Source organism: Pseudomonas sp. OTU750018, from assembly GCF_011636575.1.
Lineage (GTDB): Bacteria > Pseudomonadota > Gammaproteobacteria > Pseudomonadales > Pseudomonadaceae > Aquipseudomonas > Aquipseudomonas peli.
Genome location: NZ_JAAPAU010000002.1, coordinates 744,866 through 798,890 on the forward strand (window position 1 = coordinate 744,866; position 54,025 = coordinate 798,890).

General features: G+C 55.5%; 66 protein-coding genes, 2 tRNA genes and 2 pseudogenes (1 of these 70 only partly in view). 37 read left to right on the top strand and 33 right to left on the bottom strand.

Going from position 1 to position 54,025, the window contains the following annotated elements:
- Positions 1 to 184: 184 nt before the first annotated feature.
- Positions 185 to 400 (top strand): DNA-binding protein, encoded by a 216-nt coding sequence (locus tag HCI85_RS20990; RefSeq protein ID WP_241693776.1) that lies wholly within the window; start codon positions 185 to 187, stop codon positions 398 to 400.
- Positions 397 to 1,605: an Arm DNA-binding domain-containing protein gene (locus tag HCI85_RS12335; protein WP_167144927.1), complete on the top strand. Its 1,209-nt coding sequence runs from the start codon at positions 397 to 399 to the stop codon at positions 1,603 to 1,605. The genes HCI85_RS20990 and HCI85_RS12335 overlap by 4 nt, the downstream gene beginning before the upstream one ends.
- Positions 1,606 to 1,733: 128 nt before the next feature.
- Here the strand turns inward: HCI85_RS12335 and HCI85_RS12340 are convergent.
- The 4 genes from HCI85_RS12340 to dapA all read right to left on the bottom strand — a co-directional run bounded on the left by HCI85_RS12340 (position 1,734) and on the right by dapA (position 4,991).
- Positions 1,734 to 1,823: transfer RNA gene (locus tag HCI85_RS12340), tRNA-Ser, on the bottom strand.
- 196 nt (positions 1,824 to 2,019) lie between these two features.
- Complete coding sequence (locus HCI85_RS12345) at positions 2,020 to 2,889, bottom strand: phosphoribosylaminoimidazolesuccinocarboxamide synthase (RefSeq protein WP_167144928.1); 870 nt, start codon at positions 2,887 to 2,889, stop codon at positions 2,020 to 2,022.
- An 87-nt stretch (positions 2,890 to 2,976) separates the two neighbouring features.
- Entirely contained in the window at positions 2,977 to 4,095 is a 1,119-nt protein-coding gene (bamC, locus tag HCI85_RS12350; RefSeq protein WP_167144929.1) for an outer membrane protein assembly factor BamC, read from the bottom strand.
- A 17-nt stretch (positions 4,096 to 4,112) separates the two neighbouring features.
- Positions 4,113 to 4,991 (bottom strand): 4-hydroxy-tetrahydrodipicolinate synthase, encoded by an 879-nt coding sequence (gene dapA / locus HCI85_RS12355; protein WP_090252647.1) that lies wholly within the window; start codon positions 4,989 to 4,991, stop codon positions 4,113 to 4,115.
- A 226-nt stretch (positions 4,992 to 5,217) separates the two neighbouring features.
- On the opposite strand from dapA, the gene HCI85_RS12360 reads away from it, so the two are divergent.
- Both HCI85_RS12360 and HCI85_RS12365 read left to right on the top strand, forming a co-directional pair.
- Complete coding sequence (locus tag HCI85_RS12360; RefSeq protein ID WP_090252644.1) at positions 5,218 to 5,775, top strand: glycine cleavage system protein R; 558 nt, start codon at positions 5,218 to 5,220, stop codon at positions 5,773 to 5,775.
- A 14-nt stretch (positions 5,776 to 5,789) separates the two neighbouring features.
- Positions 5,790 to 6,263 (top strand): peroxiredoxin, encoded by a 474-nt coding sequence (locus HCI85_RS12365; RefSeq protein ID WP_167144930.1) that lies wholly within the window; start codon positions 5,790 to 5,792, stop codon positions 6,261 to 6,263.
- A gap of 52 nt (positions 6,264 to 6,315) precedes the next feature.
- Here the strand turns inward: HCI85_RS12365 and HCI85_RS12370 are convergent, their stop codons facing one another.
- Positions 6,316 to 7,380, bottom strand: a complete 1,065-nt coding sequence (locus tag HCI85_RS12370) for an AI-2E family transporter (RefSeq protein ID WP_167144931.1) — start codon at positions 7,378 to 7,380, stop codon at positions 6,316 to 6,318.
- A 66-nt stretch (positions 7,381 to 7,446) separates the two neighbouring features.
- Positions 7,447 to 7,698: a sulfurtransferase TusA family protein gene (locus HCI85_RS12375; RefSeq protein ID WP_090252637.1), complete on the bottom strand. Its 252-nt coding sequence runs from the start codon at positions 7,696 to 7,698 to the stop codon at positions 7,447 to 7,449.
- Between the two features lie 106 nt (positions 7,699 to 7,804).
- Between HCI85_RS12375 and HCI85_RS12380 the strand changes: the two genes are divergently transcribed.
- A complete protein-coding gene (locus HCI85_RS12380; RefSeq protein WP_160087514.1) occupies positions 7,805 to 9,238 on the top strand; it encodes a M48 family metalloprotease in 1,434 nt (477 codons plus the stop codon).
- Between the two features lie 60 nt (positions 9,239 to 9,298).
- Here HCI85_RS12380 and nadA read toward each other — a convergent pair whose 3' ends face one another.
- From nadA to aspS, 16 genes and pseudogenes are all read right to left on the bottom strand, one after another.
- On the bottom strand, positions 9,299 to 10,357 hold the full coding sequence (gene nadA / locus HCI85_RS12385; protein ID WP_167144932.1) for a quinolinate synthase NadA: 1,059 nt from the start codon (positions 10,355 to 10,357) through the stop codon (positions 9,299 to 9,301).
- Positions 10,358 to 10,523: 166 nt separating this feature from the next.
- A tRNA-Lys gene (locus HCI85_RS12390) sits at positions 10,524 to 10,599 on the bottom strand.
- Between the two features lie 58 nt (positions 10,600 to 10,657).
- Positions 10,658 to 11,332: a 7-cyano-7-deazaguanine synthase QueC gene (gene queC, locus HCI85_RS12395; protein ID WP_167144933.1), complete on the bottom strand. Its 675-nt coding sequence runs from the start codon at positions 11,330 to 11,332 to the stop codon at positions 10,658 to 10,660.
- Between the two features lies 1 nt (position 11,333).
- Positions 11,334 to 11,981, bottom strand: coding sequence for a 7-carboxy-7-deazaguanine synthase QueE (gene queE, locus HCI85_RS12400; RefSeq protein ID WP_160087520.1), 648 nt, complete (start codon positions 11,979 to 11,981; stop codon positions 11,334 to 11,336).
- Between the two features lie 261 nt (positions 11,982 to 12,242).
- Positions 12,243 to 13,064: a tol-pal system protein YbgF gene (gene ybgF, locus HCI85_RS12405; protein WP_167144934.1), complete on the bottom strand. Its 822-nt coding sequence runs from the start codon at positions 13,062 to 13,064 to the stop codon at positions 12,243 to 12,245.
- A gap of 6 nt (positions 13,065 to 13,070) precedes the next feature.
- Positions 13,071 to 13,568, bottom strand: a complete 498-nt coding sequence (gene pal, locus HCI85_RS12410) for a peptidoglycan-associated lipoprotein Pal (protein ID WP_090252626.1) — start codon at positions 13,566 to 13,568, stop codon at positions 13,071 to 13,073.
- A 69-nt stretch (positions 13,569 to 13,637) separates the two neighbouring features.
- Complete coding sequence (tolB, locus tag HCI85_RS12415) at positions 13,638 to 14,936, bottom strand: Tol-Pal system beta propeller repeat protein TolB (protein WP_167144935.1); 1,299 nt, start codon at positions 14,934 to 14,936, stop codon at positions 13,638 to 13,640.
- Positions 14,933 to 15,883: a cell envelope integrity protein TolA gene (gene tolA / locus HCI85_RS12420; RefSeq protein ID WP_090252621.1), complete on the bottom strand. Its 951-nt coding sequence runs from the start codon at positions 15,881 to 15,883 to the stop codon at positions 14,933 to 14,935. Before tolA ends, tolB begins: the two co-directional genes overlap by 4 nt.
- A complete protein-coding gene (tolR, locus tag HCI85_RS12425) occupies positions 15,883 to 16,335 on the bottom strand; it encodes a protein TolR (RefSeq protein ID WP_090252619.1) in 453 nt (150 codons plus the stop codon). The genes tolA and tolR overlap by 1 nt, the downstream gene beginning before the upstream one ends.
- Positions 16,336 to 16,368: 33 nt before the next feature.
- The gene (gene tolQ / locus HCI85_RS12430) at positions 16,369 to 17,064 is read right to left on the bottom strand and encodes a protein TolQ (protein WP_090252616.1); all 696 of its coding nucleotides are present in this window, start codon (positions 17,062 to 17,064) and stop codon (positions 16,369 to 16,371) included.
- Positions 17,045 to 17,519: pseudogene (ybgC, locus tag HCI85_RS12435) on the bottom strand (tol-pal system-associated acyl-CoA thioesterase). Before ybgC ends, tolQ begins: the two are co-directional and overlap by 20 nt.
- 52 nt (positions 17,520 to 17,571) lie before the next feature.
- Positions 17,572 to 18,624: a Holliday junction branch migration DNA helicase RuvB gene (gene ruvB, locus HCI85_RS12440; protein WP_167144937.1), complete on the bottom strand. Its 1,053-nt coding sequence runs from the start codon at positions 18,622 to 18,624 to the stop codon at positions 17,572 to 17,574.
- Positions 18,624 to 19,229, bottom strand: coding sequence for a Holliday junction branch migration protein RuvA (gene ruvA / locus HCI85_RS12445; protein ID WP_167144938.1), 606 nt, complete (start codon positions 19,227 to 19,229; stop codon positions 18,624 to 18,626). The genes ruvB and ruvA overlap by 1 nt, the downstream gene beginning before the upstream one ends.
- A 23-nt stretch (positions 19,230 to 19,252) precedes the next feature.
- Positions 19,253 to 19,777 (bottom strand): crossover junction endodeoxyribonuclease RuvC, encoded by a 525-nt coding sequence (gene ruvC / locus HCI85_RS12450; RefSeq protein ID WP_090252604.1) that lies wholly within the window; start codon positions 19,775 to 19,777, stop codon positions 19,253 to 19,255.
- A gap of 242 nt (positions 19,778 to 20,019) precedes the next feature.
- Positions 20,020 to 20,769 (bottom strand): YebC/PmpR family DNA-binding transcriptional regulator, encoded by a 750-nt coding sequence (locus tag HCI85_RS12455; RefSeq protein WP_167144939.1) that lies wholly within the window; start codon positions 20,767 to 20,769, stop codon positions 20,020 to 20,022.
- Positions 20,770 to 20,872: 103 nt separating this feature from the next.
- Positions 20,873 to 22,648, bottom strand: a complete 1,776-nt coding sequence (gene aspS, locus HCI85_RS12460) for an aspartate--tRNA ligase (protein ID WP_167144940.1) — start codon at positions 22,646 to 22,648, stop codon at positions 20,873 to 20,875.
- Between the two features lie 291 nt (positions 22,649 to 22,939).
- On the opposite strand from aspS, the gene HCI85_RS12465 reads away from it, so the two are divergent.
- From HCI85_RS12465 to HCI85_RS20995, 5 genes and pseudogenes are all read left to right on the top strand, one after another.
- Complete coding sequence (locus tag HCI85_RS12465) at positions 22,940 to 24,058, top strand: HD domain-containing phosphohydrolase (protein ID WP_167144941.1); 1,119 nt, start codon at positions 22,940 to 22,942, stop codon at positions 24,056 to 24,058.
- Between the two features lie 148 nt (positions 24,059 to 24,206).
- Positions 24,207 to 24,677, top strand: coding sequence for a Dps family protein (locus HCI85_RS12470; RefSeq protein WP_167144942.1), 471 nt, complete (start codon positions 24,207 to 24,209; stop codon positions 24,675 to 24,677).
- Positions 24,678 to 24,779: 102 nt separating this feature from the next.
- On the top strand, positions 24,780 to 25,847 hold the full coding sequence (locus HCI85_RS12475; RefSeq protein ID WP_167144943.1) for a GGDEF domain-containing protein: 1,068 nt from the start codon (positions 24,780 to 24,782) through the stop codon (positions 25,845 to 25,847).
- A 167-nt stretch (positions 25,848 to 26,014) separates the two neighbouring features.
- Positions 26,015 to 26,335, top strand: a pseudogene (locus tag HCI85_RS21170) (cold shock domain-containing protein membrane protein); the annotation flags it as partial.
- Positions 26,336 to 26,392: 57 nt separating this feature from the next.
- Positions 26,393 to 26,617, top strand: a complete 225-nt coding sequence (locus HCI85_RS20995; RefSeq protein WP_169852850.1) for a cold-shock protein — start codon at positions 26,393 to 26,395, stop codon at positions 26,615 to 26,617.
- Between the two features lie 53 nt (positions 26,618 to 26,670).
- Here HCI85_RS20995 and HCI85_RS12485 read toward each other — a convergent pair whose 3' ends face one another.
- Together HCI85_RS12485 and HCI85_RS12490 are read right to left on the bottom strand one after the other, a co-directional pair.
- Positions 26,671 to 26,877, bottom strand: a complete 207-nt coding sequence (locus HCI85_RS12485) for a SlyX family protein (RefSeq protein WP_167144944.1) — start codon at positions 26,875 to 26,877, stop codon at positions 26,671 to 26,673.
- Between the two features lie 3 nt (positions 26,878 to 26,880).
- Positions 26,881 to 27,306, bottom strand: coding sequence for an HIT family protein (locus HCI85_RS12490; RefSeq protein ID WP_167144945.1), 426 nt, complete (start codon positions 27,304 to 27,306; stop codon positions 26,881 to 26,883).
- 738 nt (positions 27,307 to 28,044) lie between these two features.
- Between HCI85_RS12490 and HCI85_RS12495 the strand changes: the two genes are divergently transcribed.
- Entirely contained in the window at positions 28,045 to 29,328 is a 1,284-nt protein-coding gene (locus HCI85_RS12495; protein WP_167144946.1) for an OprD family porin, read from the top strand.
- A gap of 65 nt (positions 29,329 to 29,393) precedes the next feature.
- Here HCI85_RS12495 and HCI85_RS12500 read toward each other — a convergent pair whose 3' ends face one another.
- Positions 29,394 to 29,756 carry a PaaI family thioesterase gene (locus HCI85_RS12500; RefSeq protein WP_167145753.1) on the bottom strand — a complete coding sequence of 121 codons (363 nt, stop codon included), beginning with the start codon at positions 29,754 to 29,756 and terminating at the stop codon, positions 29,394 to 29,396.
- A gap of 160 nt (positions 29,757 to 29,916) precedes the next feature.
- Between HCI85_RS12500 and HCI85_RS12505 the strand changes: the two genes are divergently transcribed.
- From HCI85_RS12505 to HCI85_RS12515, 3 genes are read left to right on the top strand one after another with little or no spacing between them, the layout of a single operon-like run.
- Entirely contained in the window at positions 29,917 to 31,632 is a 1,716-nt protein-coding gene (locus HCI85_RS12505; RefSeq protein WP_167144947.1) for a proline--tRNA ligase, read from the top strand.
- A gap of 26 nt (positions 31,633 to 31,658) precedes the next feature.
- Complete coding sequence (locus HCI85_RS12510; RefSeq protein ID WP_167144948.1) at positions 31,659 to 32,612, top strand: hypothetical protein; 954 nt, start codon at positions 31,659 to 31,661, stop codon at positions 32,610 to 32,612.
- 7 nt (positions 32,613 to 32,619) lie between these two features.
- On the top strand, positions 32,620 to 33,192 hold the full coding sequence (locus HCI85_RS12515) for a transglycosylase SLT domain-containing protein (RefSeq protein ID WP_167144949.1): 573 nt from the start codon (positions 32,620 to 32,622) through the stop codon (positions 33,190 to 33,192).
- A 6-nt stretch (positions 33,193 to 33,198) separates the two neighbouring features.
- On the opposite strand, the gene HCI85_RS12520 is transcribed toward HCI85_RS12515, so the two are convergent.
- Both HCI85_RS12520 and HCI85_RS12525 read right to left on the bottom strand, forming a co-directional pair.
- Positions 33,199 to 33,474 (bottom strand): acylphosphatase, encoded by a 276-nt coding sequence (locus HCI85_RS12520; protein WP_167144950.1) that lies wholly within the window; start codon positions 33,472 to 33,474, stop codon positions 33,199 to 33,201.
- Between the two features lie 3 nt (positions 33,475 to 33,477).
- The gene (locus HCI85_RS12525; protein WP_167144951.1) at positions 33,478 to 33,957 is read right to left on the bottom strand and encodes a TlpA disulfide reductase family protein; all 480 of its coding nucleotides are present in this window, start codon (positions 33,955 to 33,957) and stop codon (positions 33,478 to 33,480) included.
- Between the two features lie 30 nt (positions 33,958 to 33,987).
- Here HCI85_RS12525 and HCI85_RS12530 point away from each other — a divergent pair, with 30 nt between their 5' ends.
- Positions 33,988 to 35,397, top strand: coding sequence for a PilZ domain-containing protein (locus HCI85_RS12530; protein WP_167144952.1), 1,410 nt, complete (start codon positions 33,988 to 33,990; stop codon positions 35,395 to 35,397).
- Between the two features lie 138 nt (positions 35,398 to 35,535).
- A complete protein-coding gene (locus HCI85_RS12535; RefSeq protein WP_160087569.1) occupies positions 35,536 to 35,928 on the top strand; it encodes a hypothetical protein in 393 nt (130 codons plus the stop codon).
- Between the two features lie 50 nt (positions 35,929 to 35,978).
- Here HCI85_RS12535 and HCI85_RS21000 read toward each other — a convergent pair whose 3' ends face one another.
- Together HCI85_RS21000 and HCI85_RS12540 are read right to left on the bottom strand one after the other, a co-directional pair.
- Entirely contained in the window at positions 35,979 to 36,200 is a 222-nt protein-coding gene (locus HCI85_RS21000; RefSeq protein ID WP_241693778.1) for a hypothetical protein, read from the bottom strand.
- A gap of 167 nt (positions 36,201 to 36,367) precedes the next feature.
- Complete coding sequence (locus HCI85_RS12540; RefSeq protein ID WP_167144953.1) at positions 36,368 to 37,597, bottom strand: virulence factor BrkB family protein; 1,230 nt, start codon at positions 37,595 to 37,597, stop codon at positions 36,368 to 36,370.
- Between the two features lie 107 nt (positions 37,598 to 37,704).
- Here HCI85_RS12540 and arsC point away from each other — a divergent pair, with 107 nt between their 5' ends.
- Genes arsC through HCI85_RS12555 form a run of 3 tightly spaced genes read left to right on the top strand, consistent with a single transcriptional unit; the run spans position 37,705 to position 39,063 of the window.
- Positions 37,705 to 38,058 (top strand): arsenate reductase (glutaredoxin), encoded by a 354-nt coding sequence (gene arsC, locus HCI85_RS12545; protein ID WP_167144954.1) that lies wholly within the window; start codon positions 37,705 to 37,707, stop codon positions 38,056 to 38,058.
- A complete protein-coding gene (gene wrbA, locus HCI85_RS12550) occupies positions 38,055 to 38,660 on the top strand; it encodes an NAD(P)H:quinone oxidoreductase (RefSeq protein WP_167144955.1) in 606 nt (201 codons plus the stop codon). The genes arsC and wrbA overlap by 4 nt, the downstream gene beginning before the upstream one ends.
- Complete coding sequence (locus tag HCI85_RS12555; protein ID WP_167144956.1) at positions 38,653 to 39,063, top strand: DUF2069 domain-containing protein; 411 nt, start codon at positions 38,653 to 38,655, stop codon at positions 39,061 to 39,063. The genes wrbA and HCI85_RS12555 overlap by 8 nt, the downstream gene beginning before the upstream one ends.
- Positions 39,064 to 39,115: 52 nt before the next feature.
- On the opposite strand, the gene hda is transcribed toward HCI85_RS12555, so the two are convergent.
- Positions 39,116 to 39,820, bottom strand: a complete 705-nt coding sequence (gene hda, locus HCI85_RS12560; protein WP_167144957.1) for a DnaA regulatory inactivator Hda — start codon at positions 39,818 to 39,820, stop codon at positions 39,116 to 39,118.
- Between the two features lie 414 nt (positions 39,821 to 40,234).
- On the opposite strand from hda, the gene HCI85_RS12565 reads away from it, so the two are divergent.
- From HCI85_RS12565 to HCI85_RS12625, 13 genes are all read left to right on the top strand, one after another.
- Positions 40,235 to 40,438: a DUF1040 family protein gene (locus tag HCI85_RS12565; RefSeq protein WP_167144958.1), complete on the top strand. Its 204-nt coding sequence runs from the start codon at positions 40,235 to 40,237 to the stop codon at positions 40,436 to 40,438.
- 154 nt (positions 40,439 to 40,592) lie between these two features.
- Positions 40,593 to 40,871, top strand: coding sequence for a hypothetical protein (locus HCI85_RS12570; RefSeq protein WP_167144959.1), 279 nt, complete (start codon positions 40,593 to 40,595; stop codon positions 40,869 to 40,871).
- 417 nt (positions 40,872 to 41,288) lie between these two features.
- Positions 41,289 to 41,498: a hypothetical protein gene (locus tag HCI85_RS12575; RefSeq protein WP_167144960.1), complete on the top strand. Its 210-nt coding sequence runs from the start codon at positions 41,289 to 41,291 to the stop codon at positions 41,496 to 41,498.
- Between the two features lie 136 nt (positions 41,499 to 41,634).
- Complete coding sequence (locus HCI85_RS12580) at positions 41,635 to 42,189, top strand: hypothetical protein (protein ID WP_167144961.1); 555 nt, start codon at positions 41,635 to 41,637, stop codon at positions 42,187 to 42,189.
- Positions 42,190 to 42,694: 505 nt separating this feature from the next.
- The gene (locus HCI85_RS12585; RefSeq protein WP_167144962.1) at positions 42,695 to 43,003 is read left to right on the top strand and encodes a hypothetical protein; all 309 of its coding nucleotides are present in this window, start codon (positions 42,695 to 42,697) and stop codon (positions 43,001 to 43,003) included.
- Positions 43,004 to 43,431: 428 nt separating this feature from the next.
- A complete protein-coding gene (locus tag HCI85_RS12590) occupies positions 43,432 to 43,806 on the top strand; it encodes a HEAT repeat domain-containing protein (RefSeq protein WP_167144963.1) in 375 nt (124 codons plus the stop codon).
- Positions 43,807 to 43,882: 76 nt separating this feature from the next.
- Positions 43,883 to 44,308: a hypothetical protein gene (locus tag HCI85_RS12595; protein ID WP_167144964.1), complete on the top strand. Its 426-nt coding sequence runs from the start codon at positions 43,883 to 43,885 to the stop codon at positions 44,306 to 44,308.
- A gap of 95 nt (positions 44,309 to 44,403) precedes the next feature.
- A complete protein-coding gene (locus HCI85_RS12600; RefSeq protein ID WP_167144965.1) occupies positions 44,404 to 44,661 on the top strand; it encodes a hypothetical protein in 258 nt (85 codons plus the stop codon).
- Between the two features lie 144 nt (positions 44,662 to 44,805).
- A complete protein-coding gene (locus HCI85_RS12605; RefSeq protein WP_167144966.1) occupies positions 44,806 to 45,243 on the top strand; it encodes a hypothetical protein in 438 nt (145 codons plus the stop codon).
- 72 nt (positions 45,244 to 45,315) lie between these two features.
- Complete coding sequence (locus tag HCI85_RS12610) at positions 45,316 to 45,771, top strand: hypothetical protein (protein ID WP_167144967.1); 456 nt, start codon at positions 45,316 to 45,318, stop codon at positions 45,769 to 45,771.
- Positions 45,772 to 45,860: 89 nt separating this feature from the next.
- Positions 45,861 to 46,139, top strand: coding sequence for a hypothetical protein (locus tag HCI85_RS12615; RefSeq protein ID WP_167144968.1), 279 nt, complete (start codon positions 45,861 to 45,863; stop codon positions 46,137 to 46,139).
- A 547-nt stretch (positions 46,140 to 46,686) separates the two neighbouring features.
- Positions 46,687 to 47,091 carry a hypothetical protein gene (locus HCI85_RS12620; RefSeq protein ID WP_167144969.1) on the top strand — a complete coding sequence of 135 codons (405 nt, stop codon included), beginning with the start codon at positions 46,687 to 46,689 and terminating at the stop codon, positions 47,089 to 47,091.
- Positions 47,088 to 47,492 (top strand): hypothetical protein, encoded by a 405-nt coding sequence (locus HCI85_RS12625; protein WP_167144970.1) that lies wholly within the window; start codon positions 47,088 to 47,090, stop codon positions 47,490 to 47,492. Before HCI85_RS12620 ends, HCI85_RS12625 begins: the two co-directional genes overlap by 4 nt.
- Before the next feature lie 204 nt (positions 47,493 to 47,696).
- Here HCI85_RS12625 and HCI85_RS12630 read toward each other — a convergent pair whose 3' ends face one another.
- On the bottom strand, positions 47,697 to 47,963 hold the full coding sequence (locus HCI85_RS12630) for a DNA-binding protein (RefSeq protein ID WP_167144971.1): 267 nt from the start codon (positions 47,961 to 47,963) through the stop codon (positions 47,697 to 47,699).
- 136 nt (positions 47,964 to 48,099) lie between these two features.
- Here HCI85_RS12630 and HCI85_RS12635 point away from each other — a divergent pair, with 136 nt between their 5' ends.
- The 5 genes from HCI85_RS12635 (at position 48,100) to HCI85_RS12660 (ending at position 51,954) form a co-directional block, all read left to right on the top strand.
- A complete protein-coding gene (locus HCI85_RS12635; protein WP_167144972.1) occupies positions 48,100 to 48,324 on the top strand; it encodes a helix-turn-helix domain-containing protein in 225 nt (74 codons plus the stop codon).
- Positions 48,321 to 48,536 carry a hypothetical protein gene (locus HCI85_RS12640; RefSeq protein ID WP_167144973.1) on the top strand — a complete coding sequence of 72 codons (216 nt, stop codon included), beginning with the start codon at positions 48,321 to 48,323 and terminating at the stop codon, positions 48,534 to 48,536. The genes HCI85_RS12635 and HCI85_RS12640 overlap by 4 nt, the downstream gene beginning before the upstream one ends.
- The gene (locus tag HCI85_RS12645) at positions 48,529 to 48,798 is read left to right on the top strand and encodes a hypothetical protein (protein WP_167144974.1); all 270 of its coding nucleotides are present in this window, start codon (positions 48,529 to 48,531) and stop codon (positions 48,796 to 48,798) included. The genes HCI85_RS12640 and HCI85_RS12645 overlap by 8 nt, the downstream gene beginning before the upstream one ends.
- 844 nt (positions 48,799 to 49,642) lie before the next feature.
- Positions 49,643 to 50,923 (top strand): hypothetical protein, encoded by a 1,281-nt coding sequence (locus HCI85_RS12655; RefSeq protein ID WP_167144975.1) that lies wholly within the window; start codon positions 49,643 to 49,645, stop codon positions 50,921 to 50,923.
- On the top strand, positions 50,923 to 51,954 hold the full coding sequence (locus HCI85_RS12660) for a phage integrase (RefSeq protein WP_167144976.1): 1,032 nt from the start codon (positions 50,923 to 50,925) through the stop codon (positions 51,952 to 51,954). Before HCI85_RS12655 ends, HCI85_RS12660 begins: the two co-directional genes overlap by 1 nt.
- A 1-nt stretch (position 51,955) precedes the next feature.
- Here the strand turns inward: HCI85_RS12660 and HCI85_RS12665 are convergent, their stop codons facing one another.
- Entirely contained in the window at positions 51,956 to 53,026 is a 1,071-nt protein-coding gene (locus tag HCI85_RS12665) for an AI-2E family transporter (protein WP_167144977.1), read from the bottom strand.
- Positions 53,027 to 53,149: 123 nt separating this feature from the next.
- Positions 53,150 to 54,025 carry the 3' portion of a DUF2066 domain-containing protein gene (locus HCI85_RS12670; protein ID WP_167144978.1) on the bottom strand. 174 nt of this gene lie beyond the right edge of the window, so only the last 876 of its 1,050 coding nucleotides appear in the window; the start codon falls outside the window, past its right edge; its stop codon occupies positions 53,150 to 53,152.

Here is a 54,025-nt window from a genome sequence, read left to right on the forward strand (position 1 = left end):
ACTCGCCCATACCCAAGCCCATGCCTTGCATTTTCTGAAACTCAGGCAAGCTGGGTATCACTTAGTAACCACAAAAGGTGCTGACCTCGTCTATCTGTACCCAAAACGGGACCGGATAGCCCCCCCAAACCCCTTTTATTTCTCCAGCATCAGTGGAAACAGATGACTAAGGAGAAATCCAAAAATGAGAAGTTCGGAGAATGATAAAAAAATGATTTGCCCTGGAGAGTGGTTCCGGCAGGAGCTGCTGGGCCCGGTATTCGGGATCAGTACAGAGGCCGCCAGAAAATATCGTGCCAATGGCCTCTGGTTAGAAGGTCGGCATTGGCGATGGGATCCAGCACGGAGAATTGTTTTTAATCGCAAAGCAATAGAAGCTTGGTTAGGAGGGGTGCTTTGACTGATAAGCTACCAAGAGGCGTAGAGCATATCGGTAACCAGCTACGGATCTCGTTCATGCTGCATGGCAAACGATACAGAGAACCTCTGCGCGGAATCGTCAAGATAAACAAAGCAGCTATTGCCTATGCCGATAACAAGCGTCGAACCATCCTGACCGAAATTAAAGAGGGACGTTTCGACTATTTAGCTCACTTTCCGGACTCACCATGTGCCGCACGATTTACAGGTATAGAGGGGGCAAACAAAAAACGCACAGTCGAGGATGGAGTTCAGCGTTGGCTAGAAGTACAAAAGGCAAAAAGAGCGAGCTGCACTTATATAAATTATAGAAGTAAGGCAAAACATCTGCTGACACGAATGGGGCTAAGGCGAATATCGGACATCACCAAGAGCGACCTTGAGTTGCTCCAAGCATACTTGCTCAAAAGCGGCCTTTCGCCCAAAACGGTTAATGACGTATTCACTGTCGTTCGCGGCGTCTGGACAGATGCTTTCGAGGACGGAGTGATCGCATCTAATCCACTTGAACGAATCAGCAATATAGAGCGCGATGCTGATTTGGAATCAGCCTTTCCGTTTACAAGAGATGAGCTAAAGCGTCTTGCTCTGGGCGATCCTGAAAGGTTGCCCGATGTACGAATGATCGTTTTCAACTGCTGGGCAGGACTTTCAGTGTCAGAACTAATCGCCCTGGCTGTGGAGGATATCGATTTAGAAAAGGGCACACTTCATGTCAGGCGCGCTCGCGTTGCACAGGAATATAAGGTTCCCAAAGAGCGTTCTCGAGCAAGAACCCTCGAACTGATCGCACCAGCGCTTGAGATGCTAAGAGAAATCAGTGCTGCACTTGGCCAGCAAGAAGCAATCGAGATAGAAGTGGTCCAAAGGGACAACATAATCCGTAAGAAGGAGAAGATTACTTTCCTGTTTCGTAACTCGGTCAGTGGAATCCCCTGGAGTGGTCAAACCCTTAATGCGTGGTTCGAAGGACACCTCAAGCGCTGCGGAATCGCTCACCGGGGACCCAATCAAAGCAGGCATACGTTTGCCAGTCAGGCTTTATCTAGTTTTGTACCCATGGAGTGGGTCGCCCGCCAGCTAGGGCATACCGATACAACGATGGTTAAGAAGCACTATGGACGCTGGATACCGCGCGACACAAAAAGCATGGCCCACTCAGTCTCAAAGATGATGGGATTTTGATGGCTAGAAGCGGTTTAGAGCGGACTGAGGCGAAGTGGTTTTGTCCAAATTTTGCCCAAACGCCAAACCAATTAAACAAAAAGCCCCTGGAATCTATAAAGATTTCAGGGGCTTAGAGTATTTCGATATGGCGGGAAGATAGGGATTTGAACCCTAGGTACCATCGCTGATACAACGGATTTCGAATCCGTCCCGTTCGGCCACTCCGGCATCTTCCCGTAGCGGCGCGAATGATAACAGGTGAAGTGCGTTTGGCGAACCCCAGTTTTGAAATTTTTCACATACTTTCAGATGCTTGCGATCAAAGGCTGTGAGCAACTGCGGAACCTGACTGACGGGAGGCTAAACAGTCGCCCACAAAAAGGGGCGCCGTAGCGCCCCTCTGTGTCGCGCTTACGCGCGTATTGCTGCGGCTTAGACGGTGAGACGCGTCAGGGCTTCGCGGTATTTGTCGGCGGTTTTCTGCGCGACGTCGGCGGGCACTGCTGGGGCTGGCGGCTCTTTGTTCCAGCCGGTGGATTCCAGCCAGTCACGCACAAACTGTTTGTCGAAGCTTGGCGGGTTTGTGCCTTCTACATAGCTGTCCGCCGGCCAGAAGCGGCTGGAGTCCGGTGTTAGGGCTTCGTCCATCAGGGTCAGGGTGCCGTCTTCGTCCAGGCCGAATTCGAACTTGGTGTCGGCGATGATGATGCCGCGTGTGGCGGCGTATTCCACCGCTGCGCTGTACAGGGCAATGGCGGTGTCGCGCACTTTGGCGGCCAGCTCGGCGCCGATGATCGCTTCGCATTGCTCGAAACTGATGTTCTCGTCGTGATCGCCCACGGCAGCCTTGGTCGAGGGTGTGAAGATCGGCTGCGGCAGTTTGGCCGCTTCTTTGAGGCCCGCAGGCAGTTGAATGCCGCAAACGGTGCCGCTCTTCTGGTATTCCTTCCAACCGGAGCCAACGATATAGCCGCGCACGATGGCTTCCACCGCGACTGGCTTGAGGCGCTTGGCGACTACCGCGCGGCCTTCCACCAGAGGCAGTTCGGCGGCGGGGACGATGTCTTCAACCTTGTCGCCGGTAAAGTGGTTGGGCACCAAATCCTTGAGCTTGTCGAACCAGAAGTTGGAGATGGCGGTGAGGATCTTGCCCTTTTCCGGGATCGGCTCGTTGAGGATCACGTCGAATGCCGAAAGGCGGTCGGTGGCGACCATCAGCATACGTTTGTCGTCGATTTCGTATAGATCACGGACTTTGCCCGAATAGATTTTCTTCAGACTCAGGGTGGTGGCTGTGCTCATGTCGGAATTTCCGCCGTTGGTAAACAAAACAGGCGAAACCCGCCGGGTTTCGCCTATTGGTGTTGCCGGTGCAGCAGTTTCCTGCTGTCAGCCAAGGTTTTCCTGGATCAGGTCCAGCACCTTGCGCGCCACGTCGGCGGGGGCAATGGTGTTGAGGTCTTTTTCCACGGTGACCTGCACGCTGTCGCCAACGGCGGTCAGACGTACCTGATAGCGCTCGGCACGGGCGTCGATTTCTTCCTTGCTCGGCGCACTGCCAAATACGCTACCGAAGAAGCCAGGTTTTTCGTCCGGCTTCTGCGCGCGCTCGGCCAGGTTGATGTAGTACACACCCAGGCTGCGGTTGATGTCGTCGATGCGCACATCTGCCATTTCCAGGGAGCGACCCACACCGGACCAGGCACGGTCGAAATCAGCACCCAGGCTCAGCACCGGGTTACCGTTGCCGTCTTCGGACAGGCTTACGCGGTTCGGAGCATCGTAATCACGAGCAGCCAGCAGGGAGACCGAACCACCCTGCTCGGCGCTGCGCGCCAGGGTCACGAGCATTTCATCGAGCAGCGCGGCATCCAGGCTTGGGTTGCTGCTACGGTTAGTGAAAGCAACATCGGCGGTGCTGCCAGCTGGACGCTCGGCGCTGACCACGAAGATTTCGCTGGTATTGCGCTGCACGCCTGGCTCGATACGCACCCGCACGCGGGTTTCGGCATCTGGATTCACGCCGGATACGCGGCTGCTCAGACGACGGGTCATGGATTCAGACAGGGCATCAAAACGCTGCCAGGAGGTGCTGAATTCGCCCGTTTGCGGACGCTCTTCTGCAATCTGGAAGCCGTTGTCAGCAAAGAACTGACGCGCCACAGGCCAGACTTCGGCCGGTACGCGCTGCGCCACAACCCAGCGCGACTCGCCGCTCTTTTGCAGGCTGAACTCGCTGGCATCACCGGCCACAGCCAGAGCTTGCGGGCGCGGCACGGTAAATTCGCCGGTATCGGTGGTGGTGGCAACTTGCTGCGGCACGGGCAGCAGTGGGTCGATACGCTTGGCGTCGACGTTTGGCGGCATTTGCATCGTGGCCGTCTGACGGGCTTCGAGGTAGTCGCTGCCACGGTCACGGAAATAGCCGTTTTCGCCATAGATCCAGCCGCAACCGCTGGTACCAGCGATGATCAGGGCCAGGGCAGAGAGTCCGGTGAGTCGCTTCATGCGTAGTAATTCCTCAATTAAACCAATACGCCGGACTGGCGCAGGGCCTGACGCAGCGGTTCATGACAACGTGGGCTGAGCCAGGTCAGTGGCAGACGGATACCGTCTGGCATCAAACCCATTTCATGCAGAGCCCATTTCACCGGAATCGGGTTGGATTCGATAAACAGCGCCTTGTGCAGCGGCATCAAGCGGTCGTTGATGGCGCGGGCAATCGCCGCTTCACCGCGCATGGCTGCTGCGCACAGATCGCTCATCGCGCGCGGGGCGACGTTGGCGGTTACCGAGATATTGCCCTTGCCGCCCATCAGCATCAGCTCAACGGCGGTGGCGTCATCGCCGGAATAGACCAGGAAATCCTTGCTCACGCGATCCAGAACTTCCTGGCCGCGCTGCAGGTCGCCGGTGGCTTCCTTGATACCGATGATGTTGTCGATCTTGGCCAGACGCTCAACGGTTTCCGGCAGCATGTCACAGACCGTACGGCCCGGCACGTTGTAGAGGATCTGCGGGATGGCAACCGATTCGGCGATATGGCGGAAGTGCAGGTACAAGCCTTCCTGAGTCGGCTTGTTGTAATACGGGGTGACCAGCAGGCAGGCGTCGGCGCCGACATCTTTAGCAGCGCGGGTCAGTTCGACTGATTCACGGGTGGAGTTGCCACCGGTACCGGCGATGACGGGAATACGTCCGGCAACCTGATCGACCACACGACGGATCACTTCTACGTGCTCACCCACGTCCAGCGTGGCGGACTCACCTGTGGTGCCGACCGCGACGATGGCGTTGGTGCCCTCTTGCAGGTGGAAATCCACCAGTTTGCTCAGGCCGTCCCAATCAAGACCACCTTGTGCATCCATGGGCGTAACCAGTGCCACCATACTGCCCGCAATCATGCAACCGCTCCTGCCGGAAAAAGAGAGCGGTAATGGTACTGGGGCCACCTGCCTTGCACAAGCGAAGTACCTCGGCAACGCGTATACAATCTTTCTCAGGCAAACGCGGCACATTCCACATCGCCAAGCCCTGCCGGCATTCCCCTGAGCGGTGCTTTTCGCTACCCTTCCGGCTTTGATCGGTGCTGTATAAACAGTCCGACCGCTTATTGTTTAGGAAGGCTGCATGTCCACCCCCCCAGTTCGCGAACAATTCCTGCTTATCAGCGCCCTTGGTCCCAACGCCATGGAGCTGACCAACGTGCTCTGCCGCACCAGTCACGAGAACCGTTGCGCCGTGGTCAGTACTCGCCTCAGCCGACATGGTGAGTACAGCGCACTGGTCTTGCAGATATCCGGCAGCTGGGATGCACTGGCTCGCTTGGAGTCAAGCCTGCCGGCGCTGGCGAAGAAGCACAGCTTCTCGGTCAACGTGATTCGCAGCGCCGCCTCGGAAAGCCGCCCACAGGCGCTGCCTTATGTGGCGTATGTCAGCTCGGCCTACCGCCCGGACATCCTTAATGAGCTGTGCCAGTTCTTTCTCGACCATCACGTCGAACTGGAAAACCTCACCTGCGACACCTACCAGGCACCGCAGACCGGCGGCACCATGCTCAACGCCACCCTGACCGTGACTTTACCAGCCGGCACGCAGATCAGCTGGTTGCGTGATCAGTTCCTCGACTTTGCCGATGCGTTGAATCTGGACGCCTTGATTGAACCCTGGCGTCCGCAGAACCCATAAAGGAGCAGCACGATATGGCCGTAGTACTCGACACCCCGGTTGCAGATTTTCAGGCAGAAGCCACCAGCGGCCAGACCGTAAAGCTGTCCGCACTCAAAGGCCAGCAAGTGGTGATCTACTTTTACCCGAAGGACAGCACGCCGGGTTGCACCACCGAGGGCCAGGGTTTTCGCGACCAATACCCGGCCTTTCAGGCAGCCAACACGCTGATCTTCGGCGTTTCGCGCGACGGCCTGAAGTCCCACGAGAACTTCAAGTGCAAGCAGGAATTCCCCTTCGAGCTGATCTCTGACAAAGATGAAGCCGTTTGCCAGCTGTTCGATGTGATCAAACTGAAGAAGCTCTACGGCAAGGAATACCTGGGCGTGGACCGCAGCACCTTTCTGATCGATAAAGAAGGTGTATTGCGCCAGGAATGGCGTGGCGTGAAAGTACCCGGGCATGTCGATGCGGTACTGGCCGCGGCCCAGGCACTGAATAAAGCCTGAATCGCGCGCGCAAAAAAGCCGGTCAATTGACCGGCTTTTTATTGCCTGCAGATTAATACGCCGTTATCTGCTCACTGCGTGGCCAGGCATCGATCACCGCCTTGAACAATGTGGCCAGCGGGATGGCGAAGAACACACCCCAGAAGCCCCACATGCCGCCAAACAGCAGCACGGCGCAGATGATCGCCACCGGATGCAGATTGACCGCCTCGGAGAACAGCAGCGGCACCAGGACGTTGCCGTCCAGCGCCTGAATGATCCCGTAGACCACCATCAGGTAAATGAACTGGTCACCAAGCCCCCACTGGAACAGCCCGATCAGCGCCACCGGCACAGTGACAACCACAGCGCCGATATATGGCACTACCACCGACAGACCGACCAACAAGGCCAGCAGCGCGGCGTAGTTAAGCCCCAAGTAGGCAAACGCGATGTAGGTGACCACACCACAGATAATAATTTCGATCACCTTGCCGCGAATGTAGTTGGCAATCTGCTTGTTCATCTCCTCAGCCACTTGAGTGATCAACGCACGTTCACGCGGCAGATAACCACGAAACCACGCACTGATCAGCTCGCGATCCTTGAGGAAGAAGAACACCAGAATCGGCACCAGCACGAGGTAGATCATGATGCTGACCAGCATCGGCAAGCTTGATAAGGAAAACGACAGTGCCCACTGGCCAAACTTGCCAACCTCACCCCGCACGCCCTCAATTAACTGCAGCACCTGCACATCGGTAATCAGCGTCGGGTATCGCTCCGGCAGCAGCAGAAACAGCGACTGCCACTCGCCAAGCATGCGCGGCAGCTCATTGAACAAGGTGCTCAACTGTTGCCAAAGCAGTGGCATCAACACCAACAGAAACAGCCCTAGCATGCTTAAAAACAGGGTAAACACCAGCCACACCGCCACCACTTGCGGCAAGCGCAGACGTTCAAAGGCATTCACCAACCCCTGCATCAGAAACGCCAGCACCAAGCCGGTCAGCACTGGAGCCAACATCCCACCTAGGTTCAGGATCGCGGCAAAGCCCAACACCAATAAAACCGCGAGCACCACCGCCTGCTCATCAGAAAAATAGCGATGCAACCAATCCTGAAACACCTTGAACATCGTGACTCCTTACTTGGGCAGCGCCTTCACAGGCATCCCTATGAACCGCACTTGTCGTCGCAGCTGCTAGGCCTTGCGCAGCCAATAGCGATACACACCACTATCGACCTCTTCACGCAACAGACTATGCCCGGCCAGGCTGGCGAAGGCACGGAAATCCCGCTGCGAGCCGGCATCAGTGGCCTCAACCTTGAGCACCGCGCCACTGGCCAGGCGGTTTAGCTCCAGCTTGGCTTTGAGTAAAGGTAGCGGGCAGTTGAGCCCGCAGGCGTCCAGTTGCGCGTCGAAGTCCTCGGCACGCCATTGCATATCAGTCATTGAGCCACTCCAGGAAGGCCGCAAGGATACCCAAGGGCGTACAACCCTGGCCAGCACCGCCGCCAGCCAGCTACAGTAGCGCCTTTGTTCGACACGAGCTTTGTGCATGAGCCTTCTGCGCCCTACCCTGTTGACGCTGGCCTGCCTGCTGGCAGCCCCCGCCACGGCCAGTGACCTGCCCTCCCTTGGCGATGCCAGTTCCGCCATCGTTTCCCCACAGCAAGAGCACCAGCTGGGCCGCGCCTGGCTGAGCCTGGTTCGCGGCCAGGTCAGCCAGCTCGACGACCCACAGCTCAAGGACTTCGTCGAAACCAGCGTCTATCGCCTGAGCGAAACCAGCCAACTGCAGGATCGACGCCTGGAGTTCGTTCTGCTCAACAGCCCACAGATCAACGCCTTTGCCGCGCCCGGTGGAATTGTCGGGGTCAACGGCGGCCTGTTTCTCTATGCGCAGACCGAAGCCGAGTACGCCTCGGTTATGGCTCACGAACTGGCCCATTTGTCACAACGCCACTTCGCTCGAGGGCTAGAAGCACAGCAGCGCATGCAGATCCCGGTGATGGCCGGACTGCTCGCTGGTATCGTCGCAGCGGCGGCTGGCGCTGGCGACCTGGGCATCGCCGCCATCGCCTCGACCCAAGCAGCAGCGATGCAGGAACAACGACGCTTCTCTCGACAAAATGAGCAGGAAGCTGACCGCATCGGCCTGGTCAACCTGGAAAAAGCCGGCTTCGATCCGCGCGCCATGCCCAGCATGTTCGAGCGTCTGATGCGCCAGTACCGCTACGATCGCAAGCCGCCAGAGTTCCTCCTCACTCACCCGGTGTCGGAATCGCGCATCGCCGACACCCGCAACCGCGCCGAGCAGTACAACGCGTCAGGGATCACTGACAGCGTGCGCTACCAGCTGATGCGCGCACGCGTGCAGCTGATCTACGAAGAAACCCCAGGTGTCGCCGCCAAACGCTTTCGCAACATGCTCGACGAGAATCCGCAGCTGGAAGCCGCCCGCTATGGCTTGGCGATTGCGCTGATCAAGAGCGGACAGCACAAAGAAGCCCGCGAAGCGTTGCAACCCCTGCTCGCCAAATCCCCCAACGACGTCACCTACAACCTGGCGCACGTTGAACTGGATATGGCAGCCAATCGTCTAGGCGATGCACAAAGTCGGATCACGCGCTTGCTGACCCTTTATCCGAACAATTACCCCGTCAACCAGGCGCATATCGATCTGCTGATGAAGCAGGTGCGCACTCAGGAAGCCGAGCGCGCCCTCGACGACATGCTGAAAAGTCGCGGCAAAGATCCGGATGTCTGGTATCAGGTAGCCGAAGTGCGCGGCCTGAGCGGCAATACCATCGGCCTGCACCAAGCCCGTGGCGAATTCTTCGCCCTGGTCGGTGACTACAACCAGGCCCTGGAACAGCTCGACTTTGCCAAGCGCCGCGCCAGCAATAACTTCCAACTAGCCTCACGCATCGACGCCAGGCAGCGCGAGCTGATGGAAGAACAGCGCATCATCGAGCAGATGCTTCGCTAGCACTGCGCGCCCTAGAGACGAAAAAGCCAGGCAAATGCCTGGCTTTTTTATACAGCTCGCTTAAGCGTTGCCGCTCAGCTTGAGCCGCGCGGCCTGGGTAAAGTCGAGCATACGCTTGAGCGGCTTGATCGCTTTGGGGATCAATGCCGGGTCGACGAATATCTCGTTACTACCCTCACGCAAGCACTCCAAGGTGCGCTGCAGAGTATTCATAGCCATCCACGGACAATGCGCGCAGCTACGGCAAGCAGCGCCGTTGCCGGCGGTGGGCGCGGCAACAAACTCCTTGTCCGGACACAGCTGCTGCATCTTGTAGAAGATGCCGGCGTCGGTGGCTACGATAAAGGTCTTGTTCGGCAGACGCTGCGCAGCGGCGATCAGCTGACTGGTAGAACCCACTGCATCGGCCAGATCGATCACCGCTGTCGGCGACTCGGGGTGCACCAGCACGGCGGCATCCGGATACAGCGCCTTCATATCTTCCAGCTGCTTGGCTTTGAACTCTTCGTGGACGATGCAGGCGCCGTCCCACAGCAGCATGTCGGCGCCGGTTTTGTTCTGGATATAACGCCCCAGGTGCTGGTCCGGTGCCCAGATGATGCTTTCGCCGTTATCCATCAGGTGCTCAAGAATCTCCACCGCGCAACTGGAGGTCACCACCCAATCAGCCCGCGCCTTCACCGCCGCCGAGGTATTGGCATACACCACCACCGTGCGTTGTGGGTGCTGATCGCAGAACGCCGAAAACTCTTCCACCGGACAACCCAGATCAAGCGAGCAGGTCGCCTCAAGCGTCGGCATCAGCACGCGCTTTTCGGGATTAAGGATTTTTGCTGTTTCGCCCATGAATTTAACGCCGGCCACCAACACAGTCTGCGCCGGGTGCTGATTGCCAAAGCGGGCCATCTCCAGCGAGTCGGAAACGCAGCCGCCCGTTTCTTCGGCCAGCGCCTGCAGCACGGGGTCGCAGTAATAGTGTGCGACCAGTACGGCATTTTGCTTTTTCAGCTCTGCGGCGATTTCGCTGCGGTAAAAAGCCTCTTGCTCAGGCGTGAGCGGCTTGGGCTGCTTGGCATCGAGGTGTGCTTGTACCAGCAGGCGTTCGGAAATCTGGGTCATGTCATCAGGCTCTGAATATGCTTTCAGTGCAGCGAGTATACCGCCTGCATGGCACGGCGCAGACAGCTTACGGCCAGACACAGGTAGTAAATTACGGATAAAAAAAAACCTGAAAATTCTTTTATAAGAACTTTCAGGCTTCTTTAACCTTCCGAAGAAGGGAATATGGTGGGTCGTGTGGGATTCGAACCTACGACCAATTGGTTAAAAGCCAACTGCTCTACCAACTGAGCTAACGACCCGACGCGAGGCGCATGATACTGATTTAATTCAGGAATTCAACACTTCGCGGAAAATTTTTTAGAAATAACGAGTGGGATCAACCAACCCGGCGGCAGTAAAGCCCGCTGCACGCAGACGGCAGCTGTCGCATTTACCGCAGGCACGGCCCTCATCATCAGCCTGGTAGCAAGAGACAGTCAGCGCGTAATCAACGCCCTGCTGAACGCCAGCCTGAACGATCTCGGCCTTGCTCATGGCCTGCAGTGGAGCCTGAATGCGAAAGCCCTGCCCTTCTACACCGGCCTTGGTAGCCAGATTGGCCATACGCTCGAAAGCCTCAACAAACTCCGGACGGCAATCGGGGTAACCGGAATAATCCACCGCGTTCACACCGATAAAAATATCCCGAGCGCCCAACACCTCGGCCCAACCCAGCGCAAGCGACAGGAAAATCGTATTGCGCGCTGGCACGTAAGTTACCGGAATGCCTTCGGTCGGGCTTTCCGGCACCTCGATACTGGAATCAGTCAGCGCCGATCCACCCATGCCATTCAGGTTCAGGCCGATCACCTTGTGCTCAACCACCCCCAACTGCCGCGCCACCAGCTCGGCCGCATGCAACTCGGAGCGATGCCGCTGACCGTAATCAAAACTCATGGTGTAACAGCTGTAGCCATCGGCTTTGGCCAACGCCACCACGGTGGCCGAATCCAGGCCGCCTGACAGCAGAATTACCGCTTTCTTATCGCTCATATCAATGTCCCGGCTCATCATTCCAGAGAATCTTGTGCAGCTGCATTTGCAGGCGAACCGGCAGGTTGTCGGCAATGATCCACTCAGCCAACGAACGCGCATCCAGCTCATGGTGACTCGGCGACATCAGCACTTCGCTAACGCGCTGATCCAGGCGGTACTGGATCAGCTTGCTCACCGCCCAGTCATAGTCCTCACGGGAGCAGATCACGAACTTGACCTGATCATTCGGCGTCAGCAGGTCAATATTCTCATAGCGGTTACGCGCCACTTCGGCCGAGCCCGGGGTTTTCAGGTCGAGGACCTTGCTTACCCGCGGATCGACAGCGGAAACATCCAAAGCGCCACTGGTCTCCAGTGACACCTCATATCCGGCATCACACAGACGCTTGAGCAAAGGAATGCAGTTAGGTTGCGCCAGCGGCTCACCACCAGTCACACAGATATAACGCGGCTTGTAGCCGGCCACCTGCAGGGCGATGGCGTCCAGAGACATGATCTCGCCACCACTGAAGGCATAGGCGGTGTCGCAGTATTGGCAACGCAGCGGACAGCCGGTCAGGCGAACGAACACCGTCGGCAAGCCGGCGGTGCGCGTCTCGCCCTGCAGCGAGTAGAAAATCTCGGTAATGCGCAGGGTATCTTGCATATCAGCCACGGGCGTGACAGCTAAACAGGCTGTCCGCCTCCGTTGCGGGAAAAGGGGCGCGGATTGTATACGAAATAGATTAAGGGTGAAATTTTTAACGTCGCGCGGCGACGGACAGAGACTGACCGCCAGGATGGCTGACCATAAAAATCTGGGAAATCTTTAACGCTACTCAGCAACCACCCCGTGGGGGAAAAGCAGTAATGGCTGCCAATAAAAAACCCGCGCTAAACGCGGGTTTCTTGATCAAGCATTCAGCTCTTAAGGCAAGCGCTGCAAATCACGCTGCGCCAGCTGAGCTGCCGAGCTGCCTGGGTACTGCACAATTACTTGCTGCAGAATGCCCTTGGCTTTGTCACTGTTGCCCAGACGCTGCTCGACATCAGCCAGCTTGAACAGCGAATCCGGCACTTTGGCATGGCTCGGGTAAGTCTGGCTGACCCGAGCAAAAGCCTGGCCAGCGCCCTGTAAATCGCCCTTAGCCAGGTTTACCTCGCCCAGCCAATACTGCGCGTTGCCGGCGTACTGACTGTTGGGGTATTTGCGCAGGAAAGCGGCAAAAGCCTGACTGGCTTTGTCGAAGTCCTTTGCTTTGATCAAATCAAAGGCCGCTTCGTAAAACAGCTTTTCCTTTGCTGGATCGGCCGGCTCATTACTGGCCGGCGCTTGTGCCTGCCCCGCCGCTGGCGGAGTAGGCGTACCACCGACATTAATTGCACCGGCAGTTGAAGAATTCTGGCCGACTGCAGCACCTGCTGCACCACCACTCACACGTCGATCAAGATCCTGATAACGCTCCAGGCTTTCTTGTTTCAGACGCTGAATTTCATTCTGTTGCTCTTCCAGCGTACCGCGCAGCTGCGCGATCTCTTCCTGCATCTGCTGTAACTGGTTGAACAGCATGCCCTGCGCCGTGACAGGGGCAGCAGCCCCTGTCGCGACGGAGGTGCCGGACGTACCGTAACCAGCAGGCGGGTAACTGCTGCCGTAACCGGCATTGTTATCCACCACGGGAACCTCAGCCCACGCCGCAAGCGGCAGGCTGAGCGCCAAAACGGTTAAAGCACGACGGCACGTACTCATATCGAATTACTTACGCAGTTCGACGCGACGGTTTTGAGCCCAGGAGGACTCGTCGTTGCCAGTGGCGATTGCGCGCTCTTCACCGTAGGAAACCAGTTCCAGTTGAGCTGGCGAAACGCCCTGCAGTACCAGGTAACGCTGCACAGCTTTGGCGCGACGCTCGCCCAGAGCCATGTTGTATTCACGAGTACCGCGCTCGTCAGCGTGGCCTTCCAGAACTACGCGAGCGCCATTGCCTTGCAGGTCTTTGGCGTGCACGTCCAGAGCGCGCATGGCCTCTGGCTTCAGGTCGGAGCTGTCGTATTCGAAGTAGAAGGTGGTGATAGCGCGCAGAGCAGCTTCTTCGCTCAGGCTGCCATCAACAGCGCCAGTGTTGGCACCGTAACCAGCGTTTGGATCGGTAGCGCCTTCGCCAGCAGCGTCGCCGCCTTTCGAGGAGCAACCAACTGCAACGGCCAGAGCCAGGCTCAGGGCAGCAAACTTACCAAATTTCAGCATTTCCATCATGTAACTCCTAATGAACCCCAGTGTGTTAAGCAGTATTTCAGACAGCAAAAAAGGTGTAGCACCGCATCAGTTCAGGTAAGGGGACCAAGAAGGCTCTCGAACTTCGCCTTGAGCGGTAGGAAGAGGGAGCCTCACGCGACCATTGGTGGACGCTAACACCAAGACTCCCCGGCCCTGCTGGCGGGTGGCGTAGATTACCATGGTGCCGTTGGGCGCGACAGTAGGCGACTCATCCAGACTGGTGTCTGAAAGTATCCGCAAATTGCCGCGCTGCAGGTCTTGCGCCGCCACTTTGAACACGGTGTAACCATCCTGGCGATGGATCATCACCAGGGTTTTCTCATCAGCGGAAAGTTTCGGGTTGGCGTTGTAGTTACCGATAAAGGTCACACGTTCTGCCGAACCGCCGTTGATATTGGTCTTGTAGATCTGTGGTTTGCCGGAGCGATCCGAGGTGAAGTACAGGGTCTGACCGTCCTTACCCCAGAATGGTTCGGTATCAATCGATGGCTGATTGGTCACACGGCGCAGCTGGCGAGAGCCCATGTCCATCACATAGATTTCCGGGTTGCCGTCACGTGACAGCACGAACGCCAGACGGTTACCGTCTGGCGACCAGGCTGGCGCGCCATTCAGGCCTTCAAAATTGGTGATCTGCTCGCGGCGACCGGTATCGATGTGCTGCACGAAAATGCGCGGACGCTTCTGCTCGAAAGAGACGTAAGCAATACGACGACCATCCGGAGCGAACGACGGCGAAAGAATCGGCTCGCGCGATTGCAACAGAGTCACTGCACGGGCGCCGTCATAGTCGGAGCGCTGCAGCGTGTAACGGGTGTTGTTAACCGCAAAACGCTCGGCTGTTACATACAGCATACGCGTCGAGAACGCACCCTTAACGCCGGTGAGCTTCTCGAAGGACTGGTCGGCGATATGGTGCGCCATGTCACGCAGCTGATCGACACCGCCACCCACGCTGCCGGTCATGACCTGCTGCTGAGTGGTGACGTTGAACAAGGCGAACTGGATCTGCAGACGACCAGCGTTCGGCACAATGTTGCCAACCAGTACGTACTGCGCCCCCAACGCTTGCCAATCGCGGTAGATCACTTCAGCCGCCTGAGTCGGCAGGCTGATCATGTTCTGCCGAGGAATCGGCTCGAATACCCCGGAATTGCGCAGGTCATTGCCGATGATTTCAGCCATATCCTCGGGCAACACACTGCCGCCCTGCCAGCCAAACGGCACTACGGCGATGGGGGTGGCACGGTCCGTTCCATTAACAATCATCAGTGGATCAGCGGCCTGAACGGTGCCGACCAGTATGGTCAGACCGAGCAGAACAATACGCATCAGGGTATTCACAGACCTAAATCCTCCGGTTTGAAGACAGCGCGACGCTGCCGGTAAAGGCGATCAAAAGTGGCGCGATCCAGCTGTTGCATTTCGGCAATACGGCCGACGTTACGCACCGCCTGTACAGCAGAGTTATCAAATGGCGAGTCGCCACTGGAGCGCGTCACGCTTGCGTTAGTAATGGTGCCATCAGGCAGCATTTCGATCAGCACTTCTACACTCATGCCATTACGCGCAGATGGCGGACGCCGCCATTGCTGGCTGACCAGCATGACAATCAAATCATCCAGGCTACCAGCGACTTCATCGCCGACCGTGTCAGCGATTGCCTGCTGGCGCCCGACATCCTCAGAAAGCAACTCGGCCAATGCAGCAGCCTTCTTGTCTTCTACAGCTTTACGCTGCGCCGCTTCTGCCGCCTTTTTCTTGGCGTCATCCGCTTTTTTCTTCTTTGCAGCTTCAGCGGCGGCTTTCTTCTTCGCCTCTTCTGCCGCTTTTTTCTTTGCATCTTCAGCGGCTTTTTTCTTCGCCGCCTCATCCGCGGCTTTCTTCTTGGCTACATCAGCGAGCTTCTTCTGCTCAGCAGCCTTTTTGTCAGCCTCGGCTTTTTTGGCCTCTTGGGCTTTCTGAACCTCTTGCGCTTTCTTTTGTTCCGCAGCCTTGGCCGCTACTTTTTCCTGCTCAGCTTTTTTCTGTTCAAGCTGCTCGGTTTCGTACACAGGAGCGGTGGTTTTCTTGGTTTCGCCTGCAATCTTCTGATTGGTCTGAGTGGTGGCCTGGCTTTGTGATTGCAGCTTGTACAGGGTGGCTTGCACCACCGGTTTGGCCGGCGGCAGATCCGGGGCAAAGGCGAAACTGACGAACAACATGGCAAACATGATGACGTGCAGGCCTACAGCCCAGACAACCGGCCAAAACAGACTTTCCGAAGGCGAGCGTTCGCGCTGGTCGTGCATCAGGGGGCCTCAGTGATCAGCCCGACGTTACCCACGTCAGCCTGCTGCAAACCGCCCATGGCCGCCATGATGGTGCCGTAATCAACGGTTTTGTCGCCGCGCACAAACACCTGAACCTGCTTACCGGTGGCCCGGCTCTGGCTGATGATCGCCGTCACAGCCCGGGTCATCTCTTCCAATGTCAGCGCTTTGTCCTGGACTGTGTCGACATCGACTTCAGTGCCCATATTCCAGTAATAGGTCTTGTCGGCCTTGATCGAGATGGTCAACACCTGCGCGTTGTTATCTTGCGGCAGGGCTTCACTGCTGACTTTCGGCAGATCGACCTTGACCCCCTGGTTGAGCATGGGCGCGGTCACCATAAAGATCACCAGCAGTACCAACATCACATCGATGTAAGGCACTACGTTCATCTCGGCGACGGGCTTGCGTCTGTTGCGAATTCTGGCCATGGCTTAAAACCTTTCGTAAAGAGTGCCTAAGGCTTAGTCGTCGCTGGTGTGGACTTTGCGGTGCAGAATCGCCTGGAACTCATCGGCGAAGGTGTAGTAACGACCGATCAGCATTTCGCCACGGGCAGCAAAACGGTTGTAGGCGATAACCGCAGGAATCGCAGCGAACAGACCGATGGCAGTGGCGATCAGCGCCTCGGCAATACCAGGCGCCACAGTGGCCAGGGTTGCTTGCTGCACCTGAGCCAGGCCACGGAAGGAGTTCATGATGCCCCACACGGTACCGAACAGACCGATATAGGGACTGGTCGAGCCAACGGTGGCAAGGAACGGCAGGCTCTGCTCAAGCTTCTCTTCTTCACGCGAAATGGCCACACGCATGGCACGTGCCACCGCGTCCATCACTGCATCCGGATCGACACCGGCCTGCTGACGCAGACGCGAGAATTCTTTAAAACCAGCGCGAAAGATCTGCTCCAGACCTGAGTCCGGGTCCGGGTTGCTGCCCGCTTGGCGGTAAAGCTTGGACAGGTCAATACCCGACCAGAAGCGCTCTTCGAAGTTATCCAGCGCGCGCTTGGCTGCCCGCAGCAGCGCAGTGCGCTGAAAGATCATGACCCAGGACATGACCGATGCGGCCACCAGTGTCAGCATTACCAGTTGTACTACCAGACTGGCGTTGCTGATCAGACTCCACATTGACATGTGGTCAACGGCGTTGGCTTCCACGCTTACTCTCCTGCTCTAGATGTACCCGCGCCGCCCTGCCCGGCAAAGGCCGTGTGCAGAGCTTGGGGAATAGCCCGGGGTTTCAAATTGTCGGCGCGCACACAGGCCACCATAAACTGCCCTTCACAAAGCAGCGCATCATCCGTTGCTCGCCTGACCTGTTGACGAAAACGCAGGCTGGCACGGTTCAATTCAATCACTTCAGCGCTCACCAGCAACTCATCGTCGAGCTTGGCTGGCGCGTGGTAGCGCGCTTCAGCCGAGTGCACAACGAACAACAGGCCCTCCTCGGCCAACGTCGACTGGAGAAAGCCCAGATCACGCAGGCGCTCGGTACGAGCCCGTTCCATAAATTTGAGGTAATTGACGTAGTAGACGATGCCGCCTGCATCGGTGTCTTCGAAATAAACCCGACAACAATGGGTGAACGGCGTAACTCCGTTTTGCGCGCGCATACTCTAGTGCCAGCTCCCGATCTTGCCAATCGTCTTCGACAAGTATTTTTTCTTAGTCATCATCACGCCCAAACAAGTCCGCCGTGGGCAGTTCGCCCATGCGCTTGGGTATATTCAGGCCAAAGTGCAAGTAGGCATGCCGCGTCACAACCCGACCGCGCGGGGTTCGCATGATGTAACCCTGCTGAATCAGATAAGGTTCGAGCACGTCTTCGATGGTGTGGCGTTCTTCACTGATAGCAGCCGCGAGGTTATCGATGCCCACCGGCCCGCCGTCAAACTTCTCGATCATGGTCAGCAGTAAACGTCGGTCCTGGTGATCAAAGCCACGCTCGTCAACATCCAGCAGATTCAGCGCCAGGTCGGCGATCTCACGGGTGATATCGCCTTGCGCACGCACCTCGGCGAAGTCGCGCACACGGCGCAGCAGACGGTTGGCAATCCGTGGTGTACCGCGGGCGCGTCGGGCAATCTCAAAGGCCCCGTGGGGCTCGATGGGTAAGCCGAGAATCCCCGCCGAACGCATGACAATGGTGGCCAGGTCTTCGGTGTTATAGAACTCCAACCGCTGGACGATGCCGAAGCGATCACGCAAGGGGTTGGTCAACATGCCGGCGCGCGTGGTGGCGCCGACCAAGGTAAACGGCGGCAGGTCAAGCTTGATCGAGCGCGCAGCCGGGCCTTCGCCGATCATAATGTCGAGTTGGAAGTCTTCCATAGCCGGGTACAGCACTTCTTCGACAATCGGCGACAGGCGATGAATTTCATCGATAAACAGCACATCACCCGGCTCCAGATTTGTCAGCAACGCCGCCAGATCACCCGGCCGCTCCAGCACCGGGCCCGAGGTGCTCTTGATCGAGACATTCATTTCCTGAGCAATGATATTGGCCAAAGTGGTCTTGCCCAGACCGGGCGGACCGAAGATCAGCGTGTGATCGAGCGCTTCGCTACGGCCACGGGCCGCCTGGATAAACAGTTCCATCTGCTCGCGCACACTCGGCTGGCCGATGTATTCGGCCAGCTTTAGTGGGCGAATGGCACGGTCAACTTGCTCATCACGGTCACGCGGGGCAGCAGTAATCAGGCGATCAGCTTCTAGCACTAGACCATTCCCTTCAGGGCTCGACGAATCATATCTTCACTGCTCAAACCGTCTTCCTTAATAGCTGAGACGGCGCGACTGGCTTCCTGGGGTTTGTAGCCGAGCGAAATAAGTGCGCTGACTGCATCATTCTCCGCGCTTGTGACTGCACTACCGCCGCGAGGTTCCACCACCAGGTGCGACATGCCAGGCACGGCTTCCCAGGCTTTGAAGCGGTCTTTCAGCTCAACCAGCAGGCGTTCGGCGGTTTTCTTGCCAACACCCGGGATTTTCACCAGCACCGAGGTATCTTGCGCTTGCACACAACGCACCAGCTCATCGACCTCCAGCCCGGACATCAGCGCCAATGCCAGCTTCGGACCAACACCATTAAGGCGAATCAGCTCACGAAACAACTCACGCTCACGCTTCTCAAAAAAGCCATACAGCAGATGCGCATCCTCGCGAACCACCAGATGGGTATGCAGAGTCAGCGGCTCGCCCACTGCGGGCAAACGGTACAGGGTGGTCATGGGCACTTCCAGCTCATAACCCAAACCATTTATGTCAATAATCACATGCGGCGGCTGCTTTTCCGCCAAGGTGCCACGCAAACGTCCGATCACCGCAACTTTCCTTAAAAATGACGTTACAAACGAAGGCGACCAGCGCGCCGCTTGGCACCGACCAGGCCATGGGGAATCAGACTCTGCCGATGGTGGGCATGACACAAGGCAATCGCCAAGGCGTCAGAAGCATCGATCTGTGGCTTCTGCACCAGCTTGAGCAGGTGCATGACCATCATCTGCACCTGCTCCTTATCCGCGCCACCGGTGCCGGCAATGGCCTGTTTGACCTGAGTCGCGGTGTATTCGGCAATATCCAGCCCCGCCTCAATACCCGCAACGATGGCCACACCGCGCGCCTGACCGAGCTTGAGCGCTGAATCCGGGTTGCGCGCCATAAATACCTGTTCGATGCCCATGGTCACCGGCCCGTAGGTTTCGATCACCTCGCGTACACCGCGAAACACCACCTGCAGACGCTCTGGCATCGAACCATTGCCCGTGCGTATGCAGCCCGAGGCGACATATTCGCAGTTGCGCCCAGTATCACGCACCACACCGTAACCGGTGATACGCGAGCCGGGGTCGATGCCAAGGATCAAGGTCATGCCTTACCGCCCACTCAAGGCGCCTGCCAACTTGGCCGACACACTGTCTATTTATCCAGCTCGCGAGTATAGAGCCCGCCTGAGCCCGCGTCATCCGGCGCAAGTTATAAAAATGACCGCGCATCATTCATATCGGGTCACAGCGGCATGCCGCTTAGCAGCCTGGACAACCAGCCATAAAAAAACCGGAGTGCTCAGGCCAACAACCTGAACACCTCCGGCTCTGCTCTAGCCGCAAACACTCAGCCAAGCTGCTCCATGATCTCGTCAGGAATCTCAGCGTTGTGATAGACCTCTTGCACATCATCAAGGTCTTCGAGCATGTCGATCAGCTTGATGACTTTCTGCGCAGTTTCCAGGTCGGTAATCGGTGCACTGATCGACGGGATCATGGCGATTTCCGCCTCTGCAGCCTTGAAGCCAGACGCTCGGAGCGCCTCGTTAACCCCATGGAAATCAGCGAAGCTGGTGGACACCAGCGCTGAGCCGTCTTCGGCCATTTCCACATCATCGGCACCGGCCTCCAGCGCGGCTTCCATCAAGGCATCTTCGCTCACACCTGCAGCAAAGCTGATTTGTCCCTTGCGATCGAACATATAGGCCACCGAACCATCGGTACCCAGATTGCCACCACACTTGGTAAAAGCATGCCGAACTTCAGCCGCCGTGCGATTACGATTGTCCGTCATGGCTTCAACGATGATCGCCACGCCGCCCAGCGCATAGCCTTCGTAACTCAGCTCGACCACGTTATCGGCTTCGTTATTGCCGGCACCACGGGCGATGGCACGGTCAATTACATCGCGCGACATGTTGTTGGTCAGTGCTTTGTCCACCGCCAGACGCAGACGCGGGTTGTCCGCCGGGATCGGACCGCCATGCTTTGAAGCGACCGTTAACTCACGAATCAGCTTGGTGAATATCTTGCCGCGCTTGGCGTCCTGACGCCCTTTGCGGTGCTTGATGTTGGCCCACTTGGAATGACCAGCCATAACTCACTCCGGTTGTTTCATATTCGATTTCGAGGCGGGAGAGTTCGAGTCTCTCAGGCCGCTATAAAGAAGAAGCCTGGTAAACCAGGCTTCTTGTGACGCTTTATTCCGCTTTCGGCTGCTCGCGCAGGCGAATGTGCAGTTCACGCAGCGACTTGTTATCCACCTCACCCGGCGCCTGAGTCATCACACAGGCCGCGCTCTGGGTTTTCGGGAAGGCAATCACTTCACGGATCGACTGCGCACCGGTCATCAGCATCACCAGGCGGTCAAGGCCGAAGGCCAAGCCACCATGGGGCGGTGCGCCGAATTTCAGGGCATCAAGGAGGAAGCCGAACTTCTCCTGCTGCTCGTCTTCGCTGATGCCCAGCACGCGGAACACGGTCTGCTGCATGGCCTTGTCGTGGATACGGATCGAACCGCCGCCCAACTCGGTACCGTTGAGCACCATGTCGTAAGCACGCGACAACGCAGCCGCCGGATTAGCTTCCAGCTCAGCCGGGCTGCATTTTGGCGCAGTGAACGGGTGGTGCATTGCGGTCAGGCTGCCGTCGTCGTTCTCTTCGAACATTGGGAAGTCGACGACCCACAGCGGCGCCCACTCGCAGGTCAGCAGGTTGAGGTCATGACCCAGCTTGATGCGCAGCGCGCCCAGGGCCTCGCTGACGATCTTGGCCTTGTCGGCACCGAAGAACACGATGTCGCCATCCACGGCACCGACGCGATCAAGGATCACGTTGATGTTGTCCAGCGGGATGTTCTTGACGATCGGCGACTGCAGGCCTTCGGCACCATTGGCGCGCTCGTTGACCTTGATGTAAGCCAGGCCCTTGGCGCCGTAGATGCCGACGAACTTGGTGTACTCGTCGATCTTGCTGCGCGGCATGCTCGCCCCGCCCGGCACGCGCAGTGCGGTAACGCGGCACTTCGGATCGTTGGCCGGGCCGCTGAACACCTTGAAGTCGACTGCTTGCAGCTGGTCAGCCACGTCCACCAGTTCCAGCGGGTTACGCAGGTCTGGCTTGTCGGAACCAAAGCGGCGCATGGCTTCGGCCAGAGTCATGTGCGGCAGCTCGCCGAACTCGACGTTGAGCACTTCCTTGAACAGCTGGCGAATCATCTTCTCGGTGATGGCCATGATGTCGGCTTCATCGAGGAAACTGGTTTCGATGTCGATCTGGGTGAATTCCGGCTGACGGTCAGCACGCAGGTCTTCGTCGCGGAAGCACTTGGCGATCTGGTAGTAACGGTCGAAACCGGCAACCATCAGCAGTTGCTTGAACAGCTGCGGCGATTGCGGCAGAGCGAAGAAGCTGCCGGCATGAGTGCGGCTCGGCACCAGATAATCACGCGCGCCTTCTGGTGTGGCACGGGTGAGGATCGGCGTTTCCACATCAAGGAAGCCGTTGTCATCCAGGTAACGACGGATGCTGCTGGTGATGCTTGAGCGCAGTTTCAGCTTGGCCGCCATTTCCGGACGACGCAGGTCGATAAAGCGGTAGCGCAAGCGGGTTTCTTCGCCCACGTCGGTGTATTCGTTGAGCGGGAACGGCGGGGTTTCCGCTTCGTTCAGCACTTCAAGCTCATAACCCAGCACTTCGATAGCGCCAGAGGCCATGTTGGCGTTGCCGGCACCGGCCGGACGCAGACGCACCTTACCGGTGATCTTGACCACGTATTCGCTGCGCACCTTGTCGGCGGTGGCGAAGGTCGCCGCGCGATCCGGGTCGAATACCACCTGAGCCAGACCTTCGCGGTCACGAATGTCGAGGAAAATCACCCCGCCATGGTCACGACGGCGATGTACCCAACCGCAAAGGGTGACTTCCTGGCCGTCCAGGCTCTCGTTCAGTTGGCCGCAATAATGGCTGCGCATCATGGTGGTGGTCGCTTCTCTTGAGTCTTGAATTCGTTGGGCCGCAATGAATGCGACGCTCGTGGGCCGGTCAACCGGCTGGCGCAGGCGCCATTTTCCGCAATTGTGCTGCCTTTAGGGGGCGCGAAACGATCAGCGGCGCATACGCAGCCCACTGTTCGCCCGACAAAAGCGGCAAAGCGCGAGATTATATATGGTTAAGCCGCCACTTGCAGCCGCCGCCCCACGCGCTTTTGTCAGCCCTTCCTATACTCAGGCATGCAGCTCTTTAACTGTCGATAAGTGGAGAGGCTTATGGCCACACCGAACCTGGCTGAAATACCCAGTGATTTGCTGGCTGACTTTCGCCTGGAATCCAGCGAACAATTCCAGCGTTGCGAGCAATTACTGATCGAGCTTGAGCACACCCCCGATGACCGCGAGCGCCTGCGCGAGCTATTTCGCCTGGTACACACCCTCAAGGGCAACCTGGGCTATATCGGCCTGGATTCGCTGATGAGCGTACCGCAAGCCATGGAAGATGTGCTGTCGTGCCTGCGCGAAGGCCAGTTGCACTTCGACAGCCTACTCGGCGATATCCTGCTACTGACCCTCGACCACCTGAAAGAACAGATCCGCCATGCCCTTGGGGGCCAAGCGCCACAGCTTAATCCGGCTCAAAGCAAGGCACTCAGCCGCTCTCTCAGCGCACTGGCTATCGCGCCAACAAGCCAACAAATCGGCATCCGCAGCGCACTACTACAAGAGCTTGATCCCAGCTCCAAACCTCCTGAGGTTGTTGCTGCAGACAACCCAGCTGCCGCTGATGTACTCAGACGCTACGGCATCGAACCCGACGCTGACCTGCTGTTCTTTGTCGACCTGATGCAAGCAAGCGAACGCCGCTCACACTTCTGGCAAGGTCGCGGCCTGCGCCAGCTTGACCTGGCCCTAGCGATCAACCAAATGGGCGGCAACCCAGAACAACCAGAGCAACTGGCCGCCGCCATTTGCCTGCACGACCTGGGCATGGCTTTTCTGCCACTGGAGATGCTGCACAAGGAAGCCAACTTTAACCGCGAAGAGCGCCGGCAAATGCAATCCCATCCGCGGCTCGCCTACGACCTGCTCAAGCGGATGCCACGCTGGGATGCTGCGGCTGAAATAACGGTGCAGCATCAGGAGCACGCCGACGGCAGCGGCTACCCTAAAGGCCTGAAAGAGATCGAAACCAGCCCCGGCGCCCTGATAATCAATATCGTCGACACCTTTGAAGCCCGCACCCATGAACGCGCGCACCAGACCCTGAATAAACGCCCACTCCTGCGCGCCATTTTGGAAATCAACAACCTCGCCGGGCGGCAGTTCAGCACACACTGGGTCGAGCTATTCAACCAGACCCTGCAACAGCACCCAGAACTGGCACATCGTTAACCCAAGAAAAATTGAACCCACACCCCTTAGTAGCCTCCAATCATCACTCGCATTGATATAAACCACGATAAAGCTCGGTAAAACCCATGGTAGTCTCTGCCCATTATGCGGGCAGCCAAACCCCGAGCCACCTGAGAGGAGAAATGGTATGGAAATCAATATTGGAATTGCCGAGCAGGACCGCGCAGCCATCGCCGAAGGCCTGTCGCGCTTACTCGCAGACACCTACACCCTGTACCTGAAAACCCATAATTTTCATTGGAACGTCACAGGCCCGATGTTCAATACCCTGCACTTGATGTTTGAGGGCCAGTACACCGAACTGTCGCTGGCCGTCGACCAGATTGCCGAACGCATTCGTGCCCTGGGGTTCCCAGCGCCCGGTACCTACGCTGCTTACGCCCGCCTCTCCTCGATCAAAGAAGAGGAAGGCGTACCAAACGCACAAGATATGATCAAGCAGCTCGTTCAGGGCCAGGAAGCTGTAGTGCGTACAGCCCGCGGCATCTTCCCACTGCTGGACAAAGTCAGCGACGAGCCCACTGCGGACCTGTTGACCCAGCGCATGCAGGTGCATGAAAAAACCGCCTGGATGCTGCGCAGTCTTCTAGCCGCGTAGGTAAATCATGCAAAAGGCCCGCATCTGCGGGCCTTTTGCTAGGCGCTTGCCCAGCAGCTGTTCTATGCTTTGGTCAATTGCAACTTGGCCACAGTGACGTGCATGAACAAACCCGCTAAAGCTCCCAGCATTCTGGAACTGTACCCCGAGGAAACCCGCGACGCAGCGGCGCTTCTGAAGAAGGCGGTACCGCTCATGATGCGCCATGACATCCCCCCCAACCCCGTGCATTACGCCCTCTGGTACACCTACAGCAAAGGCCTGGAACCTGAGCTCAACCGTCGCCTGGAAAAAACCGTCGCCGACTTTGACAGTTTCCCGCCTGAAACCGCAGCCAAGCTGTTCCGCGACTACATCATCAATGGTGAGCTCGAAGAGGCGCGCGCCGGCCAACAGCAGGTCATTGAGCTGGTCGACGACATCGAAGGCAATGTATCGCGCAGCATCATCGGCAGCCGCAATTATCAAATCAGTCTCGAGCACGGCCTAGCGGCCCTGCATGAGCCGGTCATTGATGACCTGCCCAATGTTTTGAATGAACTGCAGCAGAGCACGCAGTTAATGCAGGACCAGCAAGACAAATTCCTCTACCGCCTAAATGCCGCCCAGCAAGAGATCAAGAGCCTGCGCAGCCAGCTTGAACGCGCGCACATCGCCGCGACACTGGACAGCCTGACTCAGGTTTTCAACCGCAACGCCTTTAGCAAACTGCTAGAGCAGACACTGAGTACAGAACACGACGGTGTCGCACTGGTAATGCTCGATATCGATCACTTCAAGCAGTTCAACGACCAATACGGTCACCCCCTGGGAGATCGCGTCCTTCAGCACGTTGGCCAGTTGTTGCGCGACCTACTTCCCGCTCGTGCCATAGCAGCACGTTACGGCGGCGAAGAATTCTGCATCATCCTTCGAGATTGTTTTGATAACACCACGGCCTATGCCTTTGCCGAGCAATTGCGCCTGAAGATCCAGTCTTTACGCATCAAAGTGCGCCGCACAGATGAAGTACTCGACAGCATTACCGCGTCTTTCGGCTTCGCCCTTGCCGAACGCGGTGACACATTGGAAACCTTGCTCACACGTGCCGATGACGCGCTTTATCAAGCCAAGCGTGATGGCCGCAACCAGATAAGCCCCATACCAAGTGAAACAGCGCTTAGTGCTTGATTGAGAACCCCACCTCTTTGCTGTTAAATACGTGCCGTGCTGCTGACCTGCATCCATAGGTCAGCACATAGGCTGGTACCACGCGCTTTTACTACTCCCCTTGCAATGCCCAATACGCGCAGCCAGCCATTTCTGCTGACTCTTTGAATTAAGCGAGCCCATTGAACATGTTGAAAATTGTCCACCTTCTGACGGGCGCCCTCGCCCTGCTGCTTTCTTTTGCTCCCCACTTTGGCGACACGCCCCAACCACTCCTGGAACAACCCAGCGCACTGTGCCTTGCTCTGTTTGGCTTGCTGAACCTGCTGCTTGCTCCACAACTGCCTATTTGGCATGCCGGCCTGCGCCATCAAGCGCAAAACCTGGTCTCCGCATTACTGGTACTCGGCACTTTGCTGCAAGCATTGATTCTACTCGCCCCACTGCCAGTCATTGCCAACCAACCGGCCAGCCTGTTTAGCCTGCTTATTATCGCTGCCGCCGTAGCCGTTCACCTGGCGGCCAACTTGCGCCTTAAATCGCGCAACACCTCAAGCTCGCAAGATCTGGGCGACCGCGAAACAGGTACCGTTAAGTGGTTCAACACCTCGAAGGGTTTCGGCTTTATCTCGCGTGACTCGGGCGACGACATTTTCGTGCACTTTCGGGCCATTCGCGGCGAAGGTCACCGCGTACTGGTCGAAGGCCAGCGAGTTGAGTTTGCCGTAATGCAACGTGACAAAGGCTTACAAGCCGAAGATGTCATCGCCGCACTGCCTGCACGGCGCTAAATGCCACAACGCAAAAGGCCCGCTCATTGCGGGCCTTTTGCATTTATGGACAATCAATAATGGGGCGGCGGCGCCTCATCCTGAGTCATCCCGAACTGCGAACTCACTTCATCCTGACGCTTGATCAACGCAGCCACCTGCAGCTGCAAACGCTCCAGAAGCCGCTGTTGCGCCACCAGCGCATCATTGAGCGCCTGAATAGTATCGTCCTGAAAGGCCAACCGGCTTTGCAAGTCGTTAATGCGTTCGTCTATGTCCACCAGTCAGCTCTCAGCAAAACAAAAATCCCCAGTCAAAACCAGGCGTAAACGGTCTTTTAATACGGCCAATTGCTCAGGCGTGTATGGCTGCGCTGGATGCTTACCCCAAACAGGCGCCGGCCACGCAGCATCCTCGCGACGCCGAACGATGACATGCATATGTAGCTGACTCACCACATTGCCCAAGGTCGCGACATTCATTTTGTCCGCCGCAAAACAATCCTTGAGTACTTCGGCAAGGCCGTTGGTTTCCTGCCATAGCTGCAGCTGGTCAGCACCATCCAGCTGGAACAACTCACTGACGTCTTCACGACGTGGCACCAGGATAAACCAGGGGTACTGCGCATCATTCATCAGCAGCAGGCTGCATAACGGGTAATCCCCGACCCATACCGCATCTTGCTGCAAACGTGAATCCAGAACGAACATAACCATCCACCTTTTAGAAAACCCACTGACTCAGTATTGAACGCATTCGAACCCAGCACACAGCGATACTTGGTCAGCCACCTTACTGCCGCCCAGCAGTAAGGTGGCTGAGCAGGATACGCCGAAGCTGGAAACGTGACACCCGCGAACAGGCCCACCTCAGCGCACCAATAGACAGCACACCCCAATACCACCCCCAGCAAGCGCACCAAAACTGTTCCCTTCGGTAATCCTCACAGAACAGCCTCCTGTCGCACCACGAGCGCAGGACTGCAAGCAATTGAAAACAGAACAGAAGTAGCCCAGAAAAACGCCTACAAGCCAGATAAAAAACAGATGGAACCGCTAAAAAACCTCACGCAAACCGATGCAACCCCCGAAAACCTTGATCGGAAAGATCAAATCGAAGATAAAAATTCAGCTTTTAGGGTTTTGTGCACGACTATTGCTAGTCAAACTGTGACGAATCGACCTGCACCGTTTGGCAGCCCATGCGACCAACATTCAGGCGCAAAAATCCGTCAGCTTTGACTGTGATCACGCCAAGTGCATCTACAAAAATGCGACATGACTCATAAGCTTTTGCGACACAGCCGTGAAGAAATCGTAATGAATAGATTGCAACTATCGCCAACATTGGCAGCGTGCTATAAGTTACCGCCGACACAAAAAGAAAGAGTCGTCCATATAACAACCAGCCGGACGGCGCAACTTTTCTAAACCAAAGGAGCAATCACGATGCAAGTGATGAAGTGGAGCGTAATCGCCCTCGCAGTAGCAGCGGGCACCACCCAAATGGCAGTGGCTTCAAGCCAGTCCGAATCCAAGGGCTTTGTTGAGGACAGCAGCTTCAATATCTTCAACCGTGCCCTGTATCACAACCGTGATTACAAAAACGGCGCAAACACTACCACCGACAAAGCTTCAAGCAAGCGCAATGGTTACAGCGAAGAGTTCGGCCTGGGCATTCGCTTGATGTATGAATCTGGCTTCACTCAAGGCACCGTCGGTGTGGGTGTAGACGCTCACTCGCTGAGCAGCATCAAGCTGGACACCGGCAAAGGCCGTGCAGGCCTTGGTCAATTTTCTAAGAATGGCGCAGGCGAAGCTGAGGACACTCAGAGTGAAGTCGGTGGTGCAATCAAATTCCGTATCTCTGATACAGTACTGAAATACGGCAATCAGATTGTTGCCAGCCCTGTTTTTTCTACCGACGATGCACGTATTCTGCCTGAAGTAGCTACGGGTACTCTGGTCACCAGCAACGAAATCGAAGGCCTTGAACTGACAGCTGGTCGTTTCACAGCCATCAGCCGTCAAACAGCAACAGGCCGTGATGGTCGCAAACTGACTGAAGCCAATATTGTTGGTGCCAGCTACAGTTTTACTGAGAACTTCAGCGGTGCAATTCATGCTTCCGACGTCGAAGATCACCTCAAAAAGAAATACATCAACCTGAACTATAACCTGCCACTCGCAGACGAACAGGCTCTGAACTTTGATTTTAACGCGTATAAAACGGACGACGACGGTCGCAAACTATCCGGTAAAATCGACAACAAGATTTGGAGCTTAGCAGCCGCTTACTCCCTCGGGGCTCACACCTTCACTGTCGCCCACCAGCGCTCGTCCGGCGACACTTCCTATAACTACGGCATTGATGGCGGCGGTACAATCTACCTCGCAAACTCGATTCAAATCTCCGACTTTGATCGTAAAGATGAGCGCTCTTGGCAAGCTCGTTACGACATCGACATGGAGACCTACGGCGTGCCTGGCCTGAGCTTTATGGCTCGCTACGTAACCGGCGACAACATCGACTACGGCGTTGGCGTTGATGAAGGTGAAGAGAACGAATTCAACTTCGAAACCAAGTATGTAATCCAAGAAGGTGCAGCCAAAGACCTGTCGTTCCGTGTTCGTAGCGCTATTTACCGCGCTAACAACTCGCAGAATGCCAACTACGGCTCCGACAACAACGATTTCCGTCTGATCGTTGAATACCCACTGAGCGTTCTGTAATCCAGACCGTTTAGCAGGTAAAGAAAGCCCGACCTAGGTCGGGCTTTTTCTTATTTGCTGAAAACTTACAATGGCAACGCATAAGTCCCCGTTACATGCGCCACCAACTCCTCTTCGTTGCCCTGCGAATAAACAGACACTTCGCAAACAGCCTGCCTGCGACTCAATCTCAATATCCGAGCTTCGGCTAACAGATCAACTGGCTTGGGTTTAACCAGAAAGTTGATGTTCAAATTCGAGGTCACGGCCATCTCTACCCGACCGAGACTGCCTAGCACCACCGCATACATCGCCGCGTCTGCCAACGCCATAATGGTCGGCCCGGACAAGGTGCCACCTGGGCGAATCAGTTTGCTGTGAAATGGCACCCGGGCGAGCGCCCCATTGCCGTCCAGCCGATCGATACACAAGTTGATGTCTTCCGCCATCGGCAACCCTGCCCGAATCAGCGCCTGAACCTGTTCCGCCGTTAAGATCGACACACTCCCCTCCTTTTATAAGCACACGCCTGCATCCTGTACGCATCTGTATAGGCACCGTACAATGCGGGCCATTCAAAATCTCTTGCAACCGACAGAACAGCCAAATATGCGTACCAGCCAGTTCCTGCTCTCGACTCTGAAAGAAACCCCATCCGATGCTGTAGTGATCAGTCATCAGCTGATGCTGCGTGCCGGCATGATCCGCAAGCTGGCTTCCGGCTTGTATACCTGGCTGCCCATGGGCCTGCGCGTACTGCGCAAGGTTGAGAAGGTCGTGCGCGAAGAAATGAATGCCGCTGGCGCGCTGGAAGTGCTGATGCCCGGCATTCAGCCTGCAGAGCTGTGGCAGGAGTCCGGCCGCTGGGAGCAGTACGGCCCAGAGCTGTTGCGCATGAAAGATCGTCACGGCCGCGATTTCTGCGCAGGCCCGACCCACGAAGAAGTGATCACCGATCTGGCTCGTAATGAGCTGAACAGCTACAAGCAGCTGCCGATCAATCTGTATCAGATCCAGACCAAGTTCCGCGACGAAATCCGTCCGCGCTTCGGCTTAATGCGTGGTCGCGAATTTATCATGAAGGACGCCTACTCCTTCCACGTTGACCAGGCTTCGCTGCAGGAAACCTATGACCGCATGCACCAGGCCTACTGCAATGTATTTACCCGCCTGGGCCTGAACTTCCGCCCCGTGCAGGCTGATACCGGCTCGATCGGTGGTACTGGCTCCCACGAGTTCCACGTACTGGCCGACTCCGGCGAGGACGATATCGCCTTCAGCGACAGCTCCGACTACGCCGCCAACATCGAGAAGGCCGAAGCGGTTCCGCGCGAGAGCAGTCGCGGTGCGGCAACTGAAACCATGCGCATGGTTGAAACACCGGATACCAAGACCATTGACGCACTGGTACAAGGCTTTGGCATGGCCATCGAGAAAACCATCAAGACCCTGATGGTGCATGGCGCTAAGAAAGGCACCCTGGTTGCCTTGATCGTGCGCGGCGACCACGAACTCAACGAAATCAAGGCCGCCAACCTGGAGCTGGTTGCCAGCCCATTGGTTTTCGCCAACGAAGCCGAAATTCGCGCAGCCATCGGCGCCGGCCCTGGCTCGCTAGGCCCGGTCAACCTGCCAATCCCGTGCATCATCGACCGCTCGGTTGCCCTGATGAGCGACTTCGCTTCTGGCGCTAACATTGACGACAAACACTATTTCGGCGTCAACTGGGAGCGCGACCTGCCGCTGCCAGAGGTTGCTGACCTGCGCAACGTGCTGGCTGGCGACCCGAGTCCGGATGGCAAAGGCACCCTGGAAATCAAACGCGGTATCGAAGTCGGGCATATCTTCCAGTTAGGCACCAAGTACAGCGAAGCGCTGAATTGTCAGGTGCTCGGCGAAAACGGCAAGCCGGTCACACTGACCATGGGCTGCTATGGCATCGGCGTTTCCCGCGTAGTGGCGGCCGCTATCGAGCAGAACAACGACGAGCGCGGCATTCTCTGGAATGACGCCCTCGCACCTTTCCATATCGCCCTAGTGCCGTTGCGTTACGAAACTGATGCCGTGCGCGAAGCCACCGACAAGCTGTATGCCGAGCTTACAGCTGCCGGTTTCGAGGTACTGCTTGATGACCGTGACAAAAAGACCAGCCCGGGCATCAAATTCGCAGATATGGAACTTATAGGCATCCCGCATCGCATCGTAGTCAGCGATCGCGGCCTGGCCGAAGGCAACCTGGAGTATAAGAGCCGAAAGGAAACTGAAGCCCAGGCGGTACCTGTCGCCGATATCCTGAGCTTTATCCAGGCGCGCATCAGCCACTGATCTCAGCCCCTTTAGCAAGAGTCGTCATGTTCAAGCGAAACACCCTCAGCCTCATCGCCACCCTTGTGGGTGGCTGTCTGCTACTCAGCGGTTGCGCCAACCAGTTGCCGCAACGTAGCGAGCATGAGGAGCGCGTCGAGCGCAAATTGCTCGATCACAGCCTGCAGATTGATGTCGGTGAACCACGTGTATTGGAGCTGCCACAGCGCCGAGTACGCGTGCATGAGCAGAAAACCTTTGAGGTCACAGCGTTTGACGTGACACGTCGCTATGACCGCTACACCCCCTATCAGCCCTGGCGTGAGCTGTATGAAGTGCCATTGGGAGCACTGGCGGTCGTTGGCGGCATCGGTGCCAATGCACTCAATGTGGTATTGCTCGGCAGCCTGCCGGATACCGTCACCAAGGACTGGATCAGCTATGGCTTTGCTGGGCTCAATCCGGCAATGAACGTTGAATCCAACGGTCGCTCACAGCAGAACCTCGCCAGCCTTGAAGAGCACCGTCAAGATGCACGCCTGGAGTATTCCAGCCTGCCATGGGCCGAGCGCCCTGTGCGCGTCAAAGCCGGCGAACAGATCCATGAACTGCTCACCGACCGTAACGGCATCCTGCGCCTGAACCTGCTCGACAGCCCGTTTGCCGAAGAGGATGTAACGCGCGTCAGCACTCTGCTGCTGACGGTTGAAGATGATCAGGGCTCAGCGCGTGCTGATGCCTCCCTGTTAGTCAGTCGCACCTTGCGCGGCAAGCTTCAAGAAGCTCACGAGCTGATTTACAACGATCTTGAAGGCGACGATGTGGCTCAGTGGGTACACCGGGTTAAACGTCTTTCCGAGCTGGGGCTTGAGGAAGAAGCCAGTGAACTGGAGCAGAGCCTGATCGAGCTGACGCGCAACGATCCGGAACTGCAGAAAATCTTCCTGCAGGCCCTAACCAAAGACGCCGGCCGCCTGGTTGCCGACCCTGGCAACGACTGACACATTCATGCGGCAGCGCCTGATCTGCGCCGTACTAAGCCTGCTGCTCTGCGGTGCGGCGTATGCCGACGTGCGTCAGGCGCCTGAGCCGGAACTGCGCGCGCTGCTGCAACAGACCGTGGCCCAGGCGGACAGCTTTCAGGATCGTTTCGAGGCCGAAGTCTGGCTGCTGGATATGTCCACACGTCTGCGCCGCTATATTCCGGATGCTGAGGAGCGCCTGAGCCTGCTACGGCTCGTGCATCGTGAAGCCAGTAAGGCGGGCTTACGCCCTGATTTAGTGATTGCACTGATTCATGCCGAAAGCCATTTCGACCGTTTCGCCATCTCATCCGTTGGCGCTCAAGGCATGATGCAGGTGATGCCTTTCTGGAAAGCCGAACTGGGCCGGCCGCAAGATAACCTCACTGACACCGCCACTAACCTGCGCTATGGCTGTACCATCCTCAGCTTCTATCTGCGCAAGGAAAACGGCGATCTGAACCGGGCGCTGGCACGCTACAACGGCAGCCTGGGCAAGCACACCTACTCCGCCAAGGTGGTCGGTTTCTGGCACGACTTCTGGTACGTCAAACCCTGAGCTTATTTAGCGGCGTACGATAAATCCGGCGATCCCCTGTAACGCATGATTCTGCAGTTCCAACTGGGTTACGTCGGCAGCCTCGGGCCCCCGCTCTAACCAACTTGCCAGCTCAGCCACAGCAGCCTCATCGCCTTCAAACAGTACTTCGACCCGACCGTCGACCACGTTACGCACCCAGCCATCCAGATCCAGACGCTCAGCGTGCTTTGCAGTCGCGTGACGAAAACCGACACCCTGTACGCCACCGCTGACGTAACCATGCTTGCAAATGCGCGCCACGACTTAGCCCTCCGCCTTGAGTGCAGCCAAGCGAGCCGTTAAACCAGCCGCCGTCTGTTCACCCATTAAGCGCTCACGCATGCGCCCCTGATCGTCAACGATGTACGTCACCGGCAGCACTTCTGCACGCGGCAACTGATAGCGATCGGCCGGGTCCTGCGCCAACACCGTAAACGTAATGCCCATATCTTGCGCGGCCTTACTGAGTTTCTCGCCCTGCAACGCGTCGAAATTCACCCCAAGCACCTGCACAGACTGTTTCTTGAGTTGTTTTTCCAAGGCATTGAGTTCAGGAATCTCGGTACGGCAAGGCGCACACCACTGCGCCCAGTAATTAATCACTAACCACTGGCCTTCCAGGCGCTCAACCGCTACCTTTCGTCCATATTGATCGACGCCAATGTCTTCAGCGCAGCCGGCCAGAATCAGACCTATGCCTAGAACCGCAACAGCACGAATGATCGCCTGGAAATGCATTGCCATGCATTCGCTCCCTGATTCAATAAGGTTGATATGACGTTAGATGCCTTGCGCCTGGAAGTGCCAGACATCCTCGAAACCGAGGTCGCGCCATTGGCCGATCTCAACGAGCAACTGGCTCAGGCTCGCTTACAACCCGCAGAACTGGCCTTGCAGCAGGCACTAAGCCTGCTCTTCAAGCTCAACCGCAGCGCCATGACCTTACTCGAAAGGCAGCGCGCACTGCAAAGCTTCAGCGACCAGTACCGGCATTACAGCAAGGCCTATCAAGGCGAGAATCCCCCCACGGCATTATTCGTACACCTGTGCAGTGAATTGGCCATCGGTTTCAAACGCCTGCTCCTACAAATCCTGCAAGGCCGCCAGCCCTCACGTCCGCACCTGGCTTGGTGCTTGTATATGGCCCAGCATTTTCTCGCGCAAAGCCTGCTGCGCCACTACCAGCTGTATCAGGAGCCACCGCCCAGCCTATGGCGCGACAGCCACCTGCTGTACTGGATCGGCGAACATCAAAATTGCCTGGATGAGCCAGTGGCGGCAGCGTTTACACCGCAACCGGCAAACACCATGCGTGGCATCTACCAGCAGATGCTGCTGCTTGCACTGAGCAACCCGTTTCACCTTGCCGATGGCGAATGTGCGCTGCTGTTCGGCGCCCTATCGCCGCTGGCCGAGCTCGCGCGCTTGCTGCCCTGGGATGAGGACGATGAGATCGAAGGGCCTACCATCGACCTGACCGAGGCGCAGCCCTGCCTGAGTTATGCACAAACGCCAGAAGGCAGTGCCGACTATCTACGCCGCTTCGAGCTGGGTGCCTTGTTAGTGGCGCTGCATGAGCCAGCGCCATTGCAGAGCAAAGCGGAACGCCAGCTGTTGGAGCGTGTGCAGCAGCATTGGCTGGGGCGCCAACAACGTCGGCATACCCGTGCCGACCATAGCTCTGAATGCAGCCTTGCAGTTGGTTTACCGGCTATTCATGCGCAGCTACTAGAACAACGGCCTTTGCGCACCAGCGCACAAATGCTTGATGCCAGCGCGGGCGGCGCACGTTTGCTGTGCAATGCCGATCAGGCCGCGCAGCTGTCGGTTGGCCAACTGGTGTTGCTGATCACCGGCAGCGATACGCCCACCCTGGCCCTGGTGCGATGGCGCCATCTCAACAGCGAAGGTCTCCACCTGGGCCTGCGCTACCTTAAAGGCTTGCCGCGCTCGGTCTGGTTACGCCGCGCACCCAGTGCCCAGACCCACCCCGGCGTCCTACAGAGCACACCGGCACCAGGCAACGGCTGGCATCATGGGTTATGGCTGCCTAATGGACAGTTTGTTGAAGGGGAAAATGTCTGGCTGCAACTGGCCAGCGCGCACAACCAGGCGATCCTGCCATTGCCGCCCGCCAATCTGGTCACCGCATCAGTCACCCGCTACCCAATGCAGCTGGCATAGGCACTGGTACCAACACGCTAAAAGTGCGAGAAAGGTCACGCCGAACGTCTGCAGAGCGCACAGTTTCATCGGATGCCCCGCGCTTATACTTGCTCGCACTTACGCTTGCTGCGATCCGTTATTAGCCTGGAACACACCATGACCCAAGCCCTCGATAAGTTGGTCGGCCCCGTGCCATCTGCCATCGTCAACCTCGCCCGCTTACAGGTCACTCCATACGAAGGGCGCGTCGCTGAGTTCAACGTAGCCGCCTGGCTGCACCTGCCAGGGCTGGCCAACCTGCCCGTCTCCCTGTTGATCAGCTACCGCGATGGCACCACCCGCCGCGAAGTGATGGTCGACCATGGCAACGTCAACCAGCACAGCAAAATTCTGCTATCCAGCGTGGCTCGCCTGCCTGTGAAGCAGAAGATTGAAGAGATGCAGGTGCGCCTGCGCTCTGCCGTACCAGCGACCAGCCTGGTGGTTGAGGAGTTGTTTGTACAAGCCGTCGAATTGCCCCAAACCGATAGCCGCCAAGCACTCGCTTGATTGCCCCACCGCAGCACACAAGCCCCGCGCACTGACGCGGGGTTTTGCGTTTAGCGCGAGAGCATTCCTGCAGGCCCACACTGGGTGCCAGAATCAGGTCGCGTAACAGTTTCAGATGAGCCAGAAGAGTCGGGCTGCTCAGTCGGGTTGGAATTGACCAACGACTGCGGCCAGCTGCTGAAGCGCAGGCCGGTGATGCGATTAAGGCGCTCGAGGGCCTCTTGCGGATCACGCTGATACAGATGAATCACTTTGCCTTTATTGGCTGTCATAACGCCTTCACACTCCGCCAATCCCTGCCCTGCTGGCAACCTGATCGCTATCTGCAAGACAGATAGCCAGAAGCGTGCCAGCTTCCTTTTAACCGCGTTTGGCGACCTCCATGGTCGCCAGTGCCATCATGCGCCATCAGCACAACGCCGCAAACTGACGTTTTACGTCACTTTGCAGGCTCAGCCTCTGGCTGCAACCACGTCGCCAGGTCCTCACCAAATAGCGCCGTTTGCTCTTCCTGCAACTTCATCAAGCCATTGCGCAGCGCTGGATACCAGGCTTCATCAAGCTGTTCGGGTAGATTCTCAACCCTAGGCAACGGCCAAGGACTGTGGCTGAGCAGTTGTTGCAGCGAATAGTGGCCAAGATCACGGCTCAATACCCAGGAACCGGAACCGGTCGGGGCAATCAGTTTCTGCTGCTCGAGAAACACCAAAATCTCTTCCCATTCATGTTCCGCCAACGACCAGCCCTGACGCTGCACGTCCAGCAAGCGCACTTTCAAACCCGACTGCTGACGCTCATAGAACACCCGCAAGACGCCAAGGGCCATCAACAAGCGTGGTATTGCGCGCTTGCGCCATTGCTGGGAGAACCCCAGGTTGCAGACTAATTCAGCGCCAAACAGCACAATCAACCAGGACAGATAGATCCACAACAGAAACAGCGGCACCGTGGCAAATGCCCCGTAGATCAGCTGATAACCAGGAAACAGGCGCACATACAGGCCGAATAGCATCTTCGCCACTTCGAACAACACCGCTGCAAACAAGCCCCCCAGCAACGCATGGCGAACTGGTACCTGTGCATTCGGCACCGTCGCATAGAGCAAGGTGAATGCGGCCACACTGAATACCAGCGGCATGAATTTCAGCAGGGCCTGCGCCCCAAGCAAAGCATCCGGACCCGAGATCAGCGACAGTGACGTGAAGTAGGTGCTGATGGCAAAGCCACCGCCCAGCAGCAGCGGGCCCAAGCTGAGGATCGCCCAGTACAGCAAAAAGCTCGACACACCCCGGCGCGGCTGACGCACACGCCAGATGGTGTTGAAGGTTTTCTCGATCGTCACCAACATCCAGAACGCCGTCGCAGCCAACACGGCCACACCAATCCAGGTCAGCTGGCGCGCCTGGGTAGTGAAGTCACGCAGGTATTGCTGCAGGGTCTCGCCAGCTGAGGGCACAAAATTTCGGAAGATAAAGCTCTGAATCTGCTCGCCGGTATCCTGAAACGCCGGAATAGCCGAGAGCATGGAAAAGGTCACCGTCATCATCGGCACCACCGCAAACAGGGTGGTGTAGGTCAAGGCTGCCGCATTGCTGGTGCCTTGGTCGGCGATAAAGCGCTGCAACAGAAAACGCCAGAACTCCAACAGGTTGCTAACACGCTGCAGCATGCCCTCTCCTTAGCCATTTGCATCCCGACAACCTGACTCACAAGCGCAGGCGGGAATGCTGTTAGCGGTTAGAATAGCCGCCATCGAAGGTAATCGGCGACCCGAACATGACCGCTATGACGCTGTACCATAACCCGCGCTGCTCGAAATCACGCAGTGCATTGCAATTACTGGAAGACCGCGGGCTCAGCCCAACCATCGTGCGCTACCTGGAAACACCGCTGAGTGCCGACCAGCTGCAGGCACTGTTGGATAAGCTCGGCATCCGCGCACGGCAGCTACTGCGCACGGGTGAAGATGAATACAAGGCTCTCGGCCTGAGCGACCCGCAACTGACTGACACACAACTGATCGCGGCCATGGCCAGCCAGCCCAAACTGATTGAACGCCCCATTCTGGTCGTCGGAGACAAAGCCGTCATCGGTCGCCCACCTGAAAATGTTCTGGAGATTCTGCCGTGAGCACACCCTATATCCTGGTGCTGTACTACAGCCGCCATGGCGCCACTGCTGAAATGGCCCGCCAGATTGCACGCGGCGTAGAAATGGGTGGCCTCGAAGCGCGTGTACGCACCGTGCCTGCGGTCTCCAGCGAATGCGAAGCAGTGGCCGCGGATATCCCGGCAGAAGGCGCCTTGTACGCCAGCCTGGATGACCTGAAGAACTGCGCCGGCCTGGCACTCGGCAGCCCGACCCGCTTCGGCAATATGGCCGCACCGCTCAAGTACTTTATCGATGGCACCAGCGGCCTGTGGCTGACCGGCGGCCTAGTCGGCAAACCGGCCGGCGTGTTCACCTCCACCGCCAGCCTGCACGGCGGCCAGGAAACCACCCTGCTGTCGATGCTGCTGCCCCTGCTGCACCACGGCATGCTGATCACCGGGCTGCCTTACAGCGAAGCTGCGCTGCTGGAAACCCGAGGCGGCGGTACGCCGTACGGTGCTAGCCACCATGCCGGTGCCGATGGCAAACGCGCCCTCGATGAACATGAAACAGCCCTGTGCCGCGCACTCGGTCAACGCCTGGCGCAAACCGCTGCAAAACTGGAGAACACCTGTGGCTAAAACCGCAAAACCACTGCCGCCCCTGGAGTGGCTAGAGCCGCGCCTCAACATCAGCCGCATCGCCAGCCTGCTGAGCTTTTTTGGCCTGGGCGCATTACTGCTGGTGTGGAACCTGTGGTTCGCCAACGTGCCCAGCAAACTGCTCTGGGTGATCCTCGGCGTACAACTCGCGCCCCTGCTATTGCTGGCTCCTGGCCTGATCATCGGCAACGCCCGCGCCCACGCCTGGGCCTGCTTTGTGGTGAATTTGTACTTTATCCAGGGCGTACTCGCAGCCTTCGACCCGAGCAAGGCGCTGTACGGCTGGCTACTGACAGGGCTGAGCTTCAGCTTGTTCTGCGCAGCACTGATGTTTACCCGCTGGCGCTTTCAGTACGAGCGCAAGTTGGCAGGGGAAAACTAAGATAAACGCTGAGCTTGGCTGCACGCAGGCTCAGCGTTATATGGCAGGAGCTTTACCAGCCGAGGGTTTCTTTCAGGAAGGGAATGGTCAGCTTGCGCTGAGCCTGCAATGACGCCTGATCCAGGCGCTCAAGCAAATCGAACAGGGCGCTCATGCTGCGCTCGCCACGGGTCAAAATAAAACGTCCGACCTCATCACTCAAGTGCAAGCCACGACGCGAAGCGCGCAGCTGCAGGGCTCGCAACTTATCTTCATCAGAGAGTGACTGCAGCTGGAACACCAGCGCCAGGGTCAGGCGCGACTGTAAGTCAGCCAGCTGTACCTTTAATTCACGCGGCGAACCACTGGCCGCTAGTAAAAGGCGACGACCACTGTCGCGTAGACGGTTGAATAGGTGAAACAACGCCTCTTCCCAGTCACTTCGCCCCGCCACTGCGTCCAGGTCGTCCAGACACACTAGTTCGCACTGCTCCAGATTGTCGAGCAGCGCGGGGCCGTACTCGACCACCTCGGCCAGCGGCAGATAAACCGCCGGCTCGCCGCGCTGCTCAAAGCGCAAACACGCCGCCTGCAACAAGTGGCTACGCCCTACACCCTCGCCGCCCCACAGATAAATCAGGCTTTCCGTCCAGCCAGCATCCGCTTCACACAAACGCTCGACATAGCCCAACGCCGCAGCATTGGCTCCAGGGTAGTAATTGGCGAAAGTGGCGTCATCACGCAGACGCACACCTAAAGGCAGTTGTATGGGTGTCATGCTGGGTTGGGCGGCTCGTCGGAGCCGTTGGCTGGCTCACCATAAAGATCAGAAAGTTTATAGCCTTCTTCACGCTAAGTCATTGATGGATAACGCTAGTCTTTGCTGGCGGTTCGCAACCCCCTGCTCGTCCGGCTTTGGGCTATATCGACCAAAGCAGGCAAGTGTTTTCGACACTTTTTCGACACACACGCTAGACAGGCCCAAGACCTGCCAGTAGCTTTTAGCGCCTAAGGTGCTGTCAATCAGCCTTCTGTCTTGCCCGTTGTCGCTTTTCATCTTTACTGTGTCGCATTTTCTTTTTGCGACTGCAAGGAAATCAAAAGCTTATCGCACGACAAGGAATGTTATCGACCATACCCCATAAAAGTTATGGCACCAATTGGTGTCTATTTATAGTTAGGCGCTTACAACATGAGAAACCCAGAACGCATCGACGAGATGCTGGACTTAATTCGTGAAGTTTGGCAGAACAATCCGGATCTACGACTTGGCCAGCTAATTGTGAATGCAGCCCGTATGCGTGAGCCCGCAACCGAGAACATCTTCTATATCGAAGATGGAAGCCTTGCAAAGGGTTTAATGCGGTATCTCGAACTGGTTAAATCAAAAGATTAATTTCGTGCTCAAGGGTGTGCATCATATTTTTTGTAGGCTATCCGCGCGATTCAGTACAGCGTCTAACTAGTGGTTCAAACCGTTCGCTCCGCTCACTGGGACCGGCTAAAGCCGGCCCCTTAACCAAACGTTATAAGGCTATGGAGAGTCAGCGGTGTACCTGAAAATAGTTAACACTGTTGCCGTAAGCGTTATTGCTGCTGCCATTATTTTTTATGCGGGTGTTTTTTCAAACTCATTCAGTCAAAACATGTGCTATTCGGATATCTTGTCAAAGCTCGGCTCTGATGCGGAACTTGCTGCAAACGCTGAAAACCAAGAAGCCTTTAAAAGTTGGGCAAAATTTATAAATAACTTGCCTAATCACGGCTACGAATCCGATTGCAAAGAAATACTAAAATATCTGAACACCAAAACATTGCATGCTAAATAGCCGTATAACAATGCGCTCAAATCGCTCACTTCGTTCGCTGGGACCGGCTAAAGCCGGCCCCTTAGCTTAATCGTTAGGTAGCTCATGCCGAGACTTGCATGCCCATGCGGCTACATCCATAACCTTTCGCAAATCCCAGATGCCGGCTGGATAACGATTCGAGACGAGGAACTTGACTCAATCAGTTCCTCTGGCCTTGGGAGTGAAGAAAAACTTGATGCCTTATATTCAGCATCGGGCAGCATTTATGTCTGTCCCAACTGCGAGCGACTAATGTGGGCAAAAAAAGGCAGCGCCGAGTTTGTTACCTACTCCAGAGAGCAACCTAACTAGTGGTTCAAGTCGTTCGCTTCGCTCACTCGGGACCGGTTAAAGCCGGCCCCTTAACCAAACGTTAGGCATTCTATGAAAATAATCGTGGCACTAATCCTTATAACTATAGCGCTTCCAAGCTATAGCAACGAATCGACTCCGGCACAAAAAATAGCAATCGAAAATCTCCCTGCTGCACAAAGAGAAGCTATTCAGCAACTAGAAGCTGAGCTTGAGAAAGATAAGGGACTTTATGAAAATCGCCCATATACAAAGAAAGACCAGTCAAAAAATCCAAAAAAGCATGATAACTAACCATCAAGCTAATGCTTATTAAAAACCTTTACTATAGAAATTTGTGCAGTGCAGCCTAACAAGTGGTTCAAACCGTTCGCTGCGCTCACTGGGACGGGCTAAAGCCCGCCCCTTAACCAAACGTTAGAGGCTACGCATGCCAATCACCATAAATGTTCAGTGCACTTCACATAACGGACTAAAAACAGATTTGGTTCTGTTGAACGGCGCCGAACCCCATAATGGTATAAATGCTGGCCATACAACTGTCGACATTGAAACTTGGTTAAATATGAAAGCCATGTATAAAGGCCTCGTAGAGGGCGGAACAATATCAGTAGAGCCCACAGAAGAGCTATCAGCAATTGAGGCATTCAAATTAAACTGCTTTTCCGAGTTTGAGATACTGGGCATTCCCACAGTCAAAGCAGCCACCTTAAAAGGCAATCTTTCAACGGGGGTAAAGAATTTATTTGCCTTAGAATGGATTGATCTGAAAGAAGAAATTAAAACTTCAAAAAGAGACGAGCGCGAAGAAGAGAATTTGTCTATTGCGCGAAGAGCATTACTTGCCGCAGAAGAGGCCAACTCTATTGCATCAAAAGCACAAAAAGACTCTGTTCGGGCAAACATAATTGCTATAGTTTCTTTGGTACTTGCTACTGCATCTACAATAATAGCGGCTTGGGTAGGAGTAAATTTTGGCAACTGAGTCACGAAGCCTCTAACAACTGGTTCAAGTCGTTCGCTTCGCTCACTCGGGACCGGCTAAAGCCGGCCCCTTAACCAAACGTTAGCAAACAAAGGGAGCAACTTTGACAATTCGGAAATTCATAAATACTCGCATACGAATAGCTAGCGCTTCCATTTTTAGCGGCTTACTAATTTCAGCAGGCATAGCTCAGTACCAAATTGAAAACAACGGTGAGCCCTCGCCGCTAGCTTTCACTGCATTTATCATCGGTTTTATTACAATGCTTTCAATAAAGTTTTCTAGCAAATGTCCTGCTTGCAAAGGCTATGTAGGCTCTACACTAATGAATACTGGCAACTTCTTCTCTCTTTCTAAAAAAATACACCATTGCCCTTTGTGCGCAAAAAACATTAATGAACCTCTGCAATGAGCACTGGTAACATGCTAACAAATGGTTCAAATCGTTCGCTGCGCTCACTGGGACGGGCTAAAGCCCGCCCCTTAACCAAACGTTAGGCACTTCATGAAAAATATCCAAGTCTTCGATGGTGCCAGTAACGCTGTATATGACATTTTCTCGGCCACAGACGATGAATTCGCTTTGATATTTCCAACCGGCGAAGACGTAGCATTCATTGATGAGGTTTATGAGCGCCAGGATGCAGGCGCATTAAATTCGGCTTTTGAACGTATATGGGCTCGCCGTATCCCCAAGAATGAAGCAATGGGCATTCATGGCTTGCTGTTTTATGAGCTAGAGGAAAAGAAGCAATTTTATCCCACACGTCGCGACGAGGAGGCACAGAACCCAGATGGCACACGCCTACGCTGAGTATCGTGCCGTGAAGCGCCTAACAAGCCGCTCAAATCGTTCGCTTCGCTCACTGGGACCGGCTAAAGCCGGCCCCTTAGCTTAATCGTTATACGCTGGAGTCTCATGGACGAAATACTCAGCCTCATATTCCGCCTCATCGGATATGTAATCACCGAATTACTCCTAAGCACTTTTTTCTACGCTATAGGCTGGCCCTTTGTAAAAGCAGTAACCTTTGGAAAATATCCAAACCGTGAGTGGCTAAGCGGGTCAAAAAATGAGGCATATGTATGCTGTGTAGGAATTTGCGTATTCACTATTTTGTTAATGGCTGTCCTCGGCCAGTTCAACGCATAACAACTGGTTCAAACCGTTCGCTTCGCTCACTGGGACCGGCTAAAGCCGGCCCCTTAACCAAACGTTAGGTTTCACTACGCAGAATGAGCATGACTTCGAACCTAGAACAAAAAGTCACATCGGCAATTCATGCATTCTGTGAAGCTGCTATAGAGAAAGGTACATTTGCATCACCGGCGAAGAAAGACCATCAACTTCACAAAATAATGTCCACTGCAGTCAATGAACTGCGTACGCTTGGCAGCTACGGACTTTCAGCGCTAAAAGATATAATGCGGCATAAGTCTCCTCATGTTCGTATTTGGGCTGCAACTGAGATGCTAACAAATGGCGATGAAACAGCTAAGGCAGTTCTCATTTCTCTAGCTGCAGAGGAAGGGTTACTTGGAGCCAGTGCTAAAGCTATTCTTAATGAACATGTGAAAGGGCGTTTACGCTCTCCATTTTCTGTAAGTAAAACCTAAAAACTGGTTCAAACCGTTCGCTTCGCTCACTGGGACGGGCTGAAGCCCGCCCCTTAACCAAACGTTAGAGATTTATATGAATAAGCGTGCGCTCACACTAGGGCTACTCATAGCAGTCATAGCCAGTGTTATTTCACAAGCACTACTTCACGGTCTAAATTCGATCACAGTCAATGCAGCCATGTATATTCCTTACTACCTGAGTCCATTATTAACTACCTTGATAAAATCTACATCAATGCTTGCTTGGGCAATTCCTGGAGTTTGCATAGGCTACTTATGCAAGAGCAACCCAGTACAGCATGGAGCCATTCTGGGGATAATATATGGAGCAATACTAGGAGCAGCCCTATTCGCATTCAAAGCCTCTGACCTAATCAGCATCGGCGATCAAGCTGTTGTCGTAATAGCGTCTTTAACTGAAATAATTAAATACTCGGTACTTTTTGCACTAACAGCTCCTGCCGGTTATCTTTTTGCAAAGCATCGTGCAAATCTCTAACAATTGGTTCAAATCGTTCGCTTCGCTCACTGGGACGGGCTAAAGCCCGCCCATTAACCAAACGTTAGGCTTGCAGTAATTAAAGGAGTACCTGCATGAGAAAGAAAATAATTATAGCTGCACTACTTCTATCAGCATCGGGCTTTGCACAGGCTTCGTACGAAGTCGAGTGCGAGGGTTACAATGACGATACTTCAGCTTATGTATCAGGCACCTGCACCGATGGTGATTTCTCCGGCTATGACTCAGAGACCGGCGAATATGTATATGGCGACTGCGAATTTGATGGAGATCTGAACGGATATGACTCCGATACCGGGGAGCATGTTTCTGGTAGTTGCGAAGGCGAGTAGAGCTATACCGCTTAACAAGCAAATAAAATTCATGCCTTCGAGGCAACAGCCAGCCTAACAATTGGCTCAAGTCATTCGCTTCGCTCACTCGGGACCGGCGTAGCCGGCCCCTTAGCCAAACGTTAGACACTGCAAGGAAATTTTGTGGATACATCGACGAAGGATCGTATCGTTGCAGCAGCAACCCCTGTTATGGTTTTAGCCGCCTCATACGCACTCGCACCATGGTTAATCCTATTACTCCCTCCTGCGCTCTACTTTATATACAGGAAAATATCATTTAGCCTATCAAAAACCACGTCACTAAAATTTTTTGACTTAGTTGTTTCACTAATTTTAATAGGCCTAGGTCTAGGAGCAGTAATCGGCTCACTATCAATTGTTGCGCGCGACGGCGAATTTACAATACCCCTTGTATCAAGTGGGCTACTAACAAACATCCTGTCCATTATCGCAACGATATACTTGGTAGGAAGTTCGATCATGCTAAGCATCAAATCGTTTAAAGAAAAACCTCATACACCAAAGCTTTCAATGGGTATTTTTGAAGCCCTGAGAGGCAAGCGTACAAGCAGCATCTAACAACTGGTTCAAACCGTTCGCTTCGCTCACTGGGACGGGCTAAAGCCCGCCCCTTAACCAAACGTTATGCATATGAATATTGACCTTAAATTTTATCCAAGCCGTAAAAAGCTCCAGTATGCAGTCATGATATTACTTGTCGGAGTTATGACGACAGCGTGGGCTACCAAAGTCTCGCTTATACTTTCTTTTGTTACAGGGAGCTATTGGTCTTTTCTGTTACTCAAGAAAATTAGTAACAAGGCTGTAAAAATATCAGAAACACAAATAGTCATCTCCAACTTAATTGGCCGCTTCCAAATAACCAAAAAAGTCTTCCCCATGTCTAATTTTTACGGCGTAAGAAATAGAGTTCACTGGGGGCACTACAAACATTGCCAAACCGAGCTAATTGGTAGAAATGGTGTATTCCTGCCAATTCGAGTTGAGCTCATGACAGAAAAAATAACTCTCGAAGCAAGTGAGCTAAAAGAGAGTCTTGTAAAAGAATTTAAGCTGGAGTCATGCCGTGACTTCGAGCATGCATAACAACTGGTTCAAGTCGTTCGCTTCGCTCACTAGGGACCGGCTAAAGCCGGCTCCTTAACCAAACATTATAAGACTAAGGAAAGTCTACTGTGTACCTAAAAATAGTTAACACTGTTGTAGTAAGTATTATTGCTGCCGCCATTATTTTTTATGCTGGTGTCTTTTCAAATTCATTTAGTCAAAGCATGTGCTATTCCGATATCTTGTCAAAGCTCGGCTCTGATGCAGAAATTGTTGCGAACACTGAAAACCGCGAAACCTTTAAAAATTGGGCAAAATTTATAAATAACATGCCTAACCACGGCTACGAATCCGATTGCAAAGAAATACTAAAATACCTCAACACCAAAACATTGCATGCGAAATAGCCGTATAAAATGCGCTCAAATCGCTCACTTCGTTCGCTGGGACGGGCTAAAGCCCGCTCCTTAACCAAACTTTATACGCAGAGGCCATCCCTAACATGGAAGTAACCGTAAAAATCTTTGAGAACCGAATGGTTCTAACCGCGAACGGAAATACGGTTAACGTTGAACCATCAAAGCCGTTCACCAGCACACGCCTACTAGTCGGCACATTCATGCCCGCCGTCGAGTGCTTGAAAGAAGGCCTATCAAAGGTAGGCGCTACTGGTTTTCTCAAGGGAAAACCCAAGCTCCTAATCCTTCCTCAAGCCATGACCGAAGGTGGCCTATCTGAGATAGAGGAACGTTGCTTACTCGAAGTTGGTCTTTCTGCTGGAGCAGGCAAAGCCGAAATCCGTATAACTTAGGACTTATAAAAATTTATTAAAATCGTTCACTTCGCTCACTGAGACGGGCTAATAAATCCAAGTAAAAACACATAAAAACTCATTAACCGTTAAACCATTTTTCCGAAAAGTCACACCCCACCAACCCAAACATCGAGGCAACCATGATTTACCTTTTATTGATCGTAGCATTTATTTTCTTTGCAGCTATGGCACCTATAAAAACAACAATAACCTTCCTGGCTCTTTTGGCAGCAGTACTCTTCGTAGTAAAGATGTCAACAAAATTTGTTTCCGGCAACAATGTTAGCCTAGGAGAAGCATTTAAAGCTGTTGGACTATCTCTACTATTTGCCTGCATTGCGTTGTTTACACTGACAAGCTTTAGCAACACAACAGGAATACATAATTTTACAGGCACGGCAGCAATCATTGTAACAGGGCTTATTTTTAGCTCATATACAGCAGGTTTCAGCGTTGCGCTGGGGACAAAATTTGGTAGCAGCGCTGTTATAGCATCAATATCAACGGCCGTTTCTATAGCATTAATAGCGATTAGTGGTATTTGAATTATCAAACTATTAAAATCCACAAAAATACAACTCAAGCAAGTTTACGCCCCTATGAAACTGCCTTTATAAATCAGGGACACTTTATGCGCCGTATATTTACTTTTATTCTATTAATCACACTGACCGGATGTGATGTTACAAACAATTTAAAAGAAGGGATTGCGCAGTCACAACTGATCGCTCAGCGCCTAGAAGAAAGTACCGGAATCAAACCTCTAGTCACCGTCAACTGGACTAACGGCGCACTGTCGTATGTAAACTTAACTTTTCATAAAATCCCTTATGAAATTTCGCTGCCAGACATATCAAAACTGGCCAAAGGGGCAATAGAAAAAGAATTCAAGCAAATACCTGAACAAATCGTTATTTCTTTTGTTATTAATCCAACAGATTCATAAGCCGCCAAACATATAGTTCAGTTGCTCACTTCAGGAGTACTTGCCCCTAAAGTATGGCTATAAGCCTGGAATGATCCAGGCATTGGCACCGCTCCGGTTGGAGCTTGTTTTGATTTATTCGGGGGCGTCGTTCTGATCAGCCTTCTTTCTTAACTCTCCCTGTCCTTCGGGCGTACCAGCGCCTAGTCACTTCCTTGGTGATCGCTATCCCGCGTTCTGACTGGTCAAGTTTCGGTTGGCTTCGTCGTACTCGGGACTGGTCTGGCCGCTCTCAGGAGCAATCTGCCCGCTAACCAGCCAAAGCGCGTATTCGGGTGCAATCTCGACTATCACTTTGATGTCGTCTTCGTTGACCCGTCTCCCGCCTTTTCTGAGCGCATACCACTTCTCGCGGTCGATCCCGCTCAGCTCCTCCAGCCTCTTTGCTGTGAGCTTTTTATGCTCAAGTATTGCGACTATCCGCTCTCTCATATTCCGAATTCATCTATAAAAGCGGCAAATATTGCTGGTCAACATTAACCGTAAACCTATAATCGTCACTATTAAACCGGCAAATATTGCCGGCTAGTCGTTATCCAACAAAGACCAACATAGTGCAGGAAAGCCCATGGACTTGGAAGAAAGCAACCTCACTGCGAAAGGCACTCTACCGGCCCCGCCGGTTCTCCCTTGGCGCGAGTTCGCAGACTGGATTCACATGGCCGACGACCACAACACCGTTTGGGGTTGGATTCGTAACGGTTACCTGCCGTCGCACAAAGTCGGCAAACACGTAATGGTCAATGTAGCTCTCTTGACCACACAGCTACTGGAAAAGGAGTCGACCCTATGAACAAGGCCGACGACAGCCTGGGCCTGTGCAGCGTTAAGACCTTCGCCGAAATGAGCGGCATATCCATCGAAGAGGCCATCGATTGGGTGGACAACGGCACCGTGCCGAGCATGCGGCTGGCTGACTTCCGCATGGTCAACCTCGCCCGCCTGCGTGCAGATCTGCTCAAGGGCAAAACCGAGTTCAAAGCCGGGGACTACAGCCATGCCTAACCCAAGTCCTGCCCTGGATGCTGTCACTGCTGTGGGCTACATCGGCAAACCCGTCCACGTCGAGCTTGAGTGGAATGATGACCCCGAGCCGTTCTGCCGCTCGGGCTATGTCATCGGCATCGTCCTGCCGGTCAAGGGTGTACAGGAACAGGCCTATCTGATGGTCATGAGTCCTGGCGAAGACTTCCCCGTGGAAGCCTACCTAGAGGACATCCGCTCCATCCGCATTGCCGATCAGATTGAGGGCTTTAGCCATGCCTAGCCCAATCTCCCTGGATGCCGCTACCGCTGTTAGCTACATCGGCAAAACCGCCCTTATGGAACTGCGTTGGGAGGCTGAGCCGGAACCCATGTGGCAGCTCATGCACATCGTCGGCGTAGTCCTGCCCATGGAAGGTGTCTGCGACCACTCATGCTTTATGGCCGTGTATTACGGCACGTCCGACCCTTACCCGGAGCGGGTGTTCTTCCATGAAATCCGCACCCTTCGGGCGATACGGCACCGCGACCGGCAGAGTTCCGGCAACGTACTGGACCGTATGACCCGACCCTCTTCTTTGGCCGTGTCAGGGGCCGCGCTCCCGGCTCGTCGGAACAGCTCCACCGTTCCGTCGAACGGAAGCACGGGCGCAGCGCACCCTTGACGCGGATTACCTATGAACAGCCTGACAACGGGTGCATGGGGTAGCTTCTTCGCCCCATGCTCCCGAGCCCTCGGCGGCAAGAGCGGGATGACAAGGGCAGCGCCCTTGGTGTGCTTCGCCTTGTATCGCCAGCGCCACCCACAGCAACCCCCTGCGCTCGGCCCTGAGTGTTCCCGCCTGCCGCAACGCCCACTGCGCGCCCCCGATTTTCGTCCGCCCCTGCTCGCGCTAATCCTGCTGCTGATTTTCCTATCACCCTGGAGCGGCCGAGTAGCGCCTGTAGTGCCGGAAGGTATGCAGATAGGCCTATGGATGGAATCAGAGAAAGGATGCGAGCGCGCTGGCACGGGTGCACGCGAGGCACGAGCGCGCAGGTGCGCCGCGCGCTCGCTGACGTCCCTGTAACACGTCATATAAGTCCGAATGAAAGTGGCCATTACTGGTTAATAAAGGAAAAAACACATGAGCGTGAAAGACCAAAGAAGGCTTGATCGAGTGACCGGCCTGGAATGCAAAGACGGCCGCCTGTTTATCGATGCAGCCACCGCGGCACTCACTGACCTGTCAGGCGTTCGCCTGCTCCGTTGTGGCGTCGATACCGTGCGCCAGCTCTACAAGGGGCTGATCCGCCCAGAGATCATGGAGCTGTTTGATAACCCGGGCACTCTGGTCGACTTTGCGGGCCAGCGTTGGCACTCGGGCCGTGTAGGCCGTGACTCCGGCTACCAGTACAAGCTGCAGAACGCAGACCTGGGCATCATCCTGTTGGTGAAGAACTTCAACGCCAAGCTAGACAGCATCGGCCCCCATCTGAAAATCGAAGTGTCACCCCATGCAATCGACAGCCTCTCGCCTGAGCGCCTGCAGGCGCGGTTGGACTTCTACGCCGCCCAGGTGATGACCCATGTGGAAATCAACCAGTGTGCCGTCCACCTTGCACTCGACCTGCAGGGCTGGACGCCTCCCACCGATCTGGTGGCCCGCATGCACTGCAAAGCCCGCACGCAACGCGACATATCGGGCATCAATGAAATCAACTGGGCGACCAAATCCAGCACCTACGGACGTGGCGAAACCTCGATGTTTGGCTCTGCCAGTGGGGTGCAGATCTGCATCTACAACAAGACCGAACAGGCCAAGGCCTGCGACAAGCTCGACTACTGGGAAAGCGTCTGGAAACGTCGCGATAGCTTCGACGTTAACGACTCGGACAACTACAACCCCAAGCAAACCGTGTGGCGCGTAGAGCTGCGTTATCACCATTCCATCATTCAGCAATTCGCCAGCGGCTCCCTGGATGTGAAAACCGGTGAAGCCATCGACACCCGTTCGTTTGCAGCCTTTGCCGGGCATCTGGACGGCTTGTGGCGCTATGGCCTACGCCAATTCAAGTTGATGGATCGCCCTGGCTATTTCTCCCCCATCTGGACACTCATTCGCGAGGACGTGCGCGTGGACCTACCTGTTGATTCCCTACTCGAAGACACCGAATACAAGCGCTATTACAAGACCTCCCGTGGCTTCTCGGGCAAGAACGTCGAACTGTTCCTGGGCAACTTCGTCAGCCTGCTGGCAAGGGAACGGGTGGGCGCAAAAAAGGCGTTTGACCGGCTGCAAACCTGGGAATGTTGGCCGGTCATTCGCGACCACTACGCCGCCAAGGACATGAGCGAGCACGACATCTACAAACACATCAAAAACCTGCTGGAAGAACGCAACGTTCGTTGGGGGCGTGCCGTTTAATGGCCATCGAGCAACAGCCAGACGGACGCTGGAAGGTCGATGTAGAGCCGATCAAGGGCAAACGCTTCCGTAAGACCTTCAAGACCAAGGGCGAGGCTCAACGGTTTGAGGCAACGTGCCGCGCAAATTGCATCCAGGCACAGCCCTGGAACCCGAAGCCAAAGGACAAGCGCAAGCTATCCGAGCTGATTGAGCGTTGGTATGACCTGCACGGTCACAGCATCACCAGCGGGCGACGGCGCAAAAATACCCTTCTGCTAATGGCATCCCGCCTCGATGATCCGGTGGCAATCAGGCTGACAGGTAGTCACTTGGCACAACTTCGCCGGGTAGAACTGGAAGCCGGCGCCGTGGCCAAGTCGATCAACAACCGCTTCACCTACCTCAAGGCCGTATTCAACGAGCTGCGCCGCCTGGGCGATATCGACTATGCAAACCCGCTGGATACGGTAAAACCGCTCAAGTTCCAGGAACGGCAGTTGTCGTATCTTTCGATCAAGGAAATCCGGCTATTGATCGAATCGCTGGACAAGCTCAAACGCTCACCCAGTGCGCGACTGGTTGCTGAGGTCTGTTTGGCGACTGGTTCTAGATGGTCTGAGGCTGAGTCGCTGCTACCGGAACAGGTGCGGAATGATTCGGTAACCTTCATCAACACCAAATCGAAGCGCACCCGCACTATTCCAATCAGCACCCAGCTACAACAACGGCTGCACGCCTACTTTGAACAGCACGGACGCTTCACGTCCTGCATGCACTCGTTTCGGGCTGCTTTAAAGGACAGTGCAATCAAGCTGCCGCGTGGCCAGGCAACGCACGTGCTACGTCACACCTTTGCCAGCCATTTCATTATGAACGGCGGCAATATCCTGACCTTAAAGGAGGTGCTGGGGCATTCGTCGCTGACCATGACCATGCGCTATGCCCACTTGTCCCCTTCTCACCTGCGTGATGCGCTGCGTCTCAACCCGCTGGATGGTTTCGACACTTCTTCGACACACGAAAAACAGCGCGAAATAAATTCCTTATAAATCAATCGCTTTCAGGCGTAGCGCCATAAGTGTCCGATTGTTTATAGAAATCATGCAGATGACGCACTAACACCATGATCACCGCAGCCACAGGCAAAGCCAGAAGGATGCCGGTAAAGCCGAACAGTTGGCCGCCGGCCATGATGGCGAAGATCACTGCGACCGGATGTAAGCCGATGCGGTCGCCCACCAGCATCGGTGTCAGCAGCATGCCTTCGAGCATTTGCCCGACGATAAAGACTGCAGCGATGGCCACCAGTGGGTAAGGGTCCATGCCGAACTGAAACAGGCCGGCCGTCAATGCCGCACCGATGCCGACCACCACGCCCAAATACGGCACGATGCTGGCAAGGCCTGCCAGTACGCCGATCAGTAGCCCGAGTTCCAGGCCAATCACCATCAGCCCGGTGGCATACATCACACCTAGCGCCAGCATCACCAGTAACTGACCGCGCAGGAAAGCGCCGAGCACTTCGTGGCATTCGCCGAACAGCTGCACAACCAGGCCTTCACGACCGCGCGGCAACAAGCTGCGCAGCTTGGCGACCATCAGGTCCCAGTCGCGCATCAGGTAGAAGCTCACTACTGGAATCAGCACCAAGTTCGCCAGCCAAGCCAGCAGCGCCAGGCCTGAAGAGGTGGCCGTGGACAGTAGCATGCCGACGATATCGGTGGTTTTACCCAACTGCCCGGACAACGCGGTTTTCAGTTGATCGAAACGCCAGAAGCCTTCACTCAGCCCCAACTTGAGTTGAACCCATGGCAGGGCCTGATTCTGTGCCCAGTCGAGCATCTCCGGGATCAACTCGTACAAGCGCACCAGCTGCTTGCCCAGCATGGGCACCAATACCAGCAGCAGGATGGCCATGATCAGGGTGATCAGTGCAAAGACCACCACCACGCCCCAGGTCCGCGAGAGTTTCCAGCGCTCCAGACGGTCGACCAGCGGGTCGCCCATATAGGCCAGCAGCACGCCAATCAGAAATGGCGAAAGAATCGGCGCCAGCAGGTACAACAGGCCGCAAAGCAGCAGCGCCCCGACTATCCATATCCAACGATGCGAATCGATCATGCCCAGCGCTCCATATGCCAACGTTTTATCCAGAAATACTAAACCGCGAGGCCCGTTACATAAGAAAACCGCAGCTCGATAGCTGCGGTTTTCAAGTCAGGGACCGGGTGTAATAGCCGCAGTCTACCAGCGAAACCTCAGCACATTGTCAGGGGCTACAGCTGTGGCAGCGGGCTCAGCCGCAGTAGCCGGCGGCGTAACCGACTGGCTGGCATCAAGTGCAGGGGCTTCTGCCGACACTTCCTGCAAGCGCGCCAGGCCCAGTTGCGCACGTAATTGCTCTGCATTGGAATTCACGGCAAAGGTCAGTGTATCGCCCTGCACCTTGCGCAGTTGCGCCGCGAACGGCTCAAGAATGCGCTGCAGCTCGGCATAACGCGCCAGGTCAACGCCCTGCACTTCCACGGTCAGACCACTGGCCGCGCCGGCGGCGACAATAAAGCGTGGTGCCAGACGCTGGTTGACCGCCAACAGAATGGCATCGGCCAACGCGGCTTGATCGGCACCCTGCACAGTGCCCTGCTCCCGCTCATCGCCCAGCCAAAGGCGCCACTCGGCCTGCCATGTGCCGCTTGCTTCGCGTGCCACAACTGCCAGCAAAGCATCGGTGGCATAGCGCTCGGAGGCCTCACGAAGGGCACCAGGATCATTGGCCGTAAGGTTTTCCGGCACCGCCACCAGTTGCTCGGCAAGGTCAGCCAACGGCAGACGTAGTGGTAGGCCACGGTGCTGCGCGGCTTGATTGAACGGCTCAGCAGCGGTCTGGCCATCACCGAGCAGGCGACTGCCATCACTGGCATCGCTCAACCACCACAGCAGAATGCTCGGACGATTGGCGCCCCACAGCGCCAGGCCCGCCTGACGCAGGCTGCGGTCGGTGCTGAGTGGGTCAAAATCGACCAACAGTTTGTCGCCTTCATAGCCGTATTGACTGACGATCTGTTGCGGATCCTTGCGCAGCGCCGCCAGTGCGGGGCTCTGCGCCGCATCGGCTTTACC

What these genes read in the sequence shown, in the direction of transcription:
- HCI85_RS12470 (WP_167144942.1), top strand. Translation starts at nt 24,207, where the DNA reads ATGGAAATCAATATTGGAATTGCCGAGCAGGACCGCGCAGCCATCGCC.
- arsC (WP_167144954.1), top strand. Translation starts at nt 37,705, where the DNA reads ATGACCGCTATGACGCTGTACCATAACCCGCGCTGCTCGAAATCACGC.
- HCI85_RS12595 (WP_167144964.1), top strand. Translation starts at nt 43,883, where the DNA reads ATGAATAAGCGTGCGCTCACACTAGGGCTACTCATAGCAGTCATAGCC.
- HCI85_RS12455 (WP_167144939.1), bottom strand. Translation starts at nt 20,769, where the DNA reads ATGGCTGGTCATTCCAAGTGGGCCAACATCAAGCACCGCAAAGGGCGT.
- nadA (WP_167144932.1), bottom strand. Translation starts at nt 10,357, where the DNA reads ATGACCCAGATTTCCGAACGCCTGCTGGTACAAGCACACCTCGATGCC.
- HCI85_RS12610 (WP_167144967.1), top strand. Translation starts at nt 45,316, where the DNA reads ATGAATATTGACCTTAAATTTTATCCAAGCCGTAAAAAGCTCCAGTAT.
- HCI85_RS12535 (WP_160087569.1), top strand. Translation starts at nt 35,536, where the DNA reads ATGACCCAAGCCCTCGATAAGTTGGTCGGCCCCGTGCCATCTGCCATC.
- HCI85_RS12525 (WP_167144951.1), bottom strand. Translation starts at nt 33,957, where the DNA reads ATGGCAATGCATTTCCAGGCGATCATTCGTGCTGTTGCGGTTCTAGGC.
- aspS (WP_167144940.1), bottom strand. Translation starts at nt 22,648, where the DNA reads ATGATGCGCAGCCATTATTGCGGCCAACTGAACGAGAGCCTGGACGGC.
- bamC (WP_167144929.1), bottom strand. Translation starts at nt 4,095, where the DNA reads ATGAAGCGACTCACCGGACTCTCTGCCCTGGCCCTGATCATCGCTGGT.
- HCI85_RS12530 (WP_167144952.1), top strand. Translation starts at nt 33,988, where the DNA reads ATGACGTTAGATGCCTTGCGCCTGGAAGTGCCAGACATCCTCGAAACC.
- HCI85_RS12565 (WP_167144958.1), top strand. Translation starts at nt 40,235, where the DNA reads ATGAGAAACCCAGAACGCATCGACGAGATGCTGGACTTAATTCGTGAA.
- HCI85_RS12665 (WP_167144977.1), bottom strand. Translation starts at nt 53,026, where the DNA reads ATGATCGATTCGCATCGTTGGATATGGATAGTCGGGGCGCTGCTGCTT.
- ruvC (WP_090252604.1), bottom strand. Translation starts at nt 19,777, where the DNA reads ATGACCTTGATCCTTGGCATCGACCCCGGCTCGCGTATCACCGGTTAC.
- HCI85_RS12580 (WP_167144961.1), top strand. Translation starts at nt 41,635, where the DNA reads ATGCCAATCACCATAAATGTTCAGTGCACTTCACATAACGGACTAAAA.
- HCI85_RS12495 (WP_167144946.1), top strand. Translation starts at nt 28,045, where the DNA reads ATGCAAGTGATGAAGTGGAGCGTAATCGCCCTCGCAGTAGCAGCGGGC.
- HCI85_RS12380 (WP_160087514.1), top strand. Translation starts at nt 7,805, where the DNA reads ATGAGCCTTCTGCGCCCTACCCTGTTGACGCTGGCCTGCCTGCTGGCA.
- HCI85_RS12645 (WP_167144974.1), top strand. Translation starts at nt 48,529, where the DNA reads ATGCCTAACCCAAGTCCTGCCCTGGATGCTGTCACTGCTGTGGGCTAC.
- HCI85_RS12345 (WP_167144928.1), bottom strand. Translation starts at nt 2,889, where the DNA reads ATGAGCACAGCCACCACCCTGAGTCTGAAGAAAATCTATTCGGGCAAA.
- queC (WP_167144933.1), bottom strand. Translation starts at nt 11,332, where the DNA reads ATGAGCGATAAGAAAGCGGTAATTCTGCTGTCAGGCGGCCTGGATTCG.
- HCI85_RS21000 (WP_241693778.1), bottom strand. Translation starts at nt 36,200, where the DNA reads ATGACAGCCAATAAAGGCAAAGTGATTCATCTGTATCAGCGTGATCCG.
- HCI85_RS12500 (WP_167145753.1), bottom strand. Translation starts at nt 29,756, where the DNA reads ATGGCGGAAGACATCAACTTGTGTATCGATCGGCTGGACGGCAATGGG.
- HCI85_RS12490 (WP_167144945.1), bottom strand. Translation starts at nt 27,306, where the DNA reads ATGTTCGTTCTGGATTCACGTTTGCAGCAAGATGCGGTATGGGTCGGG.
- tolA (WP_090252621.1), bottom strand. Translation starts at nt 15,883, where the DNA reads ATGCACGACCAGCGCGAACGCTCGCCTTCGGAAAGTCTGTTTTGGCCG.
- HCI85_RS12600 (WP_167144965.1), top strand. Translation starts at nt 44,404, where the DNA reads ATGAGAAAGAAAATAATTATAGCTGCACTACTTCTATCAGCATCGGGC.
- HCI85_RS12540 (WP_167144953.1), bottom strand. Translation starts at nt 37,597, where the DNA reads ATGCTGCAGCGTGTTAGCAACCTGTTGGAGTTCTGGCGTTTTCTGTTG.
- HCI85_RS12640 (WP_167144973.1), top strand. Translation starts at nt 48,321, where the DNA reads ATGAACAAGGCCGACGACAGCCTGGGCCTGTGCAGCGTTAAGACCTTC.
- HCI85_RS12505 (WP_167144947.1), top strand. Translation starts at nt 29,917, where the DNA reads ATGCGTACCAGCCAGTTCCTGCTCTCGACTCTGAAAGAAACCCCATCC.
- HCI85_RS12585 (WP_167144962.1), top strand. Translation starts at nt 42,695, where the DNA reads ATGAAAAATATCCAAGTCTTCGATGGTGCCAGTAACGCTGTATATGAC.
- HCI85_RS20990 (WP_241693776.1), top strand. Translation starts at nt 185, where the DNA reads ATGAGAAGTTCGGAGAATGATAAAAAAATGATTTGCCCTGGAGAGTGG.
- HCI85_RS12510 (WP_167144948.1), top strand. Translation starts at nt 31,659, where the DNA reads ATGTTCAAGCGAAACACCCTCAGCCTCATCGCCACCCTTGTGGGTGGC.
- HCI85_RS12635 (WP_167144972.1), top strand. Translation starts at nt 48,100, where the DNA reads ATGGACTTGGAAGAAAGCAACCTCACTGCGAAAGGCACTCTACCGGCC.
- HCI85_RS12465 (WP_167144941.1), top strand. Translation starts at nt 22,940, where the DNA reads ATGGCCACACCGAACCTGGCTGAAATACCCAGTGATTTGCTGGCTGAC.
- queE (WP_160087520.1), bottom strand. Translation starts at nt 11,981, where the DNA reads ATGCAAGATACCCTGCGCATTACCGAGATTTTCTACTCGCTGCAGGGC.
- HCI85_RS12370 (WP_167144931.1), bottom strand. Translation starts at nt 7,380, where the DNA reads ATGTTCAAGGTGTTTCAGGATTGGTTGCATCGCTATTTTTCTGATGAG.
- HCI85_RS12655 (WP_167144975.1), top strand. Translation starts at nt 49,643, where the DNA reads ATGAGCGTGAAAGACCAAAGAAGGCTTGATCGAGTGACCGGCCTGGAA.
- HCI85_RS12515 (WP_167144949.1), top strand. Translation starts at nt 32,620, where the DNA reads ATGCGGCAGCGCCTGATCTGCGCCGTACTAAGCCTGCTGCTCTGCGGT.
- HCI85_RS12375 (WP_090252637.1), bottom strand. Translation starts at nt 7,698, where the DNA reads ATGACTGATATGCAATGGCGTGCCGAGGACTTCGACGCGCAACTGGAC.
- HCI85_RS12365 (WP_167144930.1), top strand. Translation starts at nt 5,790, where the DNA reads ATGGCCGTAGTACTCGACACCCCGGTTGCAGATTTTCAGGCAGAAGCC.
- HCI85_RS12360 (WP_090252644.1), top strand. Translation starts at nt 5,218, where the DNA reads ATGTCCACCCCCCCAGTTCGCGAACAATTCCTGCTTATCAGCGCCCTT.
- HCI85_RS12590 (WP_167144963.1), top strand. Translation starts at nt 43,432, where the DNA reads ATGACTTCGAACCTAGAACAAAAAGTCACATCGGCAATTCATGCATTC.
- HCI85_RS12660 (WP_167144976.1), top strand. Translation starts at nt 50,923, where the DNA reads ATGGCCATCGAGCAACAGCCAGACGGACGCTGGAAGGTCGATGTAGAG.
- ybgF (WP_167144934.1), bottom strand. Translation starts at nt 13,064, where the DNA reads ATGAGTACGTGCCGTCGTGCTTTAACCGTTTTGGCGCTCAGCCTGCCG.
- hda (WP_167144957.1), bottom strand. Translation starts at nt 39,820, where the DNA reads ATGACACCCATACAACTGCCTTTAGGTGTGCGTCTGCGTGATGACGCC.
- dapA (WP_090252647.1), bottom strand. Translation starts at nt 4,991, where the DNA reads ATGATTGCGGGCAGTATGGTGGCACTGGTTACGCCCATGGATGCACAA.
- HCI85_RS12630 (WP_167144971.1), bottom strand. Translation starts at nt 47,963, where the DNA reads ATGAGAGAGCGGATAGTCGCAATACTTGAGCATAAAAAGCTCACAGCA.
- HCI85_RS12620 (WP_167144969.1), top strand. Translation starts at nt 46,687, where the DNA reads ATGATTTACCTTTTATTGATCGTAGCATTTATTTTCTTTGCAGCTATG.
- pal (WP_090252626.1), bottom strand. Translation starts at nt 13,568, where the DNA reads ATGGAAATGCTGAAATTTGGTAAGTTTGCTGCCCTGAGCCTGGCTCTG.
- tolR (WP_090252619.1), bottom strand. Translation starts at nt 16,335, where the DNA reads ATGGCCAGAATTCGCAACAGACGCAAGCCCGTCGCCGAGATGAACGTA.
- HCI85_RS12475 (WP_167144943.1), top strand. Translation starts at nt 24,780, where the DNA reads ATGAACAAACCCGCTAAAGCTCCCAGCATTCTGGAACTGTACCCCGAG.